Genomic DNA, 57536 nt, shown 5'->3' on the forward strand with positions numbered 1-57536 from the left:
GGCGGCCTGGCGCTTGATGGGCCAGTAGGAGCGGCCATCCTTACCCATCGACCAGACGTTGCTGACCTGGTTTTCCAGTAGAGGCAGATGGGCGCATAGAGCTTCCGGCGACGCGCTGGCCAGCGCGGTGCGCTCGTGGGTTCGCCAGCGCTGATGCCAGAGTTTCTTGTCCTCGCGCTCGCTACGGCAGGTCGTGTGCCCAACGATGGGCGTTTTGCGGCGGCTGCGGCTCATGATGTGGTTGTCTCCAAGAACATTCAGGACAGGCTTTCTGGGTAGAGCGCCGTCAACCGGGACAGGGTTTCTTGCACTTGTTCCAGCGAGGTCATCAGATGATCAACCTGATCCTGAAGATCCACGGCGAGATCAAATAGCTCAGCCACTCGGCTGCGTGATCCCTCGTTGAACGCGGCCATTGCCAGTTGATGCAGCTTCAACAGGTCGGTGCGCAGTTGCGGAGGTGCGCCGTCTGCGCTGTCATTCAAATCGCCGCGCAGCACGTCCACGGCATCGACTGCACGCAGCAGTGCCGTGGTATCGAAATTCTCGGGAGTCAGTTCGTCCCATTCGTCGTCGGTGATGCGGGCTGCCATCAGGAGAGCTCCGATTAAGCGGTTGCGAGCGTTAGATGCCCGATCGGCTCGGCTGCTGGCCGTACCTTGATTTCGATGTCGTAGCCGAGGCGATTCAGACAATCCATCAGCTTGCGTTCGGATAGATTGGTGAAGTCGCCGCGCATCATGCCCGACACCTTCGGTTGCGGGATGCCCATGCGTTTGGCCGCCGCTTGTTGAGTCAGCCCAAGGGCGCGCATGGCCCTCCTGATCTCGACCACCAGGCCGGTCTTGATCTTGAGCTTTTCAGCGTCAGGCAGTCCAAGGTCGGCAAAGACGTTGCCCGAGCTGCGCTGAACCTCGACGCCTTCAATGATTCGTTTTTGCATTTCGTAGCTCCTGTGCCAATACCTCGGCCACCTTCAGCCGAGCGCGGATGATGTCCATGTCGGCCTTTGGCGTGGCGATTCCGCTCTTGCTCTTCTTCTGGAAGCAGTGCAGGACGAACACCGCTTCCGCAAACTTGACCGTGTATACCGCTCGATAGGTGCCGCCGGCATCGTCTTCGACGACCTCCAGCACGCCGGTACCACCGAACCCCTTGAGCACCTTTGCTGCGTCATCCTGATCGCCTATCTGCGCCAACGAGAGCGCGTAACCGAAACGGCGACGCACGTCGGACGGCAACGCCATCAAATCCTTGTGGCTGCTCGCGATCCATTCGAGCGGTTTTTCTTTGTTTGTCATGACGGAATTTTATACCTGTTCAGGTAATGATGTAAACGCGGCAACCTCAAGGAGGTGTCGTAAAACATTTGTTTTGCGACAGGCTGTCAGCCGCCGCTGTGCTACCTGTGCAACACCCCCTCAAAAATGTACGGAAAACTCTATCGCTATTCACTATTATGCGGAAACCTGTTTTTGATGGTTATCCGCCTATGTTGGTTGGCTACATGCGCGTGTCGTCGGACTCCGACCGCCAGAGCACGGACTTGCAGCGCGACGCGCTGCTCGCCGCCGGCGTCGATCCGCGTCACCTGTTTGAGGATCGTGCCTCTGGCGCGAAGGATGACCGTGCCGGCTTGGCGCGGGCGCTTGAGTTCGTTCGAGCCGGCGATGTGCTGGTGGTGTGGAAACTCGACCGGCTCGGTCGCTCGCTGTCGCACCTGCTCGCCATTGTGACTTCGCTCAAGGACAAGCGGGTGGCGTTCCGCTCGCTGACAGAGAACCTGGACACTACGACGCCCTCGGGCGAATTCCTGTTCCAGGTGTTCGGTGCGCTCGCGCAGTACGAGCGCGCCTTGATTCAGGAGCGCGTCGTCGCGGGCTTGGCCGCCGCACGCAAACGCGGCCGGATCGGCGGCCGGCCGCAGGCGATCACTGGTGAGAAGCTGGACGCCATCGTCGCCGCGCTCGATGGCGGCATGTCTAAGGCGGCGGTGTGCCGCAACTTCAATGTCAAGCGCACTACGTTGATCGAAACATTGACGCGAGCAGGTTGGCGTGGTGCGGGAAGGACGGTCGATGAGCAACAAGAATAAGCTACTCACCGTCTTTTCTGACGCAGAGCAGGAAGCCTTGTACGGCCTACCGGACTTCGACGATGCTCAGCGGCTGGAATACCTGGCGTTGGCCGAATCTGAACTGGCGTTCGCCAGCAGCCGGCCTAGCCTGCAGGCCCAAGTCTATTGCGTCTTGCAGATCGGCTACTTCAAGGCCAAGCATGCTTTCTTCCGCTTCGATTGGCATGAGGTCGAGGACGATTGCGCCTTCGTGCTGAGTCGCTATTTCCACGGCGAAGCGTTCGAACGCAAGGCGATCACCAAGCATGAGCACTACAGCCAGAGGGGTCAGATCGCCGAACTGTTCGGCTACCGGTCGTGGGCGGCTAGCTTCCTGCCGCAACTGGCACAGCAGGCTGAACAGATCGTGCGGCGCGACGTAATGCCAGGATTCGTGGCCGCCGAACTGATCGTTTGGCTCAGCGAGCACAAAATCATCCGGCCCGGCCACACCACCTTACAAGAGCTGGTCAGTGAAGCCCTGTCCACCGAACGCAGGCGCTTGGGCGGCTTGCTGGCAGAAGTGTTGGACGAATCGGCCAAAGCTGCGCTGGGCCAGCTCCTGGTGCGTGACGACACCCTGTCTCAACTGGCAGCGCTCAAGCAGGACGCTAAAGATTTCGGCTGGCGTCAGATGGCAGGGGAGCGCGAGAAGCGCGCCACGCTGAAGTCCTTGCACGGGATCGCCAAGGCGCTGCTGCCCAAGCTCGGCATCTCGCAGCAGAACCTGCTGTACTACGCGAGCCTGGCGAACTTCTATACCGTCCATGACCTGCGCCACCTGAAGGCGGAGCAGACCCGGCTCTACCTGCTGTGCTATGCCTGGGTACGTTACCGGCAGCTCACCGACAACCTGGTCGACGCGATGGCCTTCCACATGAAAAAACTTGAGGACGAGAGCCGCACGGGTGCGAAACAGTCCTTTGTCGCCGAACAGCTGCGACGCCATCAGGAAACGCCGCAGGTTGGCCGCCTGCTGTCGCTGTACGTGGACGACAGCGTGGCCGATCCGACGCCGTTCGGCGAGGTGCGCCAACGCGCCTACAAAATCATGTCCAGGGAATTGCTGCAAAACACGGCGCAGCGCATGAGCGTCAAGCCACTGAACAAACTGGCGCTGCACTGGCAGGCGGTGGACGGCCTGGCCGAACGCATTCGACGCCATCTACGGCCGCTGTACGTCGCGCTCGACTTCGCCGGCACGGCCCCCGATAACCCATGGCTCGCGGCGCTGACTTGGGCCAAGAGCGTGTTCGCCAAGCAGCAGCGCCTATCACAACGGCCACTCGACGAATGTCCGGCGGCAACGCTGCCGAAACGCTTGCGTCCGTACCTGCTGATGTTCGATGCCGAAGGCACGCCGACAGGCCTGCATGCCGATCGTTACGAATTCTGGCTTTACCGTCAGGTCAGGAAACGCTTCCAGGCGGGCGAGCTCTACATTGACGATAGCTTGCAGCACCGGCATTTGTCCGACGAGTTGGTTTCGATGGACGAGAAAGCCGCCGTGCTCGCGCAGATGGACATCCCCTTCCTGCGGCAGCCGGTCAGTGCCCAGCTCGATGCACTGGCGACCGAGTTGCGTGCGCAATGGGTGGCGTTCAATCGCGAGCTGAAACAGGGCAAGCTGACGCACCTGGAATACGACAAGGACACGCAGAGACTGACCTGGCGCAAGCCCAAGGGGGAGAACCAGAAGGCGCGCGAGCAAGCTCTCTACGAGCAACTGCCATACTGCGATGTCGCCGACGTGTTTCGCTTCGTCAACGGCCAGTGCCAGTTCCTGTCGGCGCTGACACCATTGCAGCCACGCTATGCGAAGAAGGTAGCCGACGCCGACAGTCTGATGGCGGTGATCATTGCCCAAGCCATGAACCACGGCAACCAGGTTATGGCACGTACCAGCGACATCCCGTACCACGTCCTGGAGAGTACCTACCAGCAGTACCTGCGCCAGGCGACGCTACATGTGGCCAACGATTGCATCAGCAACGCCATCGCCGCACTGCCGATCTTCCCGCATTACTCGTTCGACCTCGATTCGTTGTACGGTGCCGTTGATGGGCAGAAATTCGGCGTCGAGCGACCAACTGTGAAGGCGCGCTACTCGCGCAAATATTTCGGCCGCGGCAAGGGCGTCGTCGCCTACACGCTGCTGTGCAATCACGTGCCGTTGAACGGCTACCTGATAGGCGCACACGAGTACGAGGCTCACCACGTGTTCGACATCTGGTACCGCAACACGTCGGACATCGTGCCGAGCGCGATCACCGGCGACATGCACAGCATCAACAAGGCCAACTTCGCCATCCTGCACTGGTTCGGACTTCGTTTCGAGCCGCGCTTCACCGACCTCGACGACCAGTTGCAGGAGCTGTATTGCGCCGATGATCTGGCATTGTACGAGAAATGCCTGATCCGGCCGGCTGGCCAGATCGACCGGCAACTCATCGTCGGTGAGAAGGCGAACATCGACCGAATCGTCGCCACACTGGGCCTGAAGGAAATGACGCAGGGCACGCTGATCCGCAAGCTGTGCACCTATACGGCGCCGAACCCGACGCGGCGCGCAATCTTCGAGTTCGACAAGCTCATCCGCAGTATCTACACACTGCGCTACCTGCGCGACCCGCAACTGGAGCGTAATGTTCACCGCTCGCAGAACCGCATTGAGTCCTATCACCAGCTACGCTCGACCATCGCCCAAGTCGGTGGGAAGAAGGAATTGACCGGCCGCACCGACATCGAAATCGAGATCAGCAACCAGTGCGCCAGGCTGATCGGCAACGCGATCATCTTCTACAACTCGGCGATCCTGTCCCTGCTGCTGACGAAGTACGAGGCAGCTGGCAATGCCAAGGCGCTGGCGTTGATCACGCAGATGTCGCCAGCGGCCTGGCGGCACATCCTGCTGAACGGGCATTACACCTTCCAGACTGACGGCAAGTTCATCGACCTGGATGCGCTCGTGGCGGGACTGGAGCTGGGCTGACGGAAATTTCTGGGATTCCGGCGTACAACCCCGTAAAATAGAAGAGTGAGCACTTGATTTGCTGGTGCTTTCAAACAACGGTGTTGTTTTTTTAACAGCCGAACTGGAAAGGGAGGCTGAGCTGCTCAGTGATCACTTTATCCGTTGGCTGATTTACGCCGGCATGTTCGCTACAGGCACTGAACGACAACGCAGATGGTATGGTCTGTGCGTTCTGACTCGTCAAGGATCGGCCAATGGATCGTTTGTCTAATTTGCTCTCGCGGTTCGGCGTGCGGGCCAATCTGTTCTATGACGGCGACCTATGCGGCTCTGCATCTTACGATGGCGCCGAGCGGCGAGGTTATATCCATCTGCTTCAGGCCGGCAGCGTGACGTTGCTTGGTCCCGATCGCAAGGATTTGCAGCTCACTCGCCCTAGCTTGATTTTTATGCCACGCCCCGCCAAGCATCAATTGTTTGCGGGTGAGTCCGATGGCGCAAAGTTGTTGTGTGCTTCCATGGAGTTTGAGGGCGGAATTGATAATCCTTTGTCGGCTTCATTACCGGACTGTTTGGTGCTCGCACTCGATGATCTGCCCATGCTGGCAGACACGTTGGAGTGGATGTTTGCCGAGGCGGCAAATGTGCATTGTGGAAGGGAAGCCGCGCTTGAGCGCTTATTTGAGCTCCTAATCATTCTGTTGCTCCGTTACCTGCTCGATCATCACCAGTTGCGCACCGGAATGATGGCTGGACTGGCCGACATGCGGCTTGCCCGATCGCTTTTACAGATGCACAACTCCCCGGAACATGCCTGGTCAATAGCAGAGCTGGCCAGTGAGTCAAATATGTCACGCGCTGCGTATGCCGTGCATTTCAAGAGTGTCATCGGACAGACGCCTGCTGATTATTTGTTGAGTTGGCGAGTTAGCCTGGCTCAGAAGCTGATGCGAGAAGGGCGCTCGATTACGCTGATTGCAGCTCAAGTCGGCTACGAAAGTCCTTCGGCGCTGTCTCGCGCATTTAGACGCAAGACGGGGTTGAGCCCTCGTGACTGGTTGAAAGATCTGGCGGGGGAAAATGATGGCAAAAAGGCCTAAGGCATTACTGCCTTAAGCCATTGAAAAAATTATGCATTAATTTTACGTTTTTCCAGTTCAACCAGCGAATGGCCTGCCACAAATATCGAAACAGCAAGCAACCCTAAGTCTTTAAGCAGAAACTGACCTGGCGCAACGGAAATCGCCGGAAACCCTAAACTAGGCTCAATGACGCCCGGAGTGGAAAACATAAAGCTAAGGGTTGTGAAGAACAGGCCTGCAGACAGAGCGCCTCCTACCACGGATAGTTTGGGCGACAGCATGCGGCCTGCGATCAGAGTGCCGATCGAAATCTCTAGTATGCCGAGCAGGCTGGAGAACATGTCGACCGAAAAAATGCTATACACCCATCCCAAAAGCGGGCTGTTGCTCACCAGTGGAACCAGGCCCTCGGCCTCGTAGTGGGTAAATTTCATGCCGCCGAACCAGAAGTAAATAATAGCGAGAGCCAAGTACGCGCCATAGATACCTAGCCCCATAGTTTTGGTTCCAAGCGTTAAGTGGGCCTGTACGCTGGACTTCGAGTTTTCAATGCCTATGGTTTTCATGTCTGAGCTTCCAGTAGTGAGTGAGAGTGTGTTGGCTGCCGAACGCCGTATGCGTTGGCGATGAGATGATTATGGCTGGCATCTCTAATCAAGAGGCATCAGAAAGTATTGATTTCAGTGCAGATCGTCTTGGGCGGTGCAATTCGCGATGAAGGGATCGCCGTGGAGAGCGATGAGTGCACTATTTCGATAAAGGAGTCGTTTTACATAGGTCGATGAAGCGCGTTGCGGCATCGCCTACTGTCATTTCTCAAATCTGACTATGGGGCTTGGGGCGAAGGGCGGCACTGACTAGGCTTAGAACAGCTACCAACTAGCCGCGCGGCCGCGATGCACAAAGAATGGTAACTGAGCCGTGAGTGCGGTGGGCGCCCGCATTTATTTCCAAACCCTACAGATACATCGATCTTCGACTTCAACCGGGCAGATAGCTGTTGCAGCAAGCCTATCAATCGACTTTGACGTGTTAAAGAGGATAGGTTTTCCAGGGTTGGGGAACAGCATGCCCTGCAGAACGACACACGTCACTTTTGTTAAATTAATAAGCTAGCTACCTATTGGGCATAACCTTGCAATTTGCTTCAATTTACGCACATGCACTTGCGACCTCAAAATGCAACGTAAGCCCCGAATATCTCCATTATTGTCGCCGCCAGCCTTAGTTACAGCTGCTATGATGAATGAGATCGAAAACTGAAATCCCCCACTAGAATTGTTGACTGGAGTCAAAATGAATAAAAAGCGGCCGGTTAATCTTGATATTCGAACCATTCAGCTTCCTCTCACGGCGCTTACATCGATTCTGCACCGGATTTCAGGAATTATGCTCTTTATTTTTCTGGGACTGATACTGTATATGCTGAGCAAATCGTTGGAGTCAGAAAAGGGTTTTAATGAAGTCAAGGAGATTTTTTCTTCACCTTTCGGCAAAGTTAGTTTCTGGTTGGTATACTCTTCATTTATTTATCATCTCGTAGCCGGAATTCGACACCTAGTTATGGATGTGGGTGTTGGTCATACTTTGAAAGGCAGCAATCGCGCCTCTACTATTGTTTTAGTAGTGTCGGGTGTTTTAATGGTTGCTGGCGCCGTATGGATTTGGTAGCTGTGGAGTCGTAATGCGTATTTACAAGGACTAAAAGCGTCCTTTAAAGCTAACTTACGAAAGTATTTATAATCGACGGTTCACGCTTAAACGGTTGAATCCTTTCGGGCTTCCGAATAGCTGTTAGCTGAAAGCTATCATGAGCTAAGTTTTCTGTGCATCATCAAATGTGTTAATGGGAGCGCCATAGTACTAGGTACAAATATGGCTCTAGGACAATGTTAGATGTTTTGGATTTTGAGGCGGATCGCTCTTATCGAAGATCGTCTAATTCGCTCTGAAGCGCAGGTTTTTTGAAACTATCACCTGGTTGGCACACTGTGCGAATCAACATCAGATATGAGAAAGCCAATCAGGTGAACACTACCCTCGAGGGCTCATCTGTCCAGTTAAAGCCTCGAGTCTTTCTGGGTGCGCAAAAGACAAGAAGGTTATATGGGAAAATTATGAGGCCTGGATACCATGCGTCATGGGCGTGCCGATGCTGTGAGTGACAGAGCGAGAAGCAAGTGAAAGTCCCTGAAGTAGGGGCGGGATGCGCCCGAGTGGCATTTTTTGTCTTAAGGTAGATCGCGTAGCTGTTCTTCAGAATAATCTTCAGAGCGTTGACGACAGCCATCGCTGTGCATTCCTCAAGAATAGAATGTGTCGGAAGGGTGGCGTCATTGGTGTTAGTCATCGCTTAGGATTTCTCAATCTGGCTTACACGGGCGCCTGTACCGATATCCCCGCGGATGGCGACGTATCGATGTTGAATTCCTCGCCAGACGAAGTGCAATGAGCTGCGGCTATAGGCTTGCGCAGCCTTAGATAGCCGGCCGTCGCAGGCGCGCCGGTTGGCCGGGATCTTCTTCTGCCCGTCAGGTGTCCGGTCGGAACTCCAGCACGAACGCTACGACCTTTTCGGCGGACATTTCGCACGGCTTCAACAATGTCCTATCTGATGTAACGCGGAAGAGGTTGAAGCTGACAATGTCAGTCCCGTCCAACTCCCTGGCGAACAGACTGTTGCGACGTCCGTCCCCAGATCGCCGGACGATCAAGCTGAAACGCCGGCCTTCATAAGTCCCTTCTCTGTATCCCTCCGCAAGCTTCGCGAAAGCGGCATCGAACTCGGAATGCTCCATGTCATCCATCCTTATTGATAGAACAGAGGCGCGGCGGGTGCGAGACCGCCAGTGCCGGGTCGCGCTAAGGTGCCGGGCAGATTCCTGCAGCCGACGAGGCCCGGGGTGGGCAGGATAATTGAGATGTCGGCGCCCGCATGGCTATCAGCGAAGTCGTCCGTCCAGTCTGCTAGGCAACGTCCACGCCTTTCCAGAAAGCGATGTAATCCCGGATACCCTCGGCATCCGGAGTGGGGGCGGGATAGGTCCAAGCGGCGTTCACGTTGAGCGCGTCACCCGCGCGAACATGAAAGAAGCGCGCGGCGCCTTTGATCGGACAGACAGATGTGTGCGGGCTCATCTCAAGCAGGCTCAGGTCGACTCCTGACGGTGGGAAGTAGTGATTTCCCTCGACGATGACTGTTTCGTCGCTTGTGGCGATAGTAGTGTCTTTCCAGATGGCTGAGACCAACGGACTCTCCTTTTGTATTCATCAACCGGCGAAGGCTCGCGGGCTGGCTGCCCCAAGCCGCACCTCCTCAGGTGGCAGGCGGGTTGCGCCCGAGAAGTTTGTCGAGCTCGCCTCTGACATCGAGCGCGAATAGCTCATCGGAGCCACCGATAAGGGTGCCATTGATGAAGATCTGCGGCACGGAGCTTCGCCCCGACGCTTCCGCCATGGCCTGCCGGTGAGCCGGATCCGCCTCAATATCGAGCTCCTTCCATCGCACGCCCTTTTCCTTGAGGAGCGCCTTCGCTCGGCGGCAGAACGGGCACCAATTCGTGGTGTACAGCAATACATCAGTTGTCATATTGCATCTCCGGCAGTTGCACGCGGATCGCTGTCATGGCGTTGATCTCCAATTCGCGGCGTTCAAAGATGGCGACTGCACCTTGGCCGACATCGGAGCAGATGCTGACGATTGGCCGCTATCCAGGCGACATGGCCCAAAGTGCTTTCACCGCCAGGCAGAGGCCGCACGCGCCTCCTGTAGCGCCGAGCCGATGCTCTAAGGTAACCGAGCCTCGATTGGGACGGAAGCGGTCCCGCTCGAATCGCCCATCATGCTGGTCGAGCATATCAGGACGACGGATAGTGCAGGAACTTTCAAATTGAGCTTGATGTCGAGCCAGGTATCGCGAGCGAAGGCGTTCTAGAGGCCGGGGGGTACGAAGACTGTGTTCGGCAAAACGGTTCACGTTGATCGCCAAAGCTTCCCAGGGCGCACGTCTACGATCGGCGCGACGTGAGATAGCTCGCGCCGCTAGCCCCCGTAGCGCTCCGTCTTGATGATGGAGGCGTCCAAGCCCGCCAGCAGCGCGCTATCGGTTGCGATGTTGACGAATCCGTTAGACCCGCAGACGAACACTTGCGTCGGCTTTCCCTGAAGCCTGGTTAGAATTTCTTGGACCATCATGCCGTCGATCCGTCGCGCAAAGTCCGATGCGCGAACCGGTTTCTCGCGCGTAATCGCGAGCGCCAGGACGAACGCCGGATCGCTGATTTCGATGCAATGAAGTTCTTCTGAGAAGAGAACGTCCTCGGCGGTTCGTGCGGACAGGAGCAACGCTGTCGGAACGGCTTGGGCCAATGCGCGGCGCTGCCGGATCATTGCCATCAACGGCACGAGGCCGGAGCCTCCCCCGATCAACAGAACCGGATCTATGGCAGGCTCAGGCCAAAGGAAATGGCCACCGAGCGGACCGCGAACTTCGATTTCGTCACCAATCGCCGCGATGTCGTGAAAAAACGGCGAAACTTCGGCATCCGGCATGCGCTCGATAGCTATCTCGACGATCGGGGTCGAAACTGCCGATGACGCGATCGAGTAGCTGCGCATTGCACTGTAGCCGTCGGGCGCGGTCAGCCGGATATCGACGTGCTGACCTGCGGTGTGCGCGAACGGCTTGCTCAACCGAAGGAAGAAGCTCTTGATACTCGGTGTTTGCTGGATGATGTCGTCGATCACGCATGATTGCCACGAACGGACTTGCGCTTCGTTTTCAGTCATGGGTGTATCGTTGTTCGCGCCACGGATCGCCGTAGATGTGATAGCCGTGCAGCTCCCAAAAGCCGGCCTCGTCACGCGTCGTGAATTGCAGCGCATTCACCCATTTGGCGGATTTCCAGAAGTAAAGGTGCGGCACTAGAAGACGCGCCGGCCCCCCATGATCGCGGGAAAGTGGCTTGCCCGCATAACTGAGGGCGACCATCGCTTTCCCGGAAAGCAGATCCGTCAGAGGGACGTTTGTCGAATAATTATCGTAGCAGTGCGCCAAGACGAAATCGGTAGGCCGATCAAGCTCTGCATCTGCAAGGATGTCTTCAATGAGTACACCCTCCCAAACGGTATCCAGTTTGGACCAAGAGGTGACGCAGTGAATATCCTTTGTCACCTGGGTCTTTGGTAGAGTGTTGAATTCGCCCCAATTCCACGTTTTGACGGGCTTCGGACCAATTTTGACTGTGAATTTCCAGTCGGAGGGCTCTACCCTCGGCGTAGGGCCGGCCGACAGAACAGGGAAATCCTCCACCAGATGCTGACCTGGCGGAATCCGATCGGACTGGTCGCCTGAACCGCGACCGGTGAAACCTCTGGTGACCATAGTGACCCCTCTTGCTCGATACGGCAGACCGAAGCCGGCCTTCATTTCAGTACTCTGCGTAAAGCATTTGCCCGCACATCCGCCGAATAAGCCAATCGACTAAAAATCAGATACAGATGCTCTATCATCGTAAAAAATCGCGTATCGAACATAGCGTCAGGCCAGCATGATTCCCAATACCCAATGGCTATAGGGTAGATAACCCCAAGGCTGCGTACGCTGATCTGCGGTATGCGGAGCGGAAGTTGCAGGTTCGCTCTCAAACGGATGGGCAGCGTGCAAAGCTCAAGGCTCACCAGCGCATGGTTGCCCAGTTCGCGCTCGCCGGCAGCTTGAGTATATTAAGGACGAAATGTCGATCTGATCTATTCTGGCTTCAGGAAATAGGGAAAATAAGGTCGGACGTTCGCGCACCGTCGCGACGCGCGATCATCCACTAAGCTTCTGTATCGGGGTTGGAGGATCAGATGAACGAGATCGAACGACAAGCGCCTGAGCTGCGGGTGCAAAAATGGATTGGCAAAGATGGGGAAAGTATCGCGCCGTTCAAACTGTCAGATATCGGGCCCGGCCCGAAAATCTTGTTTGCCTTCCAGCATTGGTGCCAAGGTTGCCATTTGCATGGGTTTCCGACGCTACAAAAGTTGCATGCAGCGTTGAGCTCAAAAGACGTGGGGTTCGCAGTGATCCAGACCGTCTTCGAAGGAACGCATGAGAATACCTTCGAGAAGTTGCGCGTGAACCAGCTCAAGTATGAGCTTCCTATCGTTTTCGGTCACGACGAGCAACCGACCGGCTCGCCGTTTCCAACCTTCATGGAAGACTACCGCACACGAGGAACTCCGTGGTTTACGGTTATCGACGCTGGCGGTAGCATTGTTTTCTCGGACTTCCATCTCGACGCGGAGCGACTAGTGAAGCAACTTGAGCAAGGTTAATCGTTGGAAGGTGGGCAATCATCCTGATTGCCACCCATCCCCTGATGCCCACTACAGGCGTTGCGCGCTGTAACTCTGTTGATCAGCGTGCGAAAACCCGGATCCGGATAGGAGGAGCGTCAACGATTGAATCAATCCGTTGGGAGAGGGCGGCTCCGCTCCGTCAGCTCGGCAATAGATAACCCATTCTCGCCGAGCAACTCTCTGATCCGATCGACGATATGAGCCCCTAGCGCCGCTGTCTTGGTCCCCCCCACAGATTCCCAAGATGCGAGTTCACACGCCGATACCTCGTGGTCAGCGCCGAAGTGCTTCTGTCGGTATGTCACCGCCGCCCTTCAATGATAAAGGCGCGGTAACGGGAACCGGCAAAGCGTTGAGCAGCGATGGTTTGGTAGGCGGGACTGTCATACCAGTCGCGAGCGGCCTGCATCGTCGGGAAACGCAAGATTACGGCCCCTTCGATGGGCGGCCCCTCCAAATGCTGGATCGCGCCATAAGCGGCGAGAAAGGTAACGTCGTGACCATCGAACGATGGTCCGACGCCTGCAGAATAGGTTGCGAGTGCATGTGGGTCGCTGGTTTCTTCCCGCGTAAAGACGACGAACGCTTCCATCATTAGGCCTCTCAAAGGTTGGATCTGTTGGCCATTACCACCGGTGATGGCCTCACAGTCGTCAGGCTGGCAACTGGAACCCGATTTTCATGAGTGCCTCGACGCACGCATCCTGATCCTGCTGATAGTTGCCTCCGGAGATGCCTATGCCGCCGATCAACTTCCCATCCTCCAGAATCGGATAACCGCCGCCGACAGCGACCATCCGAGGGCGATAGGCTAGCGGCGCCACTTTTGGATCGTTGGTCACATAGTCGTTCCAGACATGGGTCGGGAACCCAAACGAGGCGGAACTCCAGGCCTTGTCGATGGCAACATCGACGGTAAGGAACGGCGCATCGTCGGTGCGCTCGAACGCGCGCAGGTTACCGGTGGCGTCGACGACGGCGACGGCAGCCGGGATGCCGATGGCACGGGCCGCAGCGAGCGCCGCGTCGATGAGGGCGACTGCGGTTTCGCGGTTGATCGAGGCGGTGGCAATAGATTTGGTCATGGGATTCTCATCGCTGGGGCATAACCCGTTCGGCTTTTTGAGGTTGGACAAGATGTTTGGCGATCGCGGTCGTTAGAAGCCTTCGAGGACGATCTTGCCTTTAGCCGCGCCACTTTCGATCAGTGCATGCACCGTCTTCAGATTGGCGGCATTGATCGGCGACAGTCGCCGGGTCAGCGTCGTGCGGATTTTGCCGTCGTCAACCAGCGCTGCCATCGCATCCAGAATCTCGCCCTGCTCATTCATGTCGGGCGTGCCGTAGATCGACCGCGTGAACATCAGCTCGTGGTGGATCGACACCGCCTTGCGCTTGAAAACCATGATATCGAATGCCTTGGGATCGTCGATCAGTCCGAACCGTCCTTGTGGGGCGATCAGTTCGGCGATGTCGGCGACATGTTGCTCGGTATGTGTGGTCGAAAAGACGAAAGCGGGAGCACCGATGCCGAGTTCGGCGATCTGTGGCGCGAGCGGACGAGAATGGTCGATGACGTGGTGAGCTCCAAGCCCTCTTACCCACTCTTGGGTTTCCGGTCGAGAGGCTGTGGCGATGACGGTGAGGTCCGTGCGCTGTCGCGCGATCTGGACGGCGATCGACCCAACCCCGCCCGCGCCACCGATGATGAGGATCGCCTCCGCCGCACCGGGTACGGGCTTCGCCACGTCCAGGCGGTCGAACATCGCCTCCCAGGCCGTCAACGTCGTCAGCGGCAGCGCCGCCGCTTCCGCCCAGGAGAGCGACGCAGGTTTGTGACCGACAATCCGGGCGTCGACGAGATGGAACTCCGCATTGGTACCGGGCCGTGTGATCGATCCGGCATAATAGACCTCGTCGCCTAACTCGAACTGCGTGACGTCGGGGCCGACCTCGCGCACAATCCCGGCGGCATCCCATCCCAGCACCTTCCAATCGCCATCTGCCGGCGGCGTGCTGTTGCGGACCTTGTAGTCGACCGGGTTGACCGAGACGGCCTTCACCTCAACCAGGATATCGTATCCTGCAGCGACAGGCCGAGGCAGATTGATGTCGACCAGCGCGGCATCCGCGGCGATGGGTCCCGGAACCTTGTAACCAATGGCTTTCATAAATGTCTCCAGCTTGCTTGATCGGATGACGCGAATGCTCGTTAGTCAACTTCTTCTACATTGAGGTCCCGACTCTTGAACTGGGTCGCGGTAGCAGATTTCATCGAACACGTCGATCAACAGGCCCTTATGCTCGGTCGCCGGATCGGTGATCGCGTAGAGGGTGGAGGCGTTATCGCCATCATCACCGCTTCCGAGGCGAAACGCCGCGTCGACGCAGATGCCGCACGGACCGATGGTTGATCCTGGCTCGAGATCGACGAGATTGCTGTCCTTGACGCGCTATTCGCGGTCTTAGCCCTTGGCGATGAAGGACTGAACTGCTTGTAGAGCGTCGGTCAGCTGCTATGTCATGGACGCACCTTCATCTTGAGTTGGATTGGACAAGCTTCCGTATAAGGCCCGCTGTAACCGTCAGATGACGGCGAAGAAAACGATGGGCAGTATTCACAGCCACTTAGCCTTCTTGAAGCGCACAAATAGGAAAACGCACGATATCGCTATCACTCCGAGCACGACAAAGTATCCGTAGGCCGTGTCCAGCTCCGGCATGTGCTTAAAGTTCATGCCGTATATTCCAGCGATCGCCGTCGGGACTGCCAGTATTGCCGCCCAAGCCGCCAGCTGGCGGGTGATCACCCCCGTCCTTTGCGCTTCAAGAAGGCTGCTGGCCTCAAAGACCGTGGACAGGACAAGCAGGAGGCCGTCGACCATGGACTGCACGCGGTGGACATGGTCCGCGACGTCGTGGAAATATGGTGTCATTTCGGCGCTGATGCAGGGAAAGTGGCCGCGAACGAGCTTTCGCACCAGCTCGGCCATAGCCCCGAGCGTGCGCTGGAACCGCGTGAGTTCGGACCTTAGTTCGAAGATTCGCGCCACCTCTTCTGGCCCGAGGAAATCGTGCAGCGACCGTCGCTCCATCGCCAGGACGTCGTCCTCGATCATTTCGAAGATGGGCAGATACTGGTCGACCACGCGATGCAAGATCGCGTGCAGCACATAGTCGACACCCTTGCCGAACTGCGTCGGCGATGCCTCGAGTTGCTCCCGAAGTTTGCCCAGCGCTCCGGCATTGCCGTGCCGCACGGTGATAAGGTGATTGTGACCGGTGAAGATCGCCATCTTGCCGTAGCTGATCCGGTCGCCGACCAGCTCGGCGGTCTGCGCGACGACGTACAACTCATCGTTGTAGACCTCGAGCTTGGGCGGGCACAGCGGGTGCATCGCGTTGTCGATCGCCAACGGATGAAGATTATATGTCCTTTGGATCGCGAGTAGTTCCTCGGGGGTGGGTTCGCTAAGCGCGATCCAGCAGAAGCCCGAGCGACTCTCGCCCAACTTGACGTGCTCATCGAGCGCGATTTCGCGAACTCGCTTGCCTTCGTTGTAATAATAGGCGGCGATGATGCTCATGCTGGCCTCGCGGGAATGTGGAGGCCACGCTGGACGGCCGGTCGAGCCAGCCCGCGTCCAAGCCATGCGCGGACGTTCGAAAAGCTGCTGAGGCCAAGGATGTCACCCGCAGCGTAGAATTCCACCAGCGCATTCACCCAGCCGAGCGTCGCGATGTCCGCGATCGAATAGTCGTCGACGATCCAGTCGCGGCCTTCCAGCCGGCGATCCAGAATCCCCAGCAGACGCGTGGATTCGTCGATAAAGCGCTGTTGCGGCCGCTTGTCCTCATAGTCCTTGCCGCCAAATCGCAGGAAGAAGCCGAGCTGACCGAACATCGGCCCGATGGCCGACATCTGAAAGAACACCCACGCTAGGGTCTCGTAACGCTGGCCTGGTTCGGTGGAGATGAACTGACCCGTCTTGTCGGCCAGATAGAGGAGGATCGCACCGGATTCCCATAAGGCGATGGGTCTACCGTCAGGGCCAGCCGGATCGATGATCGCCGGTATGCGTCCGTTCGGGTTCAGCGACACGAACGCCGGATCCTTCGACTCGTTGTTCGAGATGTCGATCAGGTGGGGCTCGTACGCCAGGCCAGTCTCCTCAAGCATGATCGAGACCTTGACGCCATTGGGCGTAGGGGCTGCGTAGAGTTGCAGGCGATCGGGATGAGATGCCGGCCAGCGCTGCGTGATCGGAAAGGACGAGAGGTCTGGCATAAATCTGCGATCCTGGTGTTGCGATGGCGACTGACTGGAACGAGCCGTCACTCTGAAGTAGGGTTCGATGACCGCGTCGCTGAACGACGCGGTCACGAAGATTGCGGACCGGATCGGCGCAGTGGCAACGGCAGTGAAGCCTATTCCGCCGCGGTCCCGGCCGCTGGCTGTACGTCGTCAACCTTTTGGCGCTTCGGAAGCACCCAGCCGGGACGGACGAAGTGGCAGGTGTAGCCGCCCGGGCGCTTCTCCAGATAATCCTGGTGATCGGGCTCGGCCTCCCAGAACTCGCCGACCGGCTGGACCTCGGTCACCACTTTGCCATCCCACAGCCCCGAGGCATCCACATCGGCGATCGTATCCTCGGCGACGCGCTTCTGCTCCTCGTCGACATAATAGATGCCCGACCGGTAGGAGAGCCCACGATCATTGCCCTGGCGGTTCAGCGTCGTCGGATCGTGGATCTGGAAGAAGAATTCCAGGATGTTCCGGTAGCTCGTCACTGTCGGGTCGAAGACAATCTCGATCCCCTCGGCATGCGTGCCGTGATTACGATACGTGGCGTTCGGAATATCGCCGCCCGTGTAACCCACACGGGTCGAGATGATGCCGGGCCGCTTGCGGATCAGATCCTGCATGCCCCAGAAACATCCTCCTGCGAGAACAGCGCGCTGATGCATGTTAAGCCTCCTCTACTTGATCGAGATATTCACCGTATCCCTCGGACTCCATCTCGTCGCGCGGGATGAAGCGAAGGGACGCTGAGTTGATGCAGTACCGCAGACCGCCGCGGTCGGAAGGACCATCGGGGAACACATGGCCGAGATGACTGTCTGCGTGTACTGACCTGACCTCCGTCCGGACCATGCCGTGTGCGCTGTCCCGCACCTCGTTCACGTTTGCCGAAACGATCGGCTTGGTGAAGCTGGGCCAGCCAGTACCCGAATCGAACTTGTCCGTCGAAGCGAACAGTGGCTCTCCCGACACTATGTCGACGTAGATGCCAGGCTCCTTGTTGTCGTTGTACTCGCCCGTGAAGGGCCTTTCGGTGCCCGCCTCCTGGGTAATTCGGTGTTGCTCGGGAGTCAGGTGGTCGATTGCTGTCTGTGACTTTTCAAACTTCATTACAGTCTCCAATACTTATCTAGAGGGCCAGGCACGCTACCGCTAATTTTTTATGTCTCCTGATTTGCTCCTACAATGGTAGTGGGATGGCAAACGAGGTTTTACTAAGTGTTGGAAAATTAGAGATTTAAATTTCGCGTCTATTAGTTCTAGCGCAACTGAGTGGTTAAGCAAGTACGTAATCAGTAAATATTAAAAAAATAACACAAAAGCACGATTATATAATACAGTGTCAGTGTTTTATGATAATCAACAACGCCTGTCAAGGCAATCGCATGAAGCTCACCTGAGACCTAATAGTTCAGCCCGATAATCATCAGAGGTTGCAGCAATCAGCCTTCGTGCCTTGATGCCACCCTTGCGCTTGACCGGATCCAACCGGATCAAATTCAATGTAAGTTGCTTGAGAACGGCCATGTTGTGGGCAGCATGCCCGGTTCGGATCCGCATCTGATCGTCACCAAAAATGACATCCATGCACCAGTGGACGCGGTTCTCCACGCCCCAGTGCGCCCTGATGGCATGTGCGATGCGCTCTGCATCCGGAGCAAGACTGCTGATGTAGTAACGGCGCTCCAGGCTGGTCTGGTTGCCCACAGTCCGCTCGGACTCCAGCATCACGAAAGTGCGCAGTCCTGGCCAGCGTTCTGGCTGTGGCAGGCACTGGAGTTGGTCGAAAACATGGCAGCGACGAACCTCCAGCCGGCCATGGTCCTTCTCGACATGCTCGAAGTGCGCATGGGGTACCCGGGCAGGATCGCCGTCCAAAAAGGTGTCAGCGAAGTCATCGATCGCTTCGGCCAGCTTCGGCTGGTTTCCCTTGATGGCCAGCAGATAGTGCGCCCCGCGATCGAGAATGGCCTGTGCAATGTCCGGCTGGGTACCCATGGCATCGATCGTCACGGTGCAGCCCTCAAGCGCCAGTGTGGCCAGCAGCTCAGGAATGGCGGTCTTCTCGTTGGACTTCTGGGAGGTCGCCCTCTGCCCGAGAATCAGCCCTGAATCAGCCGCAAAAGCGCTGACCAGGTGCAACGGGGCCGTGTTTTTCTTGCCGGAGCGGCGACTGGTCTTGCCGTCTAGGGCAACCACTTGCGGAGAAAGGGCCGGTAGGATCGCCGCAACCCAACAGCGGAAGGCCTGCTCGAACTCCTCTGGATCGATCAGGCTGAATAGCCGTCCAAAGGTGTCGTGTGAGGGAATGCCGTGGGGTAGTTTCAGAATACGGCGGAACCAGTCCAGCCGCTGCTCAGCCCAGAGTTCGATTTCGATGAAGGTGTCAGCGCCGGCAAGCACGCCGCAGATAGCCACGACCAGTGTTTCGACCAGGTCGTGACGAATCTTGCCCTGCTGACGGGGATCATTGATGGCGACCAGAACATCGGAGATTGGTATGTGATGCGACATTGCAGGGCATCCTGAGTAGAGAGGCGCTCAGGATGCCCGCTGGGAAAGGACTCATTCAAATCGGCAGGCGTTCATGCGATTGCCCTGCAACGCCTGTTTAGATGCTGGTAGATGCGAATTTTTTGGCGTACAGTCAAAATTTTCTGATGGTTGCTTAGTGTGTTGGCGCTGATGGAAAATTGACCCACCCTGCCGATTGAAATTTGACCCAGGGCGGATTGCTGATTTTGTTACCAGCAACTGTGGATAAGTCTACCAGCGCAGCTGCTGTTGCCCCCACTCCTTCGCTAGCCCAGTTCAGTTGTTTAAGACCTGCCACACGCAGCCATGTAGCAGGCCGTCGTCGCCATGAAATCAGAACGGCTCATCGTCCTCCGGTTCCTGGCCGCCCTTACGCTTTCGCTCCCGTGATTTGATCTTGGCCTGGGCCGCCAAGCTACTGTGTTGCAGGCGATAGGACTCGTTACCGGTTTCGACGATGTGGCAGTGGTGGGTCAGCCGATCCAGCAGGGCGGTGGTCATCTTGGCGTCGCCGAACACGCTCGACCATTCGGCGAAGCTCAGGTTGGTGGTGATCACCACGCTGGTGTGTTCGTACAGCTTGGATAGCAGGTGAAACAGCAACGCACCGCCGGCCTGGCTGAAGGGCAGATAACCCAGTTCGTCGAGGATGACCAGATCCATGCGCAGCAGAGCTTGGGCGATCCGCCCGGCTTTGCCGTCGTGCTTTTCGCGCTCCAGCAGATTGACCAGATCGACCGTGGAGTAGAAGCGCACGCGCTTGCCGTGCCGGGTGATGCCGGACACGGCCAGCGCAGTGGCCAGGTGGGTTTTACCGGTGCCAGGCCCACCGATCAGCACCACGTTCTGCGCGGTGTCGGTAAAGGCCAGACTGGCCAGTTCGCTGATCAAACGAGCGTCTGCGCTGGAGGCGCTGAAGTCGAAGCCGGCCAGGTCGCGGTGCATCGGCAGCTTGGCCATGTTCATCTGGTGGCTCACCGAGCGCATGGCGCGATCTGTGTGCTCTTGTTCCAGCAGGTGTTCGAGCAGCCACTTGGACGAGGCTGTGTTCGACTCACCCTGCGCAGTCAACTCCGCCCAGGCCGTGGCCATGCCGTGCAGGCGCAGCTCCTTGAGTTCCGCCATCAAATCACGCATGACCGATCTCCTCGGTCTGGCCACGCAGGCGGTCGTAGCGCGCCGTGTTAGCGACGGGGGCTTCCTTGAGCGACAAGTGGGTTTCGACGCTGGGTGGTGGTTCGGTCGCGGCCAGGCGCGCCACGACATTGAGGATGTGTTCGGCGCTCAGGCTGCCGCTTTCCAGTACCAGCTCAACAGCCACCAGCACCGCATCGAGCCCGGCGACCGGTACGGCAGCCAGAACTTGCGCCATGATCCGGTCACCGCCGGCATGACGCCCCAGACCGTGCTTAAGCTGACGCAGCGGCGCCGGCAGATCAGCAAAGGGCGCGCCGTTGCGCAGCGCACCGGGCTTGCGTTCGATCAGCGGGAGGTAGTGCTGCCAGTCATAGCTGACCTGGTCGCGATCCAGCAAGCGGACATGGCTGGCGATCAGCGCGTCGTCAGCCACCACCTCGATTCGCGTCGGATACAAACGGCTGCTGACCCACTTACCCGCATACTCACACGGCACCGAGTAGCGGTTGCGCCCGACGCTGACCAGGCAGGTGCTGGAGACCCGCGCAGGCCGCTCGACGTAACCGTCGAATGGCGCTGGCACAGGCATCAGTTCAGCGCGCTCCAACTCCAGCACTTCGGCCACACTCAGCCCGCTGTATTGAGGGTGCGTCAGCTCGTTCCAAAGCGCGCGGCAGCGCTGGCCCAGCCAGGCATTGAGTTCCTCGAAGGAGTGAAACTGGCAGTCCTGGGCGTCTAGCCAGATACGCCTGCGGCTGTCTTGCACGTTCTTTTCAACGATGCCCTTTTCCCAACCAGCGGCGACGTTGCAGAAGTCCGGATCGAACAGGTAATGCGCGCACATCACCGCAAAGCGCGCATTCACCGCCCGGCCTTTGCCCTTATTGACCTTGTCGACGGCGGTCTTCATGTTGTCGTAGATGCCCCGGCGCGGCACGCCGCCCAAGGAGCCGAACGAGCGTGTATGGGCGTCAAATAACATCTCATGGCCCTGGCTCGGATACGCCACAAGCCAGAACGCACGGCTGGCACACAGCTTCAGATGTGCCACCTGCATACGCCGGTAAATGCCGCCGACCAGCAAGCCTTCCTCGCTCCAGTCAAACTGAAACGCCTCGCCAAGAGCAAAGGTCAGCGGCACAAAGGCCTGCGACGCCTTGCCCTGTCCCCCTCGCCAGGCACGGATAAACGCGGTGAGCTGGCTGTAGCCACCGTCATAACCTTCGGCTTTGATTTGCGCCAACAGCGCCTTGGCACTGCGCCGCTGTTGCTTGGGCCGCAGCGAATCGGCTTTTAGCGCCTGCTCCAGCGTGGCGTGAAAAGGGCTGAGTTTGTTGAAGATCGCGCGGCGTTGGTAGACCGGCGGCTTGGCCTCAGGTGCTCTGACCCACTTGCGAATCGTGTTGCGCGCCAACCCGGTGCGCTTGGCTATCTCATGCAGCGACAGCTTGTCGCGGAAATACATCCGGCGAATTTTGCCCATCATTTCCATACTGATCACCCTGTGTTCTCCTGCTCAAAAATTGAGCAGAAGCAGTTGAACACCTGGGTCAGTTTTCAGTCGGCAGAACAGCCTCTACTGGGTCAGTTTTCGGTCAGCGGCAACAGTTGTTGTACGAAATCGAGAGCGAAGTCCGCGATCTGGAGCCGGATTTACGGCGGCGAATACGGAAAGAAAAAGCCGTCCCGGTAATGGACATGCTACATGTCTGGATGAGCGCCCAGCGCGACCTTGTGCCCGAAGGCTCAGCCATCAGCAAAGCACTCGATTACAGCCTGAAACGCTGGGCAGCGCTGTCGCGCTACCTCGATGACGGGGCTGTACCCATAGACAACAATTGGGCAGAGAACCAGATCCGACCATGGGCTCTTGGACGCAAGAACTGGCTCTTCGCAGGGTCGCTACGCAGCGGAAAACGGGCGGCGGCGATCATGAGTTTGATCCAGTCTGCGCGGCTCAACGGTCATGATCCGTATGCCTATTTGAAGGACGTGCTCACACGCCTGCCGACGCAGCGGGCGAGTGAAATCGATCATTTGCTGCCGCATATTTGGCAACCGGTCTAATTGCGTAAGACGTGATGCTCGGATGCAAACGTTCAGTTGCGCCCAGTAAGCAGCGATGATGTCATATTGGACAAGCACGCTTATCGTGAGAAATTGGAACAGCCTTACGAGGTTGTGCCCGATACAGTTACATCAGAGCTCTTCCTTTGCCTCGGCGAACTGGCGCACGGCGTCGACTACTTGCCGTGCTCCGCTCTGAATTTCCTCTATCACAAAGCCGGCTTGGCTGACCAAATCGACGCCTTGATCGACCTTTTGGCGACTAGCCTGCATGCTCTCCACAGCATCCTGCGCTAGTTCATGGTTGCGCTTCACAACATCGACGATTTCCACGGTGGCCTGCGCCGTGCGGGCTGCAAGGTTTCGTACTTCATCGGCGACCACCGCAAAACCTCGGCCTTGTTCACCCGCCCTTGCAGCTTCGATAGCAGCATTTAGAGCAAGTAGGTTGGTCTGCTCGGCGATACCTCGGATGGTCTGCACGATGCTGCGGATCATCTCTGACTGCTGATTGACTGCAGTGATGCCTTCAGCCGCTCGTGAGAGCTCGGCTGCTATGCCTTGTACCACCTCGACCGTTTCACTAATGACCTCGGCACCATGGCGAGCGCTTCTGTCCGTCTGCTGGGATATATTGTAGGCGAACGTGGCTGCATCGGATTCTGCCTGCTGCTGGCGCACTTGGGACGTAATATCACGGGCAAACTTAACTACTTTGTAAAGCCGGCCACTGGCATCGAATACCGGGTTGTAGGTTGCGCTCAGCCAGACGGTATCGCCATGCCGGTTGAGTCGCTGGAAGCGTCCAGAGAAGAACTCACCACGGTTCAGTCGCTCCCAGAAATCGCGGTATTCAGGAGAGTCCGCTTCACCTCGTGTGCAGAACATGCGGTGGTGCTTTCCCCGAATCTCATCCAGGCGATAGCCCATGGCCTGCTCGAAGTTTTCGTTGGCGTCGAGAACCTCACCTTTCAAGTTAAAGGAAATCGCAGCCATCGAGCGACTGATGGCCTGAACCATGCTGCTCTGCTCCTGCTCACGGATCACCTGAGTAGTAATGTCGGTGGCCAGCTTCAGCACGCCTTCGACGCGACCATCGGCGCCTCGGATAGGGTTGTAGCTGGCTTCGAGCCAGACCTCCAGGCCTTGCTTATTACGCCTCAGGAAACGTTCACGTATGTACTCGCCACCAGCCAGGCGCTGCCAGAACTTACGATAGTCGGCACTCGCCTGGTAATCAGGAAAACAGAAAATACGATGGTGCTGTCCGACGATCTCCTCCAGTCGGTAGCCCATGGTGGTAAGAAGGTTCTCATTGGCACCTATGATGGTGCCATCGGGTTTAAATTCAATTGTTGCCGTCGAACGGTCAACGGCCACGGCCCTTGCTTCTGCGGCCTGAAGCTTTTGCAGAGCCTCAGCCAAGGTCTGCTTGATTGCCTTGTTGAACATTGATTAGCCTTAGAGTGAATTTTACTATCGGACGAATGAGGAGAAGCCGTAAATCCCAATTCGAATGTTTAACTGATGCTTAAATCAGGTGATGTAGCGGGTCTGCAAATTGCACCAGCAAGCACCAACTTGAATCTATGGCTTGTGCAGTATCACGCTAGAGTCTTGGTCGCGCTTAAGCTTTCCAGCATCCTCTCTGCGCTCATCGGCTTGCCCAGCAGGTAACCTTGCAAAATGTCGCAACCCAACTCGGTAAGCATCTGTTGTTGTTCAGCGGTTTCCACACCCTCTGCAACGATCCTCAGCCCCAGCGTTTTACCGAGCGCTACTATGGCCGAAACGATAGCCGCGTCATCGTTACACTTAGCCAGCTCGGTGATAAAACCTCGGTCGATCTTCAGTTCGTTGGCTGGTAGGCGCTTAAGATAAAGCAGGCTGGAATAACCGGTACCAAAGTCGTCGATGGAGATATTCACGCCCAATGCTGCCAATTGATCAAGAACAATCAAAGCAGCTTCAGCGTCCCGCATCGCCGTAGATTCGGTAACTTCCAGTGTCAGGAAACGGGGGGGCAGGCCACTGCTTTGCAGGGCATTGCGCACGACATCAACGAGCTTTGCATGGGCCAGTTGTACCGTCGAAATGTTGACCGCAATACTCCATTCGTCTTTACCTTCGCCTAACGCTTGCCATTCGGCCATCTGCCGGCACGCCTCATGGATTACCCAGCTACCGATTGGCACGATCAATCCAGTACGCTCTGCCAAGGGCAGGAAACGGACGGGCGGCACCAAGCCCAAACCTGGCTTGTTCCAACGCAGTAAAGCTTCAACGCCGATCATAGGGCCATTTGGGGCGAGCATCTTCGGCTGGAAGTGCAGGATAAATTCATTCCGATCCAGTGCGCACCGCAGATCCTGTTGCATTTCCAACTGCAGGTGAGCGTTAACGTTCATAGCTTTTTCAAAGAAGCAGTAGCCATCGCGGCCCTGCTCCTTGGCGTGGTACATAGCCGCATCGGCATTGACCATCAGCTCATGCTCGGTTAGGCCATTTTCTGGGAATATAGCGATACCGATGCTAGCGGACACATGCACTGTCTGCCGCCCAAGTACGTAAGGTAATCGAATATTTTCCACCAAGCGTTGCGCCAACATCGCAGCGTCTTCAGGTTCGCCGGGATCGATAAGCAGAACGAACTCGTCGCCTCCGAGGCGAGCCACCGTATCTTCGCCGCGTTTGGCGTCGTTGATTCGCTTTGCTACTTGCAGAAGCAACTGGTCGCCAGTGTGATGACCGTAAGTATCGTTAACAGCTTTGAAACCATCCAGATCCATGAAGAGTACGGCAAAGTGGCTCTTCTGCCTGATGGCTTTATGAATCGCTTGCTGAAGACGGTCGTTTAGGAGGATACGGTTAGGGAGGCGAGTAAGATTGTCGTGAAGAGCTAGCTGCACCAGTTCACTGTTTGCGAGGTCAAGGGAGCTGGCAAGTATGCTGGTGCGGACGTCAAGCATTGATACGATCAAGGCAATAGCGCAGACAGCCAGCGTGATCAGAATCACCAAAACCATTAGCCAGTTGCTATCAATGCCTGCATTGACCGCTCCGCACACGCTCCCGATAGGAAATTGGGCAGCCGCCATTCCGGTATAGTGCATTCCAACAATGGCACACCCCATAATTAACGAGGCGCCGATGCGTGTACGATTGATGTACTGACCTTCGCCACGCAGGCGGAAAGCGAGCCACAAAGCCACGCCCGAAGCAAGGATAGCAATCAGCACCGATAGCGCGAACAACGACGGAACGTATTCCACTACAGGATTCATCAGCAGCGCCGCCATTCCAACGTAGTGCATGGATGCAATTCCGATACCCATGAGCACCGCACCAAGCAGCAAACGCGGCAGTGGCATTTCCGTCTGGCATGCTAGCCACAAAGCAAAGGCGGAGGAGGCGATGGCGATCAACAACGATAAGCCAGTCAGCGTCAGGTCGTAACCCAGCTCGATGGGCAGTTGGAAGGCCAACATGCCAATAAAATGCATCGACCAGAGGCCCATGCCCATGGCGGAAGATCCACCGGCAAGCCAAAGTGCCGATGCTTTGCCTTCGGTACGGGTGACTCGACCAGTCATGTCCAGCGCGGTATAAGACGCCAGGATCGCTACGGCGAAGGAAAACAGCACATACACGCTGTTATAGCTGCTTACTAGCATTGAAACCCCGAAGGTTGAATTTGGCTCCTCTGGGCCATCGGCGGCACGAGCAGTTTCTGAAGAGTACGCTTCATCCTATCGTCAAAAATTTTACAAAAAAAAGCGTCATGCCAGCCTTGCGACTTCCACGGGCACGCTTACGGCTGAATGCGATGCTGGCAATTGTAGTGCCGTGCTGGGCACCCATATTGAATGACCTGGGCTTTGAAGGCCTTGGAATAGGAACCGAGTGTTGGCTGCATGAAATACCCGTTTAAAGGCTAGATCTGGTGCTCACTTAAATTTGAGTGCACTCGATGTCTTGGCTTTGCGGGGCTGGGTAGATGACATGGCCGGACGGTTACGATTATACCGCCATCCCGCGACTAAGTAGCAAGGCGTTGTGGAACGACACTAACGCACGTTGGTAGGCATCCGCTGCAACACGGTATTGGTCGTCAAGATCCTCGGCCAGTTCACGGTCTGTCGGCTCCATATAGGAGCGTCCACCAGCTGACCTTTACTTTCAAGAGCGGATCGCCGCAGGGGAACACGGTAGCGCCTGCTCGTTTACTGTGGCCGGTTCGGATAACTACCCGGTGGAAATCGACCTTGCAGATAGCTTGTCGGATCTCGAAGGTGACGACACTCAATAATCACCTGGTGCGGTGGCCACCGCACCAGGAATACCCCGTGCTACGTTGAAATCTGACGAATCCGCGGGGCTCTACACCCCCACTTTTCAAGAGAATCCATGCTCTAACTCTCTCCGCTTGCGAATATCCGCAATGGGAGCCGGTGTGACCCTCGCTAACTTGGCCAGCAGGTTGTTGGAGACGATGCTCGTAGCGAGCAACCCGCGGCTAGCACCGAGCCTTTTCGAACGCAGCGGTGATGATCTTGGCCAGCGTGTGTGTCGCAAGTTGAAAGCGAAGCGACCGCCGTCAAGAAACTCTCGATCTGCCTTGATCTCTTTCGGAAACATAATTACGGCCTCACGTTTGGGTTGTGAGTATTAGGGGTGAGGGAGCGGCGGAATAGAAAGTGCACTTAATCCCACCACCTGCCCGCAAACCTAATCGTCCAGCTCAAATTGCAAGGCTGTCTCGAAGTCCTGCCCACCATAAAAAATGCCCAAGATGGAAACCTGCTTGGCATCAACGGCAAATGAAATCACGACCCGCTTGCGATAGTTCGTGATACGCAGACCTGGTCGTATATCGTCCCTCTGGTTCCCTCGGTGCGGGAACGTTAGTAACTCTTCGCAATGGGTCACGATGGCGTCGGTATACCGCTGGGCAGTCTCCGGCGAAGCCGCCGTGGCAATGTAGCGATAGAGCGCAGCCAACTGATCTAGGGCTTCCGGTGCAAACTCGACGGTATATGCCATTACGATTTTGAAGTGGCGTTCTGGTGTTCTGCCGACAACCGGGCACGCACCTGATCGGCGCTCAGCGCACGCGAAGGGTCAGCTTTCAAGGCATCGTAAGCCGGGGCTACTTGGCCAACGAGCCAGCTTTCCAAGGCGCGATCACGGGCCAACAGCGCCCGCAGGCCGTCACGGATCACTTCGCTTTCAGTAGCATATTCACCGGTAGCCACTTTGGCTTTCACAACGTCGGCCATCTGGTTGGGCAGAGTGATGCTGAATTGTTGAGTGCTGCGCATGACGAACCTCCTTGGTGAGATAGGATTTAATCCTACTCCACATCTGGAAAAGATGCCCATGAATTCTTAGGTGCAGCTACATGTCAATTTGGGCTGAACCATTATCGGGCGTCAGGCCGACAACCTGTCAATTGGCTTGCTCGCTTCCGCACTGCACGTACATCTTTCAAGTCGCCCTTTGGTTTCTCTAGACCTTTACGTCGAGTTGCTGTAGCAACTCGACTAGCAGTTTTGTCATTGTGATCGAACAGTCGGCGCTCCTACAGATCCTAATACCGTGAGTTAGCACCAAAGGTTTTCTAGATTTTTGAATCCCCACTTTGCTGGGTCTTCCCGGCTGACAATACGATCTGTTGTCGAAGGTTGTGATAGATCTATCACTTGCGGAAAAATACTAGTGTTTGACTGAAGTGAAAAGAAAACGCGCACAATAGGCTTGCCGAGGCGATCCGGGTTTTTCTCGATCACCACACCCAAATTACCGGAATTTAATCTGACCAAACTACCAAGCGGATAAATTCCGACAGTTTTGACGAAGGCATTAAAAATTTCTTTGTCGAAATGTCCCGTCCACTTCGCCATGCGCGCAAGAGAGCTAGCGGCATCCCAGGCTTCCTTGTACGGACGATTTGAGGTAATAGCATCGTAAACATCACAGATTGCCGCCATGCGCGACAATACACTAATTTGCTGGCCTTGAAGGCGGTGCGGGTAACCGGTACCATCGACTTTCTCATGGTGGTGGAGGCAGACATCTAGCGCGCACTGGGGAATCATTTCGCTCTTTAGAAGCATGGCATGACCAAGTTCTGGATGGGCGCGCATTGTCGAAAACTCATCATCAGTTAGCTTACCGGGTTTGTTCAGCACTACTCGCGGAATTACTATCTTACCAATGTCGTGCAACAATCCAGCAATACCCGCTTCGCGAGTCTGCTCCTCATCCAGACCTAATTGCTTGGACAAGGCGACCATCAGCGCGCATACTGAAACGGAATGCATATAGGTGTATTCATCCTTGGTTTTCAGTCTCGCCAAGCCAATTAGAGTGGATGAGTTTCTCGCCACAGATGTGGTGATTGCTTCTACGGTAGGTAGACATTGTCCTATATCGATCGCTTTTCCGAGCCGGGCATCATTGAATAACTGCATCACAGCATGTTTGGAATGGTTGAGAATCTGCGATGCACGATGTAGTTCTTCAGCAACTGTTGTAGAAGCGTGCGTTGGCTTTTGCAATAGTTTTTCCGTATAAGAAAGCGCTTGTTTTCGTTCCTGACCCAGATTTTCAACTATATCTGTGACATCAATTCCTTTTGAGCAATCGATCCACACGGCCGAAACTTTGCTGCTTTGCAAAGCCTCAAGGTCAGCCTGATCGTACAAGACAAATTTTGCTTTCCAAAACGGATGCGAGAACCAATTACCTTCAAGGGATTGGATATACATCCCAAGCCTGACTTGCGATGTGGATATTTTTTTCAGCATCAGATCTGCTCGAAAGAATTGGTTAACGATCAGACTTTTTCGGGTCAGCATCAACCGGCCTTAAAGGCAGCGGTAGATGCCTAAGTGAGCGTAGCTGTCCTGCTTCAGCAGGATTTTGGTTAATTACGTCGCGCGCCCACGTATCAGCAAGGTTTTCTAAGAAACTAGCCAGGGTTGACGGTTCAGGTAGGTTCGCGCCCCCAAGCAAGAGCCATCCCTCCAGAGTGTAGAACGTTGCTGGGCGAAGCTTGACAGCTACCGTGACTTTTTTCCTTTTGGGTTTCTGGTTTGGCATTTAACATATGATTCCTGGGACGCCGATATCAGCTCGTTAACTGATTGACTGATTGACTGATTGACTGATTGACTGATTGACTGATTGACTGATTTCATTAATTAAATTCTCCAGCGCGCATGATGTCATAATAACATCATCCGACAGGTTGCAGTCTACGTCAAAATCCTTATTGACAATTATGTTTTGTATGGTTTCTGCTTGTCGTTCGAGGCGCTCATACACCCATCAGGACTAGCGTTTCTACCAAGCTGATCCATGACTTCCTGATCCATGGCTTCATAAATCTGTTCAATCACGAGCATAAGCTTGTAAAATTCCAAAAAAATTGAATTGGCCAGATCGTTGTATCCGCAGTTTTCGAGTAGAGTGGCTTGCTCCCTCATTTGATTAGCTACACCTAGAAGCCTAGAAGCTTCGCGATTGAGAACCGCCTGAAGCTATAGATCAACGTCATCACCTTCTGCAATTCCCGCATTTTTAGCTCATCCTGGATGACGGCATCACCGTACCAAGATGCGGACGGTTCATCACTGATGACTCGAAGCTACCAGTAATTTTAAGTATATCGTCCTACAATTGTAATTCTTGAGGCAGGAAATACTGGGGATATGGTATCCGCGCCATAGGGCTCACCCTTCATTCATCGGCATCCGGGTGCGGGAGTTCGCGCCCGGCCTGTTTCCGCTGCTTCCCAGCAGCCTGAACCACTGTGGCCGATGCGCTATGGCAGTGGCTGAGAGTGATTGATCTAGCCAAGCTCACTCCCTATAAAGTGGAGTCGGTACTGGCCGACGATACCTACGACGACTGCCCGGCTGCTGCGTTCGACTTTGGGTTGGGATGAAGGCGAACGCGTGCCCGTGCTTCACTCGGAGGTTTGTCGTGATTCACATGTACAGCAAGTTTTACTAAAAAGGGCCGGGGTTGCGTGCGAGCGTGAGAATTGTGGCAAGCACCGGGACTTCGCTGGCTTCCTGGCTATTCATCACATCTTAGAGGCCGAGAAGTCAGACCATGTATAAACTGCGTGACCTGTGCCCGTGCAGTCACCTTGGAGCACACTACGCGCCATATGCAGATAAGCTCTACAAGAAACTACTCACATATATCAAGAGGTTCGGCTAAACCACTGCGCAGTGCGATCTGGCCACAGGCTAGAGGACAGGCGTTTCGGCTACTATGGCTGTCCACAATATCTTAGCGTACGATTTTTTCCGAATCCTGTGGGCTCCCCTGCAAGAGCTTGCGAGATATTGCCGCAGGGTATTTTCAAAGTCATGTGACGCTCCTAGACATCGCAGATCCGGGGTAGCCGCCCCGTTTTTAGAGTGTATGCGTACGTACGTACATACGTATACTAGGCTTTTGCCTTCAGCTTGTCACCAAAAAAGATGTCGATCAGGAGCCGGGTGCCCAAAGCTACAAAAGCGCAATTTAGGCTCGACTCCATCAAGCCGCGCTCAAGCTCCCTCCCGCTAAATTGCAATGCCATTCCATAGAAGATGAGCCCGAAGATTACAATGTATGCCACGACCATGCTGAGGCGGCGAACAGTGCGGATAAGATTCAACAAAACTGGGTTCATGGCGACTTCGCTCGTTTAGAAGTGAATTTGGCGGAAGTTTGCGATCTGTCCTTTTTCAAGCATGCGTACCGCACCGCTTGTTTGTGGACGTAGGTATTTCAAGTCTTTGATATCGATTTTCAGCTTACGAGCAGCCTCGTCCCAGTCAGCAGTAGCGAGGTTGAGCAGTAACAGAGTGCCGGCGTTCTTGATGAAGTCGGAGCTGAAATGCGCTGGGGACTGACCGGCCAGAAGTATTGCCAGGCCAAACTTACGCATTTCTGTAACGACCACGTTGATCGGGTTTGAGGCGTCTTCGTCATTAAATTTCTTTGACTCATCCAGCACGATCAACCGGCGCAGTTTTCCGTGGGATTCGCCACGCTGCATCATCTCCCGGATTATTGCGCGCATCCGGAACCTGACAAACATCTTCAACTCATCCTCGGACTGGGCAAGGGGTTTGATGTTGTGCCGGCGAATCCGCGAGTTGCCGAAAGGGGGCGGATTGGGATTGAAAATCCCGGTCGCGATCAGGTTTTCCAGTCGAGTAATGACGCTTAGCATCACATCCTTGCTGTGGTACTTCATCGCGTCATCGAATTCTCGCCCTGTTTGCAGGTTGTTCAAGAACGTTTGGTGTGCCTCCGTAGCCTTGATTTTCGACGTGTCGAGACGCTTCTCCAGGGCTTCAATATCCCCATCGCCATTACGACCTTGCGACTTGGCCAAGTCCGCCCGACGCTTGTTCATTGCAGCCATTGTTCTGCAGTAGTCCTCAAAGCAGCTCAAGGCCTGTTTGCCGTCGTCCTGGTCGTCTATCCCCATCCAGAGGGCACGCAACTTGCGTTTGGCCAGCCGCACAACATCGGAGAGGGTAGGATAGACGGCTTTCAGATCTGCCCAGCGCTTGTGTTTGATGATGTCTTTGATTTCGTCATCGGAGGCTTCTCGACGCTGCCAAGTATGTGGCTTATCCACATAGATGCCGCGGGCTGCGTAAGCGTCGGTGAGCAAGTGGCGCAGAACCCCTTCCTGGTTGCCACCAAGCTTTCGGGATGTGCTGTTCATAGCTTCAATCACATCATTCACAGCCCTGCGCACGCCCCCGTAGTGGGGGTCTGTGTTTAACACCAGTGGGTTAAACCCATAGCGTGTCGCTTCGCTGAAAAGAACAGTTTCTGCCCCTGGTATCTCGATGTCGCCGTGATAATCGAAGATGTCGATTTCCACCTGTTCATCCATGTTGGTGACGAACTCCCGGATCCAGTGTGTCTTGCCTGCACCGGAGGTTCCTGCAACACCGACATGATGGTTTGACACTGCATCAGGACGCCAATAAATAGGAAGCTCCACCTGGTCCTTGGTGTATTTCCAAAAGTCGTTGCCCAGCTTGATTGCTGTCATCGTGCCCCCTTATTAATCATATGCATCTTCTGGAATTTCAAAATCCTCACCGTCGTCGCCGAGCATTTCTTCGGGTTCAAGATCGGGTTTCGGTTGATGAAAATAACCAGTAAGGCCTTGAGCTTCCGCTGCATGAAGCGCTTTTCTTGCCGCTTGGAATAATGCGATGCCACGCTGTTCAGCAGGCACATCGAAACGCTGGATGCTGTCCAGGTGCCGCGCAGTTGCCACAACCTGATCGAGGATCGGGTCATCGAGGGCTGGGTAGTAGGGTTTCTCGACCCGGCGAAGCTGTGCCGCTATGTAGTCGACAGAGTGGGTATCCTGCTTACTGATGCGCTCAGCACTTTGTGGCAATCGGCTGAATTCCGGCCGCTCGATCTGCAGGAATCTGTTGATGCGGGCAGAAAGTTTGCTGGTTTTCTTGTGATCGTCGGGGATGTAGAAGCTTGATGCTGGGATTACAGCATCTTTAAAAATCAGCATTCCCTCACCAGCCTGCAGTTTTTTCAGCTCCCCAAGCTCGATCTTGTTTCGTCGCTCGATGTTCGCTGCACCCTGCGCCTGGTAGGCACCACCGGTGTTCTGGTCGTAGCCGGAGAGCACGCTGTAGTAAGCCTCCCCGCCAGCCTTGCGAATGTAATCGTAGGTGTCCTCTGGGTCTTCCAAGGCCAGTACCCATTTCACTTTGGTGTTGGCAAGCATGGAAGGTGCCTCGTCGGCAGCCTCGCCTCGTTTAAGGCCCTGAATATCCTGCACGGCGGCGACCATCATGAAGCCGAGGCTTCGCGCTTGAGCAAACATTACTGCGATGCCTGCAGCGAAGTAGTAGGCCAACTCATCGCTGATGATCAGGTACGGATTAGGGGCATTTGTGGCTTTGGTATCAAGGACGTCTGCCCGAGTACCTTCTAAGCGGTAGCCAAGGTTTTGAGCCATCATCAGCCGGATTGATGAAATGTACAGCTTGCCCAGCGATGCTGCCTCGGACGCAGATTTTTCGAGAGTCGGGATCATGACTGCGATCAGCCGGTCGTTGAGGAGGACATCGAGCATGTCAATTTCCGGAAATTTGTCCGCAAAAATATGACCGTACGTGTCCATCATCATCGACAGAGTGCGAGCAAACTGGCCGGTCAAATAACCATGCTGGTTGAACACCTCTGCATCCCACTTCGACGGATCACCAGCGAGTTGTGGGTTGAAACCTGGTAGGCCGGTTTCAAAGTAGGCTTTGATCGGCAGGTAGGCCAGTTCAGGGATCAGGCCTTGCTGGCCCTCGATGTAAAATTGGACAAGGTTTTGAAGTGCCAGGTAATGACGGATCACCCCGATGGAGATTTCAAGTTCCCCTTTGGCGCGCTTGTAGCAGAGCGTACGCAGCAGCGCATCGATCATATTGAGAGCTTTTTGCTGCCATTGAGCGCCGTCACCGCTGGCTACGGGTAGCAAGGAGGCCATCAGCTGCAGGAGGAAGTCAGCCGCAGCGTCCCCGAAAGGGTTCATGGAGTTCGATTGAGGCTGATTCATTGCATGAAGACCAGACTCCCTAGCCACCATGTGTTCGAAGGGATCCATGCCTCCTGTAAGGTAGTTGAGGATGAGGAAATCGTCCTCTCGGCCATGCCTGCGAGCTAGCGACCAGAGACAGAAGGCAAGATTTGAGTCAGCTTTACCGTCCCCGTACGACGCTCCAGTTCCCCAGCATATGGCGTTGTAGTACATGCCCATCAGGGTTTCACTTTTGCCCGAGCCCGTGGTGCCTGGCAAAAACAGGTGGGTACGACAATCGGAGTTGTTGAGCCACAGCTCCCGGCCTTCATCAGCGCTCGCTGCAATTCCGTCCGTATTCGGCGTACGGAGAAAACCGAGGTACATGATGCCCCCAGCAGCTAAGAGCCTGCGAAAAAGCCGCGACTTTGTGAGCAAGCCCCAAAGGAAGTTTTCCTCTACCAGCTCCTCGTAATAATCCGTTCGATCCAAGCCGCCAATGTCTTTGGGCATGCGGATAGGCATGCGAAATTTCTGGTCCTTAAAGGCCATGATTAGCATGGACAAGAAGAGGATCCAGACCGGCCACAAGACTGGCTGATAGAACAGCAGGCCAGCTATGGCTAAAAGTGCAAGCTTGAAGTTGTTCGGGCGAAACAGTGCAACATTGAACCTGGTCCAAGAGCTACGCACGTCCCTTGATATGCGGCCAGGCTTGATCTCGTGTTGTGAGTCGAGAGACATGTGGTGATCTCCTAGGCGGGCAACGCCATACCGATCGTTCTTTCGAACTGAGCGGTAAGAGCTTGTTTGTAGAGGGTTGCCTCACGGACGCGGGCGAGTATTTTGCGTGCCTTTTCAGCAGCGCGGACCTGCGATTCTGGTACGTCCATATCCAAGCCGTGCTTCACGTAGTCGGCCAAAAACCTGCTCAATGGATATGCGGTAGCCAATGCATCGTTCCATGCATCAAGCCCATGCGAAGCGATCAGCTGATCGGGGTCGCTGCCCTCGGGTAGAAAAAGGAACTGGGCAGTTTTACCGTCGCGGATTTCCTCTAAAACAACGGCAGAGGCTCGTAACGCAGCAGATCGGCCAGGCTTATCCCCATCGAAGGCAAATGTCACGGTGTCGGCATGGCTGAATAGCCGTCTTGCCTGAGTATTTGTAAGGGCGGTCCCCATGGGGGCCACCACTCTGCAGTCACCGGCCTGGTGAGCCGTGAGCACATCGAAATAGCCTTCAACGACGATAGCGTGCCGAGCGCTTCGAATTGTCGCCTTGGCGACGTTCAACGCATACAACTCGTTCCCTTTATGAAAAAGCTCAGTTTCAGGCGAATTCAGGTACTTGGGTGTTCGGTCGGGCTTTTCGATCATGGAACGTCCCGCAAACCCGATCAAAGCACCGCTTTCGTTGTAGATCGGAATCATGATCCGGTTGCGGAAGCGGTCAAATAGACGACCGTCCTCCGCACGGATGGCCAGCCCGCACTCAATGAGTGTTTCTGGATCATGACGCTTAGCCAACAGCTCAACGACGCCGGTCGCGACGGTACCCAACTGGTAGGAAGTGATTGTTTCTTCCGAAAGGCTGCGGGTGGTTGTGAGGTACTGGCGACCTGTGGGACTGCGTTCGATCCCACCCGCATATAAACGCGCCGCGTCTTGCAGGGCTTTGGTTAAAGACGCCAAGCGACTTCGGCGCATTTGCGATTCGGCTGAGTCGTCATCCTGTGATTCAGGAACCGCAATCCCTGAGTCCGACGCCACAGCGGCAACGGCTTCTTGAAAGGGGAGTTTGTGAAACTCCATCATCCACTTGATCGCATCGCCTTGTGCGGGGCACCCATAGCACTTGTATGTGTTCCGCTCAGGCGATACCTCAAAAGAGGGTGTTTTCTCTCCGTGAAAAGGGCAGCACGCCTTAAATGCCTTGCCTGCCTTTTTAAGGGTGATGTCTCTTCCTATGATCCCCACCAGGTCTGCGTCCTCACGCACACGGGCAAGGAATTCATCGGAGTACCGGATGTACTTGCCCATGAATATCCTCACTGCGCCTTTGTTTGATCCAGCCACTGCGAAATGGCCCGGGCGGTATTCGGAAGGGTCAGCGGGGTTTGTTCGCCGCTTGTGTTCACCACTGTGGGAGTGCCCAAGAAATTCAGCTTGCGGAATATCTGGTCATTGGCCGATACGGCGGCTTCGCCTTCGGGGCAAGTCGGTGCGTCGAGGCGATCACCCTTGACGATTTTTTTCCAGTAGTTGGCACGGTCTTCAGGTTTAGCGCAAAGCATTTGGGCAATCGCAGTGCTGGACTCAGACCCGCCGATCACTGATACCGGAAAAAGCTGGATGGTGTAGTCAGCAGCGAGCTTTTCAAGTTCTGGTTCAAAATTGCGGCAATGTGGGCAAGATGGGTCAGAGAACACATAGACAGTCCCTTTCCCCCCCTGAGAAAGCTGTACAGCGTACTTACCAGCCTTGGTGCCTGCATTGATGGCTTGCTTGACGATTGCTGGGTCAGCAGCTGGTGGAAGCCCGGGGATGTTACCAAGCTGGAGATTTTGAGGCTGTTGTGGCGGTGCAAAGCCAGGCTGCATTGCACCTGGGTTGAAAGCAGGCTGCTCATTCACCTGGCCCGATGGGCCAGGTGAAGCTTGCGAAGTGATGCCGGTCATTCGGGCTGCGTACATGTTCAAACCGAGGGCAAAGATCAGGCCGAACGCCGGCAGTAAGCCCCACTTAACAGCACCTTTAACACGGCTGAATATCACACGGCGCCGTGAGAAGCGGTCAAGCGCATGTTGCATTGCTTCAAAAGCATTACCAGCCAGAGCTTCAGATCCGAACTCTTCAAGCAAGCACTCATGATTTTCCCCTTGTGCAGAGTTGGACCAGAGCAAACGCTTTCCATCCAGGCGAACCTGCAGACTGTCGTTCAACGAAAGTGCCGTAACAGCACGGCGCTCGCCGGTAGATCCGAAGTGGACATGGAGAGACGAATCGTACTGGCGAATTCTGTCGCGATTTTTCATTGTGTTTCTCCTTGTCGGGCGACCAAACCTAGTTTGGCGAGATATTTTTCGACGCCATCAATCGCGTCTTCAACGAATGGCTCGGTAAGGCGATAGCCCACGTTTTCAGCGAACTCTTCCCACAGCATCTGAGTGAAAACCGCACCTTGTTCAAGGAATGGGGCTTTGCGCTTTCCGATGTTCAAGGCATAGAAAAGGTTACGGTCCATCCCTTTCAACCATCGAAACTGGGAAGAGGGCAACTTGCCGCTTTCGGAAGCACGCTTGTGCATAGCGAACAGCATCGTTCGGGGGTAGGGGTGTTTGAGGAGCCACGCTTGGGCGTCAGGATGTACGGAGTATTTTTTGAATGCTGCGTCAGCTAAACCGAGATCCGGGTACCCTTTTTTCCCTTCAAACGTACCTGTGTGACATGAACGGTTGAGGTCGTCCAAGAGCTGCTGGGCTACGCGGATGTCTTTTCCGTCCGAAAGTAGGCGAGCGCCGAAAACCGCGAACAATGCACGTTCCGTAGGACTAAATTCGTTGAGTGAAGCGACCGGCTTGCCTAGAAACTCGATCAGGAGTTGACGGCAACGTTCACGATCTAACTTGTGATTTACAATCAATCCTTGCTCAAGCGTCCATTCTTCCGGATGCACAGCGCTTCGATGCTCGACCGGATCATCGTTTAGCAGCAGAGTTTGAGGGTTGCCGTAGTACAGGGATGGAATGATAGCGGGGGAGTGCTTGGACATGATCCAAGGCAGGGTTTCAACCGTGACCTTCCTGCGCGTTTTGTTCATCGGGTGCCGGTGAGCGGCAAGAAAGCCCCTCGCGATGAAGAAAAGCGGTATGGGAATGTAAAAATAACCAGCCTTATTGAGAATGCTCAAAAGCTCGGGGAAAGTAACCCTTGATGGATACATAGCCATACCCGCAGCTTGTGCGCGCCACTCGCGAATCACCTCAGGCATAAATGGCCAATCGAAAACAGCGAGCTGGTACCAAACCCACTTGAGCGACCAGTAGCTAATCGTGCCGTGCCAGCGATGCCAAAACATCCATCCGAAAAATGCGATCAAGCCAATCATGACTAGCCATACGACCCCCATTCCGTCCGATTGATTTTGTCCGTGTCTAGCCATGAGCCCTCCTAGAACTTGAGCGAATTGTTGTAAACACGCTGGATGTACGGGTATTTGTACTTCGGTGTCCTGGAGTGGTAATGCCCAACCCCATCCCAAAAACTGCCATTCGCCTGGTTGATCTCGTAGCGCAAAATGTATGCAGCGGCGCGAGCGGACCAGCAAAAGTTCGTCGTGATCATTTGGGGTGATACGCCGAATTCACGCTCTAATTTCTGAGCCCACACGGTGTTGATCTGGAAAGGACCGTGGTCGACCGTGCCATTTTTGTTCGGGCTCAAAGTCCCTGTACTACCGCCCTCGGTTATCCAAAGCGCGATCATTCCCCTGAGGGGCAAACTGTAATCTCGCGCCGCTTCAACCAAACAAACCGGTACAGGCGGCTCAGCCACTGGTAATGGAATCATCGTTTCGTCCTTTCTCGATCCCTAGCAATGGTTTATAATTTTCCGTATGGTAGCCATTCTACGGAATCAAGGCAAGTTGAATCAGCCTTATGCAAATCCGCAAAAATGCTGGTTTCAGCCTCGTTCAGGAAGGAGTTTTTAATGGAAAAGGTTTTGTGGATTGCCGAGAAGGAATCCCAGCTTTCTCAGGGTATTTATTCGGCCATTCCGGGCCGCACCGAAGATCAGGGGCCAGGCTGGGCACGCAGAGGCGAGCAGTGGTTTATCTGGCTCGATGGCCATGCGTTTCAACAAGCTCCACCCGACCACTACCTTCCTGACGACGTGCCTTTGACAACCGGCAAGAAAAAGGTTTGGCGGATGGCTGATCTACCGATTATCCCTGGAGCTCGGGCCTGGAAGCTTTTGCCTGATCCACGCAAGAAGGCTCGAATCGCAAAGCTTAAAGAATTGTTGCAGTGGTGTGATGTTGTTCACCACCTTGGTGATTCCGACGAGGAGGGTCAGTGCCTTGTTGATGAAGCCCTCGAGTACTTCCAATTCAAGAAGCCTGTACGTCGGGTGCTGATCAACGACTACAACGCTACAAAAATCAAAGAGTCACTTGCCAACATTCGCGATAACACAGAACCTCAGTTCACCGGGTGGCGGCGCTGGGGCCTTGCTCGCAGTCGCTACGACTGGTTGCTGGGTATGAACGGCACGAGAGCGATGACCTTGCGCGGCCGTGAGGTAGGACAACAGGGTTTGCTACCCGTTGGGAGCGTACAAACGCCTTTGCTCTATATAGCCAGGGAGCGCGACAGGCTGATCGAGGAATTCAAGCCTCACGCCTATCAAGTAGTCACCGTACAACTGAAACCAACCGAAGGTCCGGACTTTCAGGCTCGGTGGAAACCGCGGGCTGATCAACCTGGCCTGGATGATGATGGGCGTGTGGTCGACACTCAAGTCGCCAAGTCCATTGCAGAAAAAGTCAAAGGCCGGACAGGTTCTGTTACCGAAAGCGCTGTGGTCGACAAAAGCAAGAAACCTCCACTACCTCTCTCCATGAACGAGCTGCAGATGGAAGGTTTCAGCCGGTATGACTATTCCGCTCAGGAAGTCATGGAAGCGGCTCAGAAGCTGTACGACACATACAAAGTAATGACCTATCCAAGAACGGATGTCAGGCACCTTTCAGAAGCCCATCACGATGAAGCTCCTGAAGTGATAGCGGCAGTGCTGCAAATTCGTCCTGACCTGACCCAGATTGCTGACCTGCTAAACCACTCCCATAAATCAGCTGCCTTCGATGACGCGAAAGTACGCACACCGACCGGGGAGCCAACTCCGCACCACGGCATAGTGCCTTCCATTCCCGAAAAAACGGTGAACCTGGCCGAGTGGACTGAACGAGAGCGAAACGTTTACGACCTGGTTGTTCGGGCATACCTGGCTCAGTTTGCCAGCGATTACAAATATCAGGCCGCAACGCTGCACGTAGATATTGATGGTGAAGCTTTTACGGCTAGTGGTACCACCCCCGTACAGTTGGGTTGGAAAGCGATCTATCAAGAACCACCGCCATTGGATGGTACAGAGCTGGAAGAGGACAACCTTCCATCGCTGACGCTGCCAGCGCTGAGTGAGGGGGATAGCGTCTCGTGCTTGTCTTGCAGCATGGTCGACCAAATGACCACGCCGCTACCGCGATTTGACGACAACATGCTGCTTGATGCGATGAAGAACCTGCACAGGTATGTAGTAGATCCGGAGCTTCGTAAACTCCTCAAAGAAGGTGAGGGCATCGGAACAACCTCCACTCGTGCCGGGATTATTGCGGATATGAAAAAGCGAGAGCTTTTCGTATCTGCGCCGAAGGGCAAGAAAAAACTCATGACGAGTGCGCAGGCCAGAAACCTGATCGATGCTCTTCCTATGAAGGTGAAAGACCCCGCACAGGCTGGCTATTTCAAACAGTCACTGGATAAGGTCGCCAGTGGCACACTCACCCATTCTGAGTTCATGGAATATGCCGAACGATTCGTTCGGGAAGTTGTTGAGGTGGCCAAAGTCGCTGAAATGGCAGATCTTCCACCTTCACCAGGGGAGCAAATTCCTTGCCCAAACTGCTCTGGCGAGCTACAGAACAAAGGGAAACGTACTGCTTGCAGCCAATGCAAATTTGTCCTCTGGCATGAAGCGTTCGGCAAGCTGCTTGGAGCAAAAGATATTGAAGCCTTACTTAAGAAGGGTGAGACACGACTACTTCAGAACTTAATAGGCCGTGAGAAAAAAACGAAATTCTCGGCGCGCCTGTCATTAGATCGTGCCACCGGCAAGACCAAGCCTCTCTTTGAAAATTCTGGTGCTAGTACATCCAAGAGCGAGACATCCTCCAAGGAGCAAATCATACTCGCTCCGCTTAACTGCCCTCGATGCCCGGGCATTCTCGAAGCAACAGGGAAGACGCTTGAATGTCCATCATGCAAATTCAAAATGTTTTCAGAGTTACTGGGCAGGGCTTTGAATGATGCTGAACTCAAAGCACTCCTCACAGACGGAATTACTGAAAAACTTAGTGGTTTTGTCAGCCCCAAAAACAACAGTGCTTTTTCCGCAAAACTCAAGCTCAACCGTGAAGCTTGGAAGGTTGAGTTTGAGTTTGAAAAGAGGGGGAGCTGACCGTGCCTCAGATTGAAAATGCTATTGCGCACGACCTCAGCTTGGCACCTTTTCTGGATGATTTCAGAGCATTGGTCCTTGGTCATATGAAACGCATGCCCAGTCAAGAATGGACACGGCTGCGGGTCTTGTCAGTTAGGGGTGGAACGGCAGGATCTGGACTCACAGCAAGCCCTGAAGAGGTATTGCGCACGTCATTCGGCAGTCCCGATCTCAGAATGTCGGACGTCATGAATGCTTTTGAAGACTACGCAGAGGTCATTGGAACTATCAATGATGCTCCCGCTTACTATTTCTCTGGGCTTGGATATTACGCCTGGGGATTGAGCCCTGATTCATCGCCGATGCTTGATGCCTCGATCACGCACCCAAACTCACCGCCTGGTTGGTGATAAAGAAAGGAGCAATACATGTTTATACGTTTGTTACCTCTGTTGCTTGCAATCCTTGTTGCTGGGTGCGATCAGTCGAAAAATCAGCATGAGCAGGAAGGAATGCAACGGCAGCTGATTCAGGGGATGCACGCTGAATTTTTCAAAGTCGCTGATGGCAACAACACTTGGTTTGAGGTTGCAATTTCGGTCGACAACAGCAAAACATTCAGGATGCCGGTTTTCTTCTCTCAAAATGGAAAGCTCGTAAAAGTCACCGATTCACAAGCCCAGTCAATATTTGATAGCTGGCTTAAAGAGCGTGCTAAGAACATTGCGGCATTCGGCTCGCTTGATGAACAAAGCGGCATGAAAGATCCATTCCTTGCGCTTGATGTGAACCGCTGGGAGAAAAAGTAATGTTCAACGAAGATGATATGAAGTTTGTCCCTGCGTATTACGCCACGAATGGTAAAGGCCAAAGCGTACCCTTCATTGTGTCGTTGATGATGGTCGATGCTGAGAACAAAGCTGCATTACCACCCGCTGTCTCGGCGTCCATTGACAGAACGCTAAGCATCACAGGAACGGAAGGGGTGGCTTTTGCGAACATTTACAACGTCGAACCACTCGACCTGGTTGTACCGGCTCACATTGATCGGGCGATGAAGATTCTCGGCGCTCTTGTGCTGTTCCGTTGCCAGAGTCCTGAAACAGCCGAAAATCTCATGGCGGTGATGAATGAAGCCTACACCCTAACCTTGGTCAAAGATAAGCAGAGCGATTCTGATGCTTAAACAGCGGATTTGGCGTACCTGTGTGGCTATTGGCAGCTCGATCATAGGGCTTTCTTACGCAGTGCTTGCAGTTCACCACAGGTTCGACGTTCCGGGCGAGCTGGTTCACGCAGCACTGTTTCTTGCAGCAGGGATTGCTCTGCTTTACCAAACATTCAAACGACAGCATGAGGGCTCTCAGATGCCAGGTCCATTGACCAGCCAGCAGGTTGCAGAATACGAATGCGCGATGGAAACCATCGGGAACGCACTCGCGGCACGATCACAGGCAATCCACGAGGAAAGGTCTAAGGCTGAGCCCGACCTTGAGGCTCTTTCAAAATTGCGTCAGGAGCAGGCTGAGCTCGTGCTGGAGCGTAGCAAAATATCCATAGATGACGTCGACACCATACGTCGTGTAATCGCGAACTACGGCGCCCAGGTACGGGCTCAGATTTAAGGACTGACCATGGACGATCAGAACAGGGGTTTAAGCGTTGAACTGGTGCAACACGTGGTTGATCGGTTCTTGGACAACTACAATGGAAATATTCAACTGAGAGCTATCGTCGTTGCGAAGCAGGAGGACATTTATGGACCAGAATTATCACGAGAAAAAATCGGAGTCCGAATCGACGGAGCCTACCACCCAAAAAACGCATTCTTCACCATTATCGCTTCCAATATGGGTGACGAAGGGGCCGTCCTCAGAACCTTGCGCCACGAGCTCCTCGGGCATTATGGGCTCAACACCTTCAATCCCGAAGAAAAGAGGGCGCTCCTGGATCGCGTTCTTGAAACGCGCAATGAACCAACGCTGAGCCATATTTGGGCAGATGTTGATAAAAACTACCACGACAGAAGCGAGCTACACCGCGCCGAAGAAGTATTCGCGTTCGTGGCGGAAGAGGAGCGGACGTTTTTAGGAAAAGCCTGGGACAAGACCCGCGCAGCGTTGCAGCAGATACTCAAGGCCACGGGCCTGGTAGACGACAAGTCCCTTTCCATTCATGAGCTTCGTGTAGAGGCTCTGGCCGTCGCTAATGGCATCAGATCCGGCGAGAGGCATCAGCAGACTTTCCCTAAAGACGATCAATCACAGTTCAGGCTTGAGGCCGAAGAGCATCAGCTTATTTTTGAAGACATTGCCCATCACGCTTTGATGCTTAGTAAACCGGTGCAGCAACCAGTTGCGATCATCCTCGGGGGGCAACCTGGGGCGGGGAAAGCGGCCCTCAGCAGTTATGCCACGACTGAACTGGGTGGCAATGCAATCAAGATTGACGCTGACGAGCTGCGCAAGTACCACCCCCACCTACTCAAGCTGATGCGTGAAAACGACCGTGACGCAGCGGATCTTACTCATCGTGATGCTGCAGGCTGGGCTGTGAAACTCACGAACCTGGCCATTAAAGAACGCAGGAACCTGGTTATCGATGGAACGATGCGCGATCCAGACAGCCTGGCCAAGCTCTGCAGCAAGCTGCAATCAGCAGGGTACCGGATCGATGCTCGTGTTTTGGCTGTTAATGACCTGGTGAGCCGTCTAAGCATTCACCATCGGTACGAGCTGCAACACGAGGCCAATGGCTTTGGGCGTTGGTCCAACCGAATCAACCACGACCTGGCGTTTGTAGGACTGCCCCTCACTGTTGATCGGCTAGAAACCGCCAATTTGGTCGACCGAATGCACGTGACGAACCGAAGCGGCACTGACATCTACGACAACACACGTATAGCAGGTGGTTGGCAGCAAACCCCCGTCCAAGGACGAGTTCATGTAGACACTGAGCGGTCGAGAGCCTGGACGCAGGCCGAGCGATCGTCCTTCGAACTGACCCTTGATCTTGTGCAATCCAAAATGCATCGTCGGCAAGCCGGTGAGGGGGATCTAGCAGAGCTTGCAGCTCTCCGTGCTGACTATGGCCGCAGCGTTGACGCACCAACCAAAGTGCATAGCACGCCTCACCGCAAGCTTCGATGACCCGCGTTTCAGTGGTGGGTCTGCTTGATTTCAATCAGTTCAAGGTTCTTCGCTAATGACAGATTTAATGCCCAAGCACACCGAGGCAAAAAAAAATAACACTGGATGGTATCTAGTAATTCTGAACTCTTTAGAAACACTGGATGCCATCAGCAAGGGTGCCACATACGCCGACATAGCTGCGGCACGGAAAATCACCAAACCCAGAGTTGCCCAAATATTAGGCTACGGGTTTCGTGCAATCCAAAAATATGACCCCTTGAAAAAATTTGGAGAAGTTCTCTCAGATTCGCCATCTCCAACGGACTGGCAAAAATTTCTAAGGGAGAACAGTGAGGAAATTGGCCACGCTATTACTAGGTCAATCAGTGCGATCCTTACCCCCTTGCAATCACCACTCACCTTAGACTCATCGGTTGACGCTTTGAACATCTCCTCGCGAGCTCGGAATTATTTACGAGGCGAATCCCTGACCGATATCAAATTTCTGACTTCATTTTCGAAGACAGAATTGATTCGGATTAAAAAGCTGCCTCGAGGCACCTTTGCCGAGGTCGTTACGGAGGTCGAGGCTCGGGGACTGGCATTCCGCCCTGAGTAGCACGCATCCGGGAGATAAGTTTTTCTAGAAAAAATCACGGCTTACAGCAAAGATTTGTACTCTCTTACGCATTTCGTATAATGACCATGATACGAACTGAATGGAGTAGGGTACGATGCCACGTAAACGGCAGCCGCATGACCATGCCCAGATGGGTTTTGATTTTGCTTTTCAAGAAAATGTTGATGCGATTGAGTCCCTAGAGGCCGCTCTCGACATCGATGACGAACAAGGAGAACACCATGATCACAAATCAAACCCAACCGTTGGAAATCGCAAGCCGGGAATTGAGCTCGGATACGATCAAGGCAATTCTTCAGTCTCCGTCATTCGGCCCACAGTCTTGGAAAATACTGGATCGTTGGGCATTGAACAGCCCCACGCAGTTGAAGCAACTGGAGAGGGAAGGGGAACTGACTCTGCTGGGGAAAGTGTTGGAGCAGCAACGCTTGGAACTGGAAGCACTGCACAGCCTCCCAGCGGAACACAAAACCGGCCTGACCGAGCACGAAGTGCTGGCCCTGCAGGAAGTGAACACAGAGCTTTAACACTAACCGATTACGCGATCACCGCGGCGGACTCGCTGGGATTAGGTGGGGCAAAAGCCAAGTTTCGGGACAACGTAGAGGCGATCCAGCTACTGCAGCTACTACGTGAGCAGAAGCGGGCAGCGTTACCAGCAGAACAGGCAATTCTGGTCAAATATGTTGGGTGGGGTGGGTTGCCTCAGGCGTTCGACCATCGTAATCAGGCTTGGCAGCGGGAGTACCAGGAACTGGGCGCGCTTCTCAGCCAAGATGAATTTGAGAAAGCTCGGCGCTCGACTCAAGATGCCCATTACACCTCTGCTGCTGTCATTGGAGGGATTTACGAGGGCATGCAGCGGCTTGGATTCCCGGGCGGGAAGATCTTCGAGCCAGCTGCCGGCACTGGCAATTTTATTGGCTTGATGCCCGAAGCGCTTCGGAAAGAAAGCCAGTTTACTGCAGTGGAGCTCGATCCTCTGACAGCCGAGATAGGCAAGCACCTTTACCCTTCAGCTACCTATCTCAACCGGGGCCTGCAGGATGTTGTAGTTCCCAGCGGTTATTTTGACGCGTGCGTGGCCAACCCTCCTTTCGGCTCGCAATCACTCTACGATCCCCATCACCGCGAGCTGAGCGGGTACTCCATCCACAACTACTTTCTCGCCAAATCCCTCGACAAGCTCAAGCCAGGTGGCGTGATGGGGGTAGTCGTCAGTCGCTACTTTTTGGATGCAGCGAACGGCAGAGCTCGTGAGCACATCGCTGAACAATCCCACTTCCTTGGCGCGATTCGGTTGCCAAACACTGCTTTCAAAGAGAACGCGCTGACGGAAGTCACGACCGACATTGTGTTTTTCCAGAAAGCGATACCTGGTGAGGAAACTGACAAGCGATGGGTAAATGTCGGCGATATACGAGATCGTGAGACAGGTGCCCCCATCACCATCAACCAATATTTCATTGAAAACCCGGGGCAGATGGCCGGTCGCATGGTCATTTCACGGAACATGCACCGAGACACCGCTGATTTGATCGGGGAGCCTGGTCGGGATCTGGCCGCTGAGATCTCCGCTCGGTTGGAAGCATTACCACGTGACGTTTACAAAGCTAATCCGTCTCCAGAATTAGTTGACGCTGCAGATGAGAAGCCTGAGCTGGTACTGCCTGAGAATCTAAAAGTCGGCTCCTACTTCATCACCGAGGCTGGCCTAATCGCTCGACGCCTTCCCGACCAGTTGGCCAAGACTGATTATCAACTGATCACACCCAAAAACGAGCGTGCAGGCGACCGAATCAAGGGCATGATCGAGGTCAGGAACGCTCTACGGACTTTGATGGCAGCAGAACAATCCGAGGGCATTGAAAGCGACCTCAATCTGCACCGGACTCGACTCAACACGCTGTACGATCGGTTCATTCGGAAACATGGCCATATCAGCAGCCAGGCTAACCGTTTGGCGATGTGCGACGATCCTGAATATCCATTGTTGAATGCGCTGGAAAGCAATTACGACCGGGGCATATCAGCAGATATGGCCCGCAAGCATGAGGTGGCCGCTCGTCCCCCAAAAGCCGATAAGGCATCGATTTTCAGCCGTCGCGTGATGACACCTCGTCAGGAAGTTCGGCACGTCGACTCGGCGACAGATGCCTTAGTCGTTTCCATGAACCAGGTCGGCCGTGTTGACCTAGAACGCATGGTTCGCCTTTGCGGTCGTTCCGAAGAAGACATCATTGCTGATCTGCGTGGTTTGATTTATTTCAATCCTGGAAAGGACCGATGGGAGACAGCAGACCAGTACTTAACAGGGAACGTGAAAGCTAAGCTTCGTGGTGCTATCAGGGCTGCAGAGCTAGACCCGCGCTTTTCGCATAACGTAGACGCCTTGCGCCCGGTTCAACCTGCAGACATCGATCCTGTCGACATCTCTGTCCAACTGGGTTCAACCTGGGTACCTGATACCGTCGTCGATAAATTCGTGGTTCACCTGCTCGGAGATGTGCAGAGACGCATCAGCTACCAGGCAGCGCTCGGAAAATGGATTGCTGATATTGGTCAGGGTGACAACACGACGTGTCGCGTAACTTGGGGTACGGAAGCATATCCGGCAAACAAACTGATTGAAGCGGTACTGACCAACCGATCAATTCAAGTCAAAACCGAGGTTGGCCGAGATGATCGCGGCCAACCCATCATGCAGGTAGACGAAACTCAAACCGCCGCAGCGAACCAGAAAGCGGATGAATTGCGCCAGGCATTTGTTGACTGGATCTGGGAAGACAAAGATCAGCGGGTGGAGCTGGCCAGGCTTTACAACGACAGGTTCAATACCAATATTCCATCGCGGTACAACGGCTCTCACCTCCAGTTACCTGGTGCATCACTCGACATCACGCTGCGTCCTCATCAGAAGGATGGTATCTGGCGGGGCATTCAAGACGGAACCGCTTTGTTCGATCACGTCGTCGGCGCCGGCAAGACACTGGTGTGCGTAGGGACCGTCATGGAGAGCAAGCGGATGGGGCTTCTGAACAAGCCGATGCTTGTTGTTCCCAACCATCTGTTGCTGCAATGGAAAGACGCTATCTACTCACTCTACCCAGACGCCAACGTCCTGGTTGCTGAGAAGTCAGACTTCAAAAAGGAAAACCGCGAGCGCTTGTTTGCCCGTATCGCAACGGGTGATTGGGATGCTGTCGTGGTAGCTCATAGTTCGTTCAAAAAAATTGGGATGCCTCAGGACACCCTTGAGAAATTGCTCCAGGAACAAATTAGCGACCTGAGTAATGCAATCATCGATCTCAAGAACGACCGCGGGGACCGCATCACCATCAAGGAAATGGAGAAGGCCAAAGAGCGGATGAAGGAACGGCTGGAGAAAAAAGCCGATACAGGTGCTAAAGACCAGGCAGTGACCTTTGCAGATCTGGGCGTCGACGCACTGGTTGTTGATGAGGCTCAGGAATTCAAGAACCTGTTTATTACCACGTCGCTGAGCCGGATTTCCGGTCTGGGGAACCTCACTGGTTCCGAAAAGGCCTTCGACCTGTTTGTTAAATGTCGGTACCTGCAGCAGAAGTACGACGGTCGAGGTGTATTCCTTGCTACTGGCACGCCGTTGAGCAACACCATTGCTGAGCTTTATACCGTTCAGCGGTACATGCAGTATGACGAACTGAAAGAACGCGGAATCGTACACTTTGATGCCTGGGCCTCTACCTTCGGCCAAGTGGTCACCGGCTGGGAGCTGGATGCCACGGGTGTGAATTACCGACTCAATTCAAGATTTTCAAGATTCCAAAATGTCCCTGAGCTGAACACGATGTACCGAACATTTGCGGACGTCATCACCAGGGCAGATCTGCAACAACAGGCCGCAGAACGAGGAACTCGTTTTCCTGTGCCTCGGGTTAAAGGCGGTCGTCCTCAAAACATCATTGTTGAACGCTCCAATGAACAAGCCCAATACATGGGGGTTCAATCCGAGGTACTGGATGATCACGGCAAGCCAATTCATCGTGCTGACGGCGGTGTTATCCGGAGCTGGAACAAGGGTTCGATCATCTACCGTATGGAACACCTCCCACGGGATCCGCGCATCGACAACCCGCTGAAGATCACCAACGACGCCAGGAAGGCGGGGCTAGATTTCCGATTGATTGATCCTGACTCTGAGGATTTCATTGGCAGTAAGGTTAATGCCTGCGTGGAAAACGTGCACCGCATCTGGGAGGCTTGGGACGCTCGGCAAGGCACTCAGTTGGTATTCTGCGACCTTTCCACCCCTAAAGGAAAAAAGCGGCAGGAAACCGCTCCAGAGGCCTCTCTTGATGAAGACGAAGATGGTGAGGTCATCTCCATGGACGAAATCTTGGCTGGCAACGCATCGTTCAGCGTGTACGAGGAGATCCATACGAAGCTCATCAACAAGGGCGTGCCGGCGGATCAGGTAAGATTCATCCATGAAGCCAATACAGACCTGCAGAAGTCGAAGCTTTTTGACGAAATGAATCGCGGTGATGTTCGGGTGCTGCTTGGCTCCACCACGAAGATGGGTGCAGGTACGAACGTACAACGCAGACTGGTTGCCCTACACCACGTCGACGCCCCTTGGCGCCCAAGCGATCTTGAGCAACGTGACGGTCGAATCGAGCGTCAGGGCAATATGTTCTATGAGCAGGATCCAGACGGTTTTGAGATCGAAATCCTGCGGTATGCGACCAAACAGACCTATGACAGCCGGATGTGGCAGACCATCGAGTACAAGGCTGCCGGCATCGAGCAGTTCCGGAAAGGGGATGGCCTTCAGCGTGTAATTGACGACGTGGCCAGCGAAGCTGCCAACGCTGCAGAGATGAAGGCCGCTGCGACCGGTAACCCGCTTATTTTCCTCCAAGTCCAACTTGCTGCTGACTTGAAGAAAGTGGAGGCGCTGTTCTCCAACTACAAGCGAAATCAACATGCACTGGATAGCCGGATTACCTGGCTTGAAGAAGCAGACAAGAGAGCTGACAGATCGGTCGCTCGTTGGAATGGCGAGATCGCCAAACGCGATGCCGGCACAGGTTCCAGCTTCTTGTTCAAAACGGCAGCAAAGAGCTATGGCGAGGACAACAAAGACCAGCTCCTGGGCGCAATCATGGGCAGCATGAAGGTGGCCGTCGACCGCAAGGCAGAGGACACTTTCCAGCGTGCGGCAATCATCCGTGTTGGCACCTATAGGGGATTTGAGATCGATGTCTCATGCAACCGGAACAAGATTCAGTTCACGGTTACAGGTAACGATTCGTACGAGCCAGATAACCTGGTATATCGAACCGACGACAAATTCAGCCTGCCAGGCTTCATCAGCCGCATTGATAATTTCCTGGACCGGTTTGAAGCTTGGCGAGCTGACGCTGAAAACTCCCGGATTGGAGAGAGGGATGAGCTGGCCAAGGCCAAGATAGAAAAGGGGAAACCATTCCAGCAGCAAAGTCGCCTGGAAAACCTGAGGGATGACTCGCGTGATGTGATGACAGAGCTCAAGCTGATGCAAGCTGACGACAACTATGTTTCGACGTGGACGCCAAAGTCGACAGTGCTGCAGGGCAACGCTGCACCAGAAGCGAAGAAGATGCGCGCATAAAGAAAAAACCCCGTTACCAATAGGTGCGGGGTTTATTCTGGAAGGCAGCACGGAGACACGTAATCGCTCCTCTCCTACTGACTACATATCCTGGTAAGGGGCCAGGGTGCGAGAATGTTGGTCGAAGTTGCCAGTGGCCCGTATCACGTCACGGCACCGTTCAGCTAAGTCCGTCCGCGCCTCGGACAGATTGTATCGACTGATAACATCAGGGTCTAAGCAGACCTGCACAGTTCCCGCTTGGTCTACCAGCGCATCGATGGCCTCACGCAACACCGTCAATTTTGACTGGATTAGTTCGATTTCCTTTTGCTCCTCGCTGTTTGGTACGACGCGGGAAGCTGCCATCGCAGCTTCAGCCTCAGCTGTGTAAGCCAAGCTACGGGCCTCTGCTTCGAACACACGCTCACCCTCCCTCATAGCCTGTTCTGCATCCAAGCACATCAGATCCGTTTCTTGACCATTCACTGATGCGATCCAATGGCCAGCGGCGCTAAAATCACCTTCCACAGCAAGCCCAAATTCATCTGGAGTACCAACGAAAATTGCTGGGTTAGTCGAGTGCTTAATGATGGTCATGTTCGTTCCCTTTAACTTTTCTGCTGGTACCCGGTATAGCCCTTTGGCGGCAGAATTAGGTGGCGGGCATCCACACCGTTCGCTTCCCGCTCGCGACCATACATTTCAACGTATGCAGCTTCTTTAAGCCGCTCCGCGAACTCTACAATTTCGTGCAATTGATCGAGGGTCGCTGTGCCCATGTTGTTGGCCAGCTCAATCGAATTGGCGTCCAGCTCCTGAACAGCTTGCTCCAGGTGATGGGTCAGGTCGTACTTTTCAACATCGCTCATCAGTGGTGCCCTCCTGGGCTAATTCCCTTAACTCTTTGCTGCTGAATCTTGGGCGGCTGTAAGGAGATTGTCGCACCATAAATCCAACCCCCCGGCACGGTGTACAATCGTCCCGTCGTCGATCCGCAGCCAGTGTTCGCGCAACACCCGATAGCGGTTTGCCTCTCGGCGCATCACGTCCAGCTCGTTGTCTGCTGCTTCAATCAAATCAACTGCGACGGACCTTGCTGTCCCTTGTACTTCTCCCCGATGCCGGGTTTCATGGTCCGCCTTATTCAGACCGTCTCGCAGGCAATGCGCCTGGTTTTTGTAAACCTGAGAACGATCCAGAACCTGGCTACCAGCGTCCGTGACCTGCCAAAAGCAATCACCGGCAAACACTTGGTCGACCAACAGCTCAAGAATTCGGTGGTCGTCAATCTGCACACTGAAAGTCAGCTCGAAGCCTTCTACTTTATCTTGGTCAACGCTCATGGCACTTTTTTCCCTTAACCTTTGACGTGCTCGAAAAAGCCCTCGGCTTCAAGCTCCTTGTACTGCTGCTCAAGCATCCAGCCACGGACTTGCTCTGCCGACAATCTGTCTGGCGAAACTTGCATTTCCTTTGCCGCAGCATCACGGCTAGCTTCAATTTCGGCTTCTTCTGCGAGAGCGATCACTACCTCATCTTCCTCCGTTCGGCTTCGACCAACGGCAATCCGCGTGAAGTCGTACAGATAAGAGCAGTGGCGGCAGAACAGCAGAGCTACCTTCGCATTTTCAACCTCGACCTCTGCCATTTCACCGCGAAGCCCATACCATGTTTCTTTGGCTACGGTAACGGTCATGGTCGATTGGCCGTCAGTGATCCAAGCATCGCACCGAGAACAATTCGTAATGACGTGCTTGATCGGTGTAATGGTTGCAGACATGGCTTTTTCCTTCCTATGTCCTGTTGGCTAAGTTGCTAATTAATGACATCACGCAACCCATGACCATCCCGCCGGTGAGACAAACCACCAAAAGCGAAAACAGACCAATCGACCTGGGCGCGTCTAGAAAAACAAATGGGGTAAGAAGACCAATCGCGAAACCAGCTGCAAACGGCCAAACATTGTGTTTCCTCTGATCGTTTTCGGCCTGATTTTCAGTTTTCAAAACGTCTTCCTCATTAACCTTTTGCATGATCTATTACTTCAAACGCAGTGCATCAGGCGGGGGGAGGTCGCGATATAGCTGACCATTGCTTAGTTGCAGCGTGACGCAATCTGGCACCATCGTTACGATGATGCCAGGGCCGTCGAGCTGGCCCTCGGGAATGTCCCAACCCTCAATGGTGCTGGGCGTAAGCTCATACAGTTCATCCGTCTTCAAGTCGCGCAGAACCCACGATTTGTTACCGGTCATTCCTTTATTGCTGACAACGTGAAGCTCGGTTCGCAAACCCTGGGGAAGCTGCGGCAACTGCTCGGTTTTATCACTCATTGGGTTGATCCTTTGTTAGACGCGAAACCCGCATCCTGATACCGCCAAACGCCCTTTCGGGCCATGCGATGATGATGCTTTTCTCGATGGCTCTGCGAGCAACTAAATCCATGGTATTTCCTCTCATTGGTGGCAGCGGATTTCTCTATTACCAAAAAGGAGACATGGCCACGGACTCGCGACGATCAAGTGCAGCTCCGTGCTTGTCATGGAAAGTTCGGTACGCATCGATGTTCGTTTCGCAAAATCGCTCCAGCGCTTCAGGATCCAGGCGCGGGCTGTAGACGTGCGGCGGCTCCTGATCAGCATCTAAGAACTGTAGAGTGCCGTCCTCAAACTCGTGTAGCCAAGCAACTGTCAGCAGAGTCTCAACCTCTGTGGTGAATGGCCAATCCCGGGCCCCGTTAGGGTCGAATGTAAGTGCTTCAAAAAACTTGATTGCCTTCAGTGCACGATCACTAAGCGGGCCTGAGGCGGGAGCTGATACCAAAACGGTTTTCCCGTCCGGGTAAACTTCGAACTGGGCGTTGCAGTCCTCACAGTCTTCGGGCCTTAACGGCAGGTCGTCTTCACGAACGACACTGATCTGCGTGGCCACCGTAGCTGCGCAGTTTGGACAAGCCACGTCCATGGTGTGCCCAGCAGGCCACGAGTGTTTTATTAGCAGATCGGCAGTGGTCTGAGGTCGGTTCATGAATCTACTCCGCTGTCCGCTCGTCATCCGGGAACTGAGCGGACAACCAACGAGCCAAATTCATAGCTTCGGTTTGCCACCGCTGACTCAGCTCCTCCACGAGCGGAAGGTTGTTGTCATCGTTGCATGCCAGAGCTTCATTGCGTGCAATCCGATATTGCTCAATATCGAGCATGACTTTAGGTGGGAGAGCCAAGATCAGTCCCCCAGCTTCTAACTGCTTGTTTGCCAATTCCTCGATCTGTTTCATGATGGCCACCTCCATGGCTATTACTTCCAGATGTCATTCCAAAACGCAGAGTCCGTTGAGCCGGAGCTTCTGGTGTTTTGCACGGATGGACCGCTGATATTCGTGTCACCGCTGCTGATCACAGTGCCCATTCCCGTGTCGTTGACACCGGTTTGGTTGATCGTGTCAGTCACGGCACCGTTCACTTGAGTCATGACACCATTGATTTCACCGTTGACCTGGGAAACTACCCCGCGTACTTGCGAGCTAGCGATTGAGCACACCTTGTCTTTGATCATCTGCCAGATTGCCGAGAGATCAGGGAAGCTAGTCGTGCCGAATATGCCGGTGATACCACCAATGCATTTTCCCAAGATATCGGATGAGGTTTTCTCAGCTGTTTCGTTAGAGTCCGCCGCTGACTGGTCACGAGACAGACCTGCTTCGCCACCGCGCATTGCCGCTTCACCGCTGCGGCAAGTGGCTGCTTGTACGCCGATGGAGGAACACATAAGAAGCACAACCAGTAGCGTGCGAGTGAGTGGTTTCATTACAGGTCCTCTCGTAACCAGGAAGCGGGCGAGCATTAAGCTCGTACTCGTTTTTTAGTGGATGGTACCGGGGCTGTAGCGTCGCTTACGGGTCCAGCGGCCGGCACTTCATCTTTTGGGGTAGCGGCTGCTTTCTCGCGCTCCTTGCGAGGCTCAAGAAAGCCCAACTTTTGGTGGAGCGACTCGTCGACGTGTTTTGTCTCCCTTGCCTTCACAATGGTACCTCCGACGTTAAACAGGACCTCGTCAAAGTGAACCTCTTTACCGTCGCCACGGCGGTTTACGGCATTGCCGTGGCCGATTTGGTTCCATTTTGAATCATCATCAGTGCCTGATTTGCTTGGCTCTGAAAGCGTGATGAAGTTTGGCTTGATTTCTCCGGTTGATGGGTCTGGATGGCGTTCGTTCATGAACGCAAGCACCTGGTGCTTAATCCCATCGACCTTCACAAAACCCTGCAGGTAGTCGCCTTTACCCTGGTAAAGCAGGACCGTTGTGTCGAAGGAGTCATCAGCGAGCTTGGTAACACCCCGAAGGATGAGTTTGGGTTCTTTCTCTGCATTGGAATCGGACTGTGCCATATCGGCCTCCTCTGGATTGAGTTCAATCACACCATCTGCGCTTGGGAACAAGCTCGCCGCGCCGCGCCCGCGCAACTCGTTGTTGTCACCACTGACAAAACCATTCGATTCATCGTTTTGCGAAGCCGTTAAAGCCTGCTTCGCAAGCCACTCAACCTCATCGACAGGCGCAGGCATTTGACGGCCAGCCTTGTCGAACCAGATGATTTGATCGACCCTTGGCTCAGGCCCAAGGACCTGGAGATCCGCCTCCATTTCCTCCAAAGATCTGCCCCACGATTCAATGGCCACTCGCTGCACGTCCCACCAGGAATGGGCCTCAACAGGAATCAGGTTGGCCGCGTATTGCAGATCTCGCTCTGAAAAGGGAATGCCAGATTTTTCAGTCAAGCCTGCAGGACCAGCGGCGTGTTGAGGGAGGCTTTCAGGCGCAACCGACAAGTCTGTAGCGGGGGACTGGGCAAAACGGCTCAGGTCGATTTCAGCTGGTTCACCGTTGTGGGTGAAGTACAGCGGCGAAGCTGAATTCAGCGAGTGATCCACTAATTCATTGGATGGCTGGCCATCTTCTTCCAGAGATGGTGGCTGCTGGACGTAGCGGGTCAAATCAATCTCGGCAGACTGGCCGTTATGTAAGAAATGCAACGGCTCATCAGTGAGCGGCGGCTCACCGCTAGTGGTGGAATTTTCGTCTATTGCTGAGGGCTGTGGAGTCGGTTCACCCACTTCGACAAAGCCACCACTCGCAGCTTGTTGATTGCTTTGAGCTTCAACGGTCTGACGGTGGCTTTCCAGTGACGCGAGGTATTGGCGATCGTACGCATCGATAGCGTCGATAACGGCGTCAATATCGCCTTTCGCCATGGCATCCTGAATGTGCGCTTCGGAGTCGATCACGGCTAATGGGATCGGACCATATTTGCTCTCAGCGTCAGCGAGCATTTCCTTTGCAACTGCGTACCCTTCAGAATCAGCAAGCTGCTTTTGGAAATGGTTGTTGTATCGTCCGAATTCGGCTTCAAACGAAGCCATGAAGGCCGCTCTATAGGTTTGCTGAGCCATCAGCCTTTCGACTGTGGCAAAGCCTTCAGCAGTGGTTTCGACACCATTAAGCAGAAGAACAGCATGATCCTCACCACGCATCGCAAGCATTTTCGGATGTGTTTCAAATGCTTCGACAGGCACGCCCATATCATTCAGCCACTTGGCATCATGAGCCTTAATTGCGGATTCGCCTGGCTCAAGTGGGGCAGGTGGGGTCACATCAGCGGGTGCCTTTGCAGTCACTTCAATGCCCCACTCATTGCGGTGGGTCTTACGTTCCTCGTATCTAAGGACTTGCCCTGCTTTGTCCCGGACAGGCACCTCAATGGTTACGTCCTTGCGACCGAGGTTAGTCAGCTCGACTTGATCGCCGCGACCTACGCCGAGTTCTTCGATTACTCGCTCCAGATCCACACCCCAAGTGGTCCTGGATTCACCGTCAGAGTTTTTGAGGGTGACGTAGAAACTGCGGCTATTTGACATATCGAACTGGTAAGGCGCGGAGCCAAACTCCAGTAGCTCACCTTTGTAGTGGTTCACTGGCTCAGCTGCAGTCGCAACCGGGATAGTGGCATCGGCTGCGGAATTGGGATTTGCCGAAGCTGATGGTCGGGGTTGAGACGGCTGATTCTGAGTGGCGGCTGGATCAGGTGCCGGCGCATTATCCTGTCCGGGAGCTGAGTCCCCTACAGGCGGCAACCCCATCATCTCCCGGCGCAAAGCTTCTTGTGCTGGATTCTTGAGCTCCACCTGCACATCGTGCTTGATCATCACCTCAAGAGCCCGACGTTTGAACTCGTCCGATCCGGTCAACTCGATAGACCCGCCAAATTTTTGCTTTGCCATGTGTAGCGCCGCAAGAATGGCCAGTTCGTCATCTTGGGCCTTCGCCTCCATGAGGATCTGTTGCCCGTGATCGACGAAAATCGGCTGTTCCTTCAAAAGGTAGAGGACGCTTCCGTCTGCACGCTCCCGGTAAGTGATGTCCTTGAGCAGCTCACTGAGAATCACACTCGGATCGGTTTTTGCCGGTTCGGCTCCTGGCGCGCTTGCGTTGCTGAAGCCATTAATCGTTTCAGCTACCTCAGAACGCGAAATTATTTGGTCATAGACCTCTTGGTGCAGTTCCTTTAGCAATTTTGCATATGTATCGTATGCAAAAACATTACGATGTAATGCGGTGACAGCATTTTCTGCGGAATTATGTTCTACTGAACGCCAGGACGTGATGTCAGCAACGACCCAGTGCCGCAGTAGGGTATCTGGGACTGTGGAGCTTTCACCGTCAGCTTGGCTACTCTGAAGCCAAGCCTGATACGCCTCGGCACGATGCCGAATGGCGCCATCCGGAGAGGATTCCATCGCCG

The 57536-nt window shown here is 54.6% G+C and carries 55 protein-coding genes and 2 pseudogenes (1 of these 57 running past the window's edge); 14 read left to right on the plus strand and 43 right to left on the minus strand.

What is annotated here, in order from left to right; genetic code table 11:
- From JJD66_RS16050 to JJD66_RS16065, 4 genes are all read right to left on the minus strand, one after another.
- On the minus strand, positions 1–234 hold a 234-nt coding region (locus tag JJD66_RS16050), incomplete at its 3' end, for a hypothetical protein (protein ID WP_198792720.1).
- A gap of 23 nt (positions 235–257) precedes the next feature.
- Positions 258–593: a hypothetical protein gene (locus JJD66_RS16055; RefSeq protein WP_000741275.1), complete on the minus strand. Its 336-nt coding sequence runs from the start codon at positions 591–593 to the stop codon at positions 258–260.
- A 14-nt stretch (positions 594–607) separates the two neighbouring features.
- On the minus strand, positions 608–943 hold the full coding sequence (locus JJD66_RS16060) for a helix-turn-helix domain-containing protein (protein WP_001172026.1): 336 nt from the start codon (positions 941–943) through the stop codon (positions 608–610).
- On the minus strand, positions 924–1301 hold the full coding sequence (locus tag JJD66_RS16065) for a type II toxin-antitoxin system RelE/ParE family toxin (protein WP_042933781.1): 378 nt from the start codon (positions 1299–1301) through the stop codon (positions 924–926). The genes JJD66_RS16060 and JJD66_RS16065 overlap by 20 nt, the downstream gene beginning before the upstream one ends.
- A gap of 191 nt (positions 1302–1492) precedes the next feature.
- On the opposite strand from JJD66_RS16065, the gene JJD66_RS16070 reads away from it, so the two are divergent.
- From JJD66_RS16070 to JJD66_RS16080, 3 genes are all read left to right on the plus strand, one after another.
- The gene (locus tag JJD66_RS16070) at positions 1493–2095 is read left to right on the plus strand and encodes a recombinase family protein (protein ID WP_010465829.1); all 603 of its coding nucleotides are present in this window, start codon (positions 1493–1495) and stop codon (positions 2093–2095) included.
- Positions 2079–5108, plus strand: coding sequence for a Tn3 family transposase (locus JJD66_RS16075; RefSeq protein WP_024015041.1), 3030 nt, complete (start codon positions 2079–2081; stop codon positions 5106–5108). Before JJD66_RS16070 ends, JJD66_RS16075 begins: the two co-directional genes overlap by 17 nt.
- A 236-nt stretch (positions 5109–5344) precedes the next feature.
- Complete coding sequence (locus JJD66_RS16080; protein WP_003464995.1) at positions 5345–6190, plus strand: AraC family transcriptional regulator; 846 nt, start codon at positions 5345–5347, stop codon at positions 6188–6190.
- A 29-nt stretch (positions 6191–6219) separates the two neighbouring features.
- Here JJD66_RS16080 and JJD66_RS16085 read toward each other — a convergent pair whose 3' ends face one another.
- Complete coding sequence (locus JJD66_RS16085; protein ID WP_003464991.1) at positions 6220–6738, minus strand: YkgB family protein; 519 nt, start codon at positions 6736–6738, stop codon at positions 6220–6222.
- Positions 6739–7468: 730 nt separating this feature from the next.
- Here JJD66_RS16085 and sdhC point away from each other — a divergent pair.
- Positions 7469–7843, plus strand: a complete 375-nt coding sequence (sdhC, locus tag JJD66_RS16090; protein WP_005005993.1) for a succinate dehydrogenase, cytochrome b556 subunit — start codon at positions 7469–7471, stop codon at positions 7841–7843.
- Positions 7844–8703: 860 nt separating this feature from the next.
- Here the strand turns inward: sdhC and JJD66_RS16095 are convergent.
- The 5 genes from JJD66_RS16095 to JJD66_RS16115 all read right to left on the minus strand — a co-directional run bounded on the left by JJD66_RS16095 (position 8704) and on the right by JJD66_RS16115 (position 11601).
- Positions 8704–8970: a hypothetical protein gene (locus JJD66_RS16095; protein ID WP_003464988.1), complete on the minus strand. Its 267-nt coding sequence runs from the start codon at positions 8968–8970 to the stop codon at positions 8704–8706.
- A 169-nt stretch (positions 8971–9139) separates the two neighbouring features.
- Positions 9140–9421: a DUF427 domain-containing protein gene (locus JJD66_RS16100; RefSeq protein WP_003464986.1), complete on the minus strand. Its 282-nt coding sequence runs from the start codon at positions 9419–9421 to the stop codon at positions 9140–9142.
- Positions 9422–9488: 67 nt separating this feature from the next.
- Positions 9489–9761, minus strand: a complete 273-nt coding sequence (gene grxC, locus JJD66_RS16105) for a glutaredoxin 3 (protein ID WP_005005995.1) — start codon at positions 9759–9761, stop codon at positions 9489–9491.
- Between the two features lie 453 nt (positions 9762–10214).
- Positions 10215–10961, minus strand: coding sequence for a ferredoxin reductase (locus tag JJD66_RS16110; RefSeq protein ID WP_002118292.1), 747 nt, complete (start codon positions 10959–10961; stop codon positions 10215–10217).
- Positions 10954–11601 carry a sulfite oxidase-like oxidoreductase gene (locus tag JJD66_RS16115; protein ID WP_002118288.1) on the minus strand — a complete coding sequence of 216 codons (648 nt, stop codon included), beginning with the start codon at positions 11599–11601 and terminating at the stop codon, positions 10954–10956. Before JJD66_RS16115 ends, JJD66_RS16110 begins: the two co-directional genes overlap by 8 nt.
- 422 nt (positions 11602–12023) lie before the next feature.
- Between JJD66_RS16115 and JJD66_RS16120 the strand changes: the two genes are divergently transcribed.
- The gene (locus JJD66_RS16120) at positions 12024–12494 is read left to right on the plus strand and encodes a TlpA family protein disulfide reductase (protein WP_003464979.1); all 471 of its coding nucleotides are present in this window, start codon (positions 12024–12026) and stop codon (positions 12492–12494) included.
- Positions 12495–12819: 325 nt separating this feature from the next.
- Here JJD66_RS16120 and JJD66_RS16125 read toward each other — a convergent pair whose 3' ends face one another.
- From JJD66_RS16125 to istA, 10 genes are all read right to left on the minus strand, one after another.
- Positions 12820–13113, minus strand: coding sequence for a DUF1330 domain-containing protein (locus JJD66_RS16125; RefSeq protein ID WP_010591688.1), 294 nt, complete (start codon positions 13111–13113; stop codon positions 12820–12822).
- Positions 13114–13171: 58 nt separating this feature from the next.
- Positions 13172–13603, minus strand: coding sequence for a GlcG/HbpS family heme-binding protein (locus tag JJD66_RS16130; RefSeq protein ID WP_005006001.1), 432 nt, complete (start codon positions 13601–13603; stop codon positions 13172–13174).
- A gap of 72 nt (positions 13604–13675) precedes the next feature.
- A complete protein-coding gene (locus JJD66_RS16135; RefSeq protein ID WP_002118279.1) occupies positions 13676–14689 on the minus strand; it encodes a zinc-binding alcohol dehydrogenase family protein in 1014 nt (337 codons plus the stop codon).
- A gap of 447 nt (positions 14690–15136) precedes the next feature.
- Positions 15137–16105 carry a magnesium and cobalt transport protein CorA gene (locus tag JJD66_RS16140; RefSeq protein ID WP_003464971.1) on the minus strand — a complete coding sequence of 323 codons (969 nt, stop codon included), beginning with the start codon at positions 16103–16105 and terminating at the stop codon, positions 15137–15139.
- Positions 16102–16806 carry a glutathione S-transferase N-terminal domain-containing protein gene (locus tag JJD66_RS16145; protein WP_003464969.1) on the minus strand — a complete coding sequence of 235 codons (705 nt, stop codon included), beginning with the start codon at positions 16804–16806 and terminating at the stop codon, positions 16102–16104. Before JJD66_RS16145 ends, JJD66_RS16140 begins: the two co-directional genes overlap by 4 nt.
- A gap of 140 nt (positions 16807–16946) precedes the next feature.
- Positions 16947–17486, minus strand: a complete 540-nt coding sequence (msrA, locus tag JJD66_RS16150) for a peptide-methionine (S)-S-oxide reductase MsrA (protein ID WP_003464967.1) — start codon at positions 17484–17486, stop codon at positions 16947–16949.
- Position 17487: 1 nt separating this feature from the next.
- Positions 17488–17931, minus strand: a complete 444-nt coding sequence (gene msrB, locus JJD66_RS16155; protein ID WP_003464965.1) for a peptide-methionine (R)-S-oxide reductase MsrB — start codon at positions 17929–17931, stop codon at positions 17488–17490.
- Positions 17932–18213: 282 nt separating this feature from the next.
- Positions 18214–19335 carry an ISAs1-like element ISPa60 family transposase gene (locus tag JJD66_RS16160; protein ID WP_010455375.1) on the minus strand — a complete coding sequence of 374 codons (1122 nt, stop codon included), beginning with the start codon at positions 19333–19335 and terminating at the stop codon, positions 18214–18216.
- Between the two features lie 354 nt (positions 19336–19689).
- Positions 19690–20493 carry an IS21-like element ISPst3 family helper ATPase IstB gene (gene istB, locus JJD66_RS16165; protein ID WP_010454871.1) on the minus strand — a complete coding sequence of 268 codons (804 nt, stop codon included), beginning with the start codon at positions 20491–20493 and terminating at the stop codon, positions 19690–19692.
- Entirely contained in the window at positions 20486–21985 is a 1500-nt protein-coding gene (gene istA / locus JJD66_RS16170; protein ID WP_024012635.1) for an IS21-like element ISPst3 family transposase, read from the minus strand. The genes istB and istA overlap by 8 nt, the downstream gene beginning before the upstream one ends.
- A 119-nt stretch (positions 21986–22104) precedes the next feature.
- On the opposite strand from istA, the pseudogene JJD66_RS16175 reads away from it, so the two are divergent.
- A pseudogene (locus JJD66_RS16175) lies at positions 22105–22560 on the plus strand (IS66 family transposase); the annotation flags it as partial.
- A gap of 132 nt (positions 22561–22692) precedes the next feature.
- Here the strand turns inward: JJD66_RS16175 and JJD66_RS28495 are convergent.
- The 14 genes and pseudogenes from JJD66_RS28495 to JJD66_RS16235 all read right to left on the minus strand — a co-directional run bounded on the left by JJD66_RS28495 (position 22693) and on the right by JJD66_RS16235 (position 38700).
- Positions 22693–23241, minus strand: a complete 549-nt coding sequence (locus tag JJD66_RS28495; protein ID WP_226342901.1) for a methyl-accepting chemotaxis protein — start codon at positions 23239–23241, stop codon at positions 22693–22695.
- Positions 23236–24012: pseudogene (locus JJD66_RS28500) on the minus strand (PAS domain-containing protein); the annotation flags it as partial. The gene JJD66_RS28495 and the pseudogene JJD66_RS28500, both read right to left, overlap by 6 nt.
- A gap of 152 nt (positions 24013–24164) precedes the next feature.
- A complete protein-coding gene (locus JJD66_RS16185) occupies positions 24165–26234 on the minus strand; it encodes a putative bifunctional diguanylate cyclase/phosphodiesterase (RefSeq protein WP_106116962.1) in 2070 nt (689 codons plus the stop codon).
- 346 nt (positions 26235–26580) lie between these two features.
- The gene (locus JJD66_RS28280) at positions 26581–26709 is read right to left on the minus strand and encodes a hypothetical protein (protein WP_258925547.1); all 129 of its coding nucleotides are present in this window, start codon (positions 26707–26709) and stop codon (positions 26581–26583) included.
- A 579-nt stretch (positions 26710–27288) separates the two neighbouring features.
- On the minus strand, positions 27289–27603 hold the full coding sequence (locus JJD66_RS16190; RefSeq protein ID WP_106116961.1) for a type II toxin-antitoxin system RelE/ParE family toxin: 315 nt from the start codon (positions 27601–27603) through the stop codon (positions 27289–27291).
- Positions 27603–27881, minus strand: a complete 279-nt coding sequence (locus JJD66_RS16195) for a ribbon-helix-helix domain-containing protein (protein ID WP_106116960.1) — start codon at positions 27879–27881, stop codon at positions 27603–27605. The genes JJD66_RS16190 and JJD66_RS16195 overlap by 1 nt, the downstream gene beginning before the upstream one ends.
- 282 nt (positions 27882–28163) lie before the next feature.
- On the minus strand, positions 28164–29369 hold the full coding sequence (locus tag JJD66_RS16200) for an HD-GYP domain-containing protein (RefSeq protein ID WP_106116968.1): 1206 nt from the start codon (positions 29367–29369) through the stop codon (positions 28164–28166).
- A gap of 1655 nt (positions 29370–31024) precedes the next feature.
- Positions 31025–31252, minus strand: coding sequence for a hypothetical protein (locus JJD66_RS16205; RefSeq protein ID WP_106116958.1), 228 nt, complete (start codon positions 31250–31252; stop codon positions 31025–31027).
- Positions 31253–31267: 15 nt separating this feature from the next.
- Positions 31268–32638: a hypothetical protein gene (locus JJD66_RS16210; RefSeq protein ID WP_106116957.1), complete on the minus strand. Its 1371-nt coding sequence runs from the start codon at positions 32636–32638 to the stop codon at positions 31268–31270.
- 12 nt (positions 32639–32650) lie between these two features.
- The gene (locus JJD66_RS16215; protein ID WP_004666753.1) at positions 32651–34873 is read right to left on the minus strand and encodes a TraM recognition domain-containing protein; all 2223 of its coding nucleotides are present in this window, start codon (positions 34871–34873) and stop codon (positions 32651–32653) included.
- Positions 34874–34884: 11 nt separating this feature from the next.
- On the minus strand, positions 34885–36171 hold the full coding sequence (gene dnaG, locus JJD66_RS16220; RefSeq protein ID WP_106116956.1) for a DNA primase: 1287 nt from the start codon (positions 36169–36171) through the stop codon (positions 34885–34887).
- Positions 36172–36179: 8 nt separating this feature from the next.
- Complete coding sequence (locus JJD66_RS16225) at positions 36180–37166, minus strand: DsbC family protein (protein WP_106116955.1); 987 nt, start codon at positions 37164–37166, stop codon at positions 36180–36182.
- Positions 37163–38293, minus strand: coding sequence for a secretion/conjugation apparatus DotM-related subunit (locus JJD66_RS16230; protein WP_004666756.1), 1131 nt, complete (start codon positions 38291–38293; stop codon positions 37163–37165). Before JJD66_RS16230 ends, JJD66_RS16225 begins: the two co-directional genes overlap by 4 nt.
- A gap of 8 nt (positions 38294–38301) precedes the next feature.
- Positions 38302–38700 carry a lytic transglycosylase domain-containing protein gene (locus tag JJD66_RS16235; RefSeq protein WP_004666757.1) on the minus strand — a complete coding sequence of 133 codons (399 nt, stop codon included), beginning with the start codon at positions 38698–38700 and terminating at the stop codon, positions 38302–38304.
- A 141-nt stretch (positions 38701–38841) separates the two neighbouring features.
- Here JJD66_RS16235 and JJD66_RS16240 point away from each other — a divergent pair, with 141 nt between their 5' ends.
- The 8 genes from JJD66_RS16240 (at position 38842) to JJD66_RS16275 (ending at position 50755) form a co-directional block, all read left to right on the plus strand.
- Entirely contained in the window at positions 38842–41367 is a 2526-nt protein-coding gene (locus JJD66_RS16240) for a type IA DNA topoisomerase (protein ID WP_106116953.1), read from the plus strand.
- A 2-nt stretch (positions 41368–41369) separates the two neighbouring features.
- On the plus strand, positions 41370–41759 hold the full coding sequence (locus JJD66_RS16245; protein WP_138984307.1) for a hypothetical protein: 390 nt from the start codon (positions 41370–41372) through the stop codon (positions 41757–41759).
- Between the two features lie 18 nt (positions 41760–41777).
- Positions 41778–42158 carry a hypothetical protein gene (locus JJD66_RS16250; protein ID WP_004666759.1) on the plus strand — a complete coding sequence of 127 codons (381 nt, stop codon included), beginning with the start codon at positions 41778–41780 and terminating at the stop codon, positions 42156–42158.
- The gene (locus JJD66_RS16255; protein ID WP_106116952.1) at positions 42158–42535 is read left to right on the plus strand and encodes a hypothetical protein; all 378 of its coding nucleotides are present in this window, start codon (positions 42158–42160) and stop codon (positions 42533–42535) included. The genes JJD66_RS16250 and JJD66_RS16255 overlap by 1 nt, the downstream gene beginning before the upstream one ends.
- On the plus strand, positions 42528–42974 hold the full coding sequence (locus JJD66_RS16260) for a hypothetical protein (RefSeq protein ID WP_004666761.1): 447 nt from the start codon (positions 42528–42530) through the stop codon (positions 42972–42974). Before JJD66_RS16255 ends, JJD66_RS16260 begins: the two co-directional genes overlap by 8 nt.
- Positions 42975–42983: 9 nt before the next feature.
- On the plus strand, positions 42984–44498 hold the full coding sequence (locus tag JJD66_RS16265) for a zeta toxin family protein (RefSeq protein ID WP_106116951.1): 1515 nt from the start codon (positions 42984–42986) through the stop codon (positions 44496–44498).
- Between the two features lie 67 nt (positions 44499–44565).
- On the plus strand, positions 44566–45099 hold the full coding sequence (locus JJD66_RS16270) for a DNA-directed RNA polymerase subunit alpha C-terminal domain-containing protein (protein ID WP_200648562.1): 534 nt from the start codon (positions 44566–44568) through the stop codon (positions 45097–45099).
- A gap of 151 nt (positions 45100–45250) precedes the next feature.
- A complete protein-coding gene (locus JJD66_RS16275) occupies positions 45251–50755 on the plus strand; it encodes an Eco57I restriction-modification methylase domain-containing protein (protein WP_234452247.1) in 5505 nt (1834 codons plus the stop codon).
- An 81-nt stretch (positions 50756–50836) separates the two neighbouring features.
- Here the strand turns inward: JJD66_RS16275 and JJD66_RS16280 are convergent, their stop codons facing one another.
- From JJD66_RS16280 to JJD66_RS16320, 9 genes are all read right to left on the minus strand, one after another.
- Positions 50837–51334, minus strand: a complete 498-nt coding sequence (locus JJD66_RS16280; RefSeq protein WP_106116948.1) for a hypothetical protein — start codon at positions 51332–51334, stop codon at positions 50837–50839.
- Positions 51335–51345: 11 nt separating this feature from the next.
- Positions 51346–51606, minus strand: coding sequence for a hypothetical protein (locus tag JJD66_RS16285; protein WP_106116947.1), 261 nt, complete (start codon positions 51604–51606; stop codon positions 51346–51348).
- Positions 51607–51633: 27 nt separating this feature from the next.
- Entirely contained in the window at positions 51634–52080 is a 447-nt protein-coding gene (locus JJD66_RS28090; RefSeq protein ID WP_106116946.1) for a hypothetical protein, read from the minus strand.
- A 14-nt stretch (positions 52081–52094) separates the two neighbouring features.
- Complete coding sequence (locus tag JJD66_RS16295; protein WP_106116945.1) at positions 52095–52517, minus strand: hypothetical protein; 423 nt, start codon at positions 52515–52517, stop codon at positions 52095–52097.
- Positions 52518–52776: 259 nt separating this feature from the next.
- The gene (locus JJD66_RS16300) at positions 52777–53070 is read right to left on the minus strand and encodes a DUF5440 family protein (RefSeq protein ID WP_106116943.1); all 294 of its coding nucleotides are present in this window, start codon (positions 53068–53070) and stop codon (positions 52777–52779) included.
- 148 nt (positions 53071–53218) lie between these two features.
- Entirely contained in the window at positions 53219–53764 is a 546-nt protein-coding gene (locus tag JJD66_RS16305; RefSeq protein ID WP_106116942.1) for a hypothetical protein, read from the minus strand.
- Positions 53765–53768: 4 nt separating this feature from the next.
- On the minus strand, positions 53769–54014 hold the full coding sequence (locus JJD66_RS16310) for a hypothetical protein (RefSeq protein ID WP_146133232.1): 246 nt from the start codon (positions 54012–54014) through the stop codon (positions 53769–53771).
- Positions 54015–54034: 20 nt separating this feature from the next.
- On the minus strand, positions 54035–54544 hold the full coding sequence (locus JJD66_RS16315; protein WP_004666776.1) for a hypothetical protein: 510 nt from the start codon (positions 54542–54544) through the stop codon (positions 54035–54037).
- A gap of 35 nt (positions 54545–54579) precedes the next feature.
- Positions 54580–57536, minus strand: the 3' portion of a protein-coding gene (locus tag JJD66_RS16320) for an LPD7 domain-containing protein (protein ID WP_200648563.1). Its footprint extends 73 nt past the window's final position; the window shows 2957 of its 3030 coding nt (coding positions 74–3030); its start codon lies beyond the right edge, outside the window — the gene reads right to left on this strand; the stop codon is at positions 54580–54582.

Source organism: Pseudomonas sp. MF6751 (genome assembly GCF_016613265.1).
GTDB lineage: Bacteria > Pseudomonadota > Gammaproteobacteria > Pseudomonadales > Pseudomonadaceae > Aquipseudomonas > Aquipseudomonas fluorescens_BV.

Excerpts from the sequence above, each read along its gene's own strand:
- JJD66_RS16235 (WP_004666757.1), bottom strand. The coding sequence starts at position 38,700 with ATGATTCCATTACCAGTGGCTGAGCCGCCTGTACCGGTTTGTTTGGTT.
- JJD66_RS16275 (WP_234452247.1), top strand. The coding sequence starts at position 45,251 with ATGGGTTTTGATTTTGCTTTTCAAGAAAATGTTGATGCGATTGAGTCC.
- JJD66_RS16125 (WP_010591688.1), bottom strand. The coding sequence starts at position 13,113 with ATGATGGAAGCGTTCGTCGTCTTTACGCGGGAAGAAACCAGCGACCCA.
- JJD66_RS28090 (WP_106116946.1), bottom strand. The coding sequence starts at position 52,080 with ATGAGCGTTGACCAAGATAAAGTAGAAGGCTTCGAGCTGACTTTCAGT.
- JJD66_RS16300 (WP_106116943.1), bottom strand. The coding sequence starts at position 53,070 with ATGAGTGATAAAACCGAGCAGTTGCCGCAGCTTCCCCAGGGTTTGCGA.
- msrA (WP_003464967.1), bottom strand. The coding sequence starts at position 17,486 with ATGCATCAGCGCGCTGTTCTCGCAGGAGGATGTTTCTGGGGCATGCAG.
- JJD66_RS16185 (WP_106116962.1), bottom strand. The coding sequence starts at position 26,234 with ATGCTAGTAAGCAGCTATAACAGCGTGTATGTGCTGTTTTCCTTCGCC.
- JJD66_RS16280 (WP_106116948.1), bottom strand. The coding sequence starts at position 51,334 with ATGACCATCATTAAGCACTCGACTAACCCAGCAATTTTCGTTGGTACT.
- JJD66_RS16255 (WP_106116952.1), top strand. The coding sequence starts at position 42,158 with ATGTTCAACGAAGATGATATGAAGTTTGTCCCTGCGTATTACGCCACG.
- JJD66_RS16295 (WP_106116945.1), bottom strand. The coding sequence starts at position 52,517 with ATGTCTGCAACCATTACACCGATCAAGCACGTCATTACGAATTGTTCT.
- JJD66_RS16095 (WP_003464988.1), bottom strand. The coding sequence starts at position 8,970 with ATGGAGCATTCCGAGTTCGATGCCGCTTTCGCGAAGCTTGCGGAGGGA.
- JJD66_RS16135 (WP_002118279.1), bottom strand. The coding sequence starts at position 14,689 with ATGAAAGCCATTGGTTACAAGGTTCCGGGACCCATCGCCGCGGATGCC.
- JJD66_RS16250 (WP_004666759.1), top strand. The coding sequence starts at position 41,778 with ATGTTTATACGTTTGTTACCTCTGTTGCTTGCAATCCTTGTTGCTGGG.
- sdhC (WP_005005993.1), top strand. The coding sequence starts at position 7,469 with ATGAATAAAAAGCGGCCGGTTAATCTTGATATTCGAACCATTCAGCTT.
- dnaG (WP_106116956.1), bottom strand. The coding sequence starts at position 36,171 with ATGGGCAAGTACATCCGGTACTCCGATGAATTCCTTGCCCGTGTGCGT.
- JJD66_RS16110 (WP_002118292.1), bottom strand. The coding sequence starts at position 10,961 with ATGACTGAAAACGAAGCGCAAGTCCGTTCGTGGCAATCATGCGTGATC.
- istA (WP_024012635.1), bottom strand. The coding sequence starts at position 21,985 with ATGGAAATGATGGGCAAAATTCGCCGGATGTATTTCCGCGACAAGCTG.
- JJD66_RS16115 (WP_002118288.1), bottom strand. The coding sequence starts at position 11,601 with ATGAAGGCCGGCTTCGGTCTGCCGTATCGAGCAAGAGGGGTCACTATG.
- JJD66_RS16190 (WP_106116961.1), bottom strand. The coding sequence starts at position 27,603 with ATGGCATATACCGTCGAGTTTGCACCGGAAGCCCTAGATCAGTTGGCT.
- JJD66_RS16080 (WP_003464995.1), top strand. The coding sequence starts at position 5,345 with ATGGATCGTTTGTCTAATTTGCTCTCGCGGTTCGGCGTGCGGGCCAAT.
- istB (WP_010454871.1), bottom strand. The coding sequence starts at position 20,493 with ATGCGTGATTTGATGGCGGAACTCAAGGAGCTGCGCCTGCACGGCATG.
- JJD66_RS16055 (WP_000741275.1), bottom strand. The coding sequence starts at position 593 with ATGGCAGCCCGCATCACCGACGACGAATGGGACGAACTGACTCCCGAG.
- JJD66_RS16230 (WP_004666756.1), bottom strand. The coding sequence starts at position 38,293 with ATGGCTAGACACGGACAAAATCAATCGGACGGAATGGGGGTCGTATGG.
- JJD66_RS16215 (WP_004666753.1), bottom strand. The coding sequence starts at position 34,873 with ATGTCTCTCGACTCACAACACGAGATCAAGCCTGGCCGCATATCAAGG.
- grxC (WP_005005995.1), bottom strand. The coding sequence starts at position 9,761 with ATGACAACTGATGTATTGCTGTACACCACGAATTGGTGCCCGTTCTGC.
- msrB (WP_003464965.1), bottom strand. The coding sequence starts at position 17,931 with ATGAAGTTTGAAAAGTCACAGACAGCAATCGACCACCTGACTCCCGAG.
- JJD66_RS16265 (WP_106116951.1), top strand. The coding sequence starts at position 42,984 with ATGGACGATCAGAACAGGGGTTTAAGCGTTGAACTGGTGCAACACGTG.
- JJD66_RS16160 (WP_010455375.1), bottom strand. The coding sequence starts at position 19,335 with ATGTCGCATCACATACCAATCTCCGATGTTCTGGTCGCCATCAATGAT.
- JJD66_RS16140 (WP_003464971.1), bottom strand. The coding sequence starts at position 16,105 with ATGAGCATCATCGCCGCCTATTATTACAACGAAGGCAAGCGAGTTCGC.
- JJD66_RS16225 (WP_106116955.1), bottom strand. The coding sequence starts at position 37,166 with ATGAAAAATCGCGACAGAATTCGCCAGTACGATTCGTCTCTCCATGTC.
- JJD66_RS16075 (WP_024015041.1), top strand. The coding sequence starts at position 2,079 with ATGAGCAACAAGAATAAGCTACTCACCGTCTTTTCTGACGCAGAGCAG.
- JJD66_RS16060 (WP_001172026.1), bottom strand. The coding sequence starts at position 943 with ATGCAAAAACGAATCATTGAAGGCGTCGAGGTTCAGCGCAGCTCGGGC.
- JJD66_RS16210 (WP_106116957.1), bottom strand. The coding sequence starts at position 32,638 with ATGACAGCAATCAAGCTGGGCAACGACTTTTGGAAATACACCAAGGAC.
- JJD66_RS16070 (WP_010465829.1), top strand. The coding sequence starts at position 1,493 with ATGTTGGTTGGCTACATGCGCGTGTCGTCGGACTCCGACCGCCAGAGC.
- JJD66_RS16270 (WP_200648562.1), top strand. The coding sequence starts at position 44,566 with ATGCCCAAGCACACCGAGGCAAAAAAAAATAACACTGGATGGTATCTA.
- JJD66_RS16305 (WP_106116942.1), bottom strand. The coding sequence starts at position 53,764 with ATGAACCGACCTCAGACCACTGCCGATCTGCTAATAAAACACTCGTGG.
- JJD66_RS16205 (WP_106116958.1), bottom strand. The coding sequence starts at position 31,252 with ATGAACCCAGTTTTGTTGAATCTTATCCGCACTGTTCGCCGCCTCAGC.
- JJD66_RS16260 (WP_004666761.1), top strand. The coding sequence starts at position 42,528 with ATGCTTAAACAGCGGATTTGGCGTACCTGTGTGGCTATTGGCAGCTCG.
- JJD66_RS16200 (WP_106116968.1), bottom strand. The coding sequence starts at position 29,369 with ATGCTGAAAAAAATATCCACATCGCAAGTCAGGCTTGGGATGTATATC.
- JJD66_RS16065 (WP_042933781.1), bottom strand. The coding sequence starts at position 1,301 with ATGACAAACAAAGAAAAACCGCTCGAATGGATCGCGAGCAGCCACAAG.
- JJD66_RS16315 (WP_004666776.1), bottom strand. The coding sequence starts at position 54,544 with ATGAAACCACTCACTCGCACGCTACTGGTTGTGCTTCTTATGTGTTCC.
- JJD66_RS16310 (WP_146133232.1), bottom strand. The coding sequence starts at position 54,014 with ATGAAACAGATCGAGGAATTGGCAAACAAGCAGTTAGAAGCTGGGGGA.
- JJD66_RS16130 (WP_005006001.1), bottom strand. The coding sequence starts at position 13,603 with ATGACCAAATCTATTGCCACCGCCTCGATCAACCGCGAAACCGCAGTC.
- JJD66_RS16085 (WP_003464991.1), bottom strand. The coding sequence starts at position 6,738 with ATGAAAACCATAGGCATTGAAAACTCGAAGTCCAGCGTACAGGCCCAC.
- JJD66_RS16240 (WP_106116953.1), top strand. The coding sequence starts at position 38,842 with ATGGAAAAGGTTTTGTGGATTGCCGAGAAGGAATCCCAGCTTTCTCAG.
- JJD66_RS28280 (WP_258925547.1), bottom strand. The coding sequence starts at position 26,709 with ATGGAGCCGACAGACCGTGAACTGGCCGAGGATCTTGACGACCAATAC.
- JJD66_RS16195 (WP_106116960.1), bottom strand. The coding sequence starts at position 27,881 with ATGCGCAGCACTCAACAATTCAGCATCACTCTGCCCAACCAGATGGCC.
- JJD66_RS16145 (WP_003464969.1), bottom strand. The coding sequence starts at position 16,806 with ATGCCAGACCTCTCGTCCTTTCCGATCACGCAGCGCTGGCCGGCATCT.
- JJD66_RS16120 (WP_003464979.1), top strand. The coding sequence starts at position 12,024 with ATGAACGAGATCGAACGACAAGCGCCTGAGCTGCGGGTGCAAAAATGG.
- JJD66_RS16285 (WP_106116947.1), bottom strand. The coding sequence starts at position 51,606 with ATGAGCGATGTTGAAAAGTACGACCTGACCCATCACCTGGAGCAAGCT.